This is a genomic window from Kitasatospora sp. NPDC092039, assembly GCF_044756065.1.
GTDB lineage: Bacteria > Actinomycetota > Actinomycetes > Streptomycetales > Streptomycetaceae > Kitasatospora.
The window spans coordinates 299,019-356,689 of the sequence record NZ_JBIVSD010000005.1 but is presented as its reverse complement, the minus strand read 5'-3'; the positions used below and the strand labels follow the sequence as shown (position 1 = coordinate 356,689).

Below are 57,671 nucleotides of genomic sequence, written 5' to 3'. Positions count from 1 at the left end.
TCTCCTCCGACGGCAAGGGCGGCATCACCCGGCCGGAGGCCGGCGGCCACCGGCTGGCACTGACCCGCGCCTACCAGCGGGCGGGCTACGGCGTCGAGACGGTCTCCTACTTCGAGGGCCACGGCACCGGCACCGCCCTCGGCGACGCGACCGAGATCGAGGCGCTGTCCTCCGCCCGCCGCCTCGCCGACCCGACGGCCCGTCCGGCCGCGCTGGGGACGGTCAAGGGCAACTTCGGGCACACCAAGGCCGCCGCGGGCGTCGCCGGTCTGATCAAGGCGGCCCTCGCCGTGCACCACCAGGTGATCCCCCCGGCCACCGGCCACGTCGACCCGCACCCCGGCCTGCTCGGTGACGAGGCGGCGATGTACGTCCCGCGCCAGGCCGAACTCTGGCCTGCCGACCAGCCGGTCCGGGCCGGGGTGTCGGCGATGGGCTTCGGCGGGATCAACACCCACGTCGCGGTCGCCCAGGCGCCCGGCAGCACCCGGCGCGAGGCGCTCGACGAGCGCACCACCCGGCTGGTCGCCGGCCGCCAGGACGCCGAACTGCTGCTGCTGGACGGGCCGGACACGGCCGCGCTGCGCGCGGAAGTGACCCGACTGCTGGAACTCGTGCCGAAGCTGGCCCAGGCCGAACTGGCCGACCTGGCGGGCACGCTGGCCGACCGGCAGGCCGGCGGCCCGGTGCGCGCCGCCGTCGTCGCGACCACGCCGGACGACGCCGTACGCGGCCTCGAACGGCTGCTGGCCCTGCTCGACTCCGGTGCGCGGGAGGCGTTCTCGGCCGGTGAGGGAGTCTTCCTCGGCCGCGCCCGGACCGCCCCGCGGATCGTCTACCTCTTCCCGGGACAGGGCTCCGGCCGCGGCGCCGTCGGCGCGATCCGGCGCCGGTTCGCCACGGCGGAGGAGGTGTTCCGGGCGGCCGCGCTGCCCACCGGCGACGACCAGGTCGCCACCCAGGTGGCCCAGCCGCGGATCGTCACCGGTTCGCTGGCCGCCCTGCGGGTGCTGGACGCGATCGGCATCCGGGCCGACACCGCCGTCGGCCACAGCCTGGGGGAGCTGACCGCCCTGCACTGGGCGGGCACGATGACCGAGGAGCAGGTGGTGCGCCTGGCCACCGTCCGCGGCCGGGTGATGGCGCGGGCGAGCCGCGGCGGCGGCGCGATGGCCGGCCTGGCGGCGACCCCGGAGCAGGCCGCCCGGCTGTCCGCCGGTCAGGACGTGGTCGTCGCGGGCTACAACGGGCCCCGGCAGACCGTGCTCTCCGGCCCCGCCGAGGCGGTCGACGAGGTCTGCCGCCGGGCCGCGGCCGAGGGCGTCACGGCGACCCGGCTGAACGTGTCGCACGCCTTCCACTCGCCGCTGGTCGAGCCGGCCGCGGTCGCGATGGCGGCCGAACTGGCGGAGTTCGACTTCAGCGAGCCGGTCCGCCCGATCGCCTCCACCGTCACCGGCCGGTTCCTGGATCCGTCCGCCGACCTGCGGGAGGTCCTGCGCGAGCAGGTGCTGCTCCCGGTCCGGTTCCAGGAGGCCGCCACCGCGGCCGCCGCCGGGGCCGACCTGGTCGTGGAGGTCGGCCCGGGCCGGGTGCTGTCCGGCCTGCTGGCGGAGATCGCCCCGGACCTCACCACCCTGGCGGTCGACACCGACAGCGCCTCGCTCGGCCCGCTGCTCAGGGTCGCCGGCGCCGCGTACGTGCTCGGCGTGCCGCTGCGGACCGAGGCGCTGTTCGGCGACCGCCTGGTGCGGCCGCTGCCGGCCGACGGTGCGATGACCTTCCTGGCCAACCCCTGCGAGGCGGCTCCGGCCATCGACGCGGACCTGGCGGACCTCGCCGACCCGGTGGCCCGGGACGGCGGACCGGAGCGGGACGAGCGGGGCGGCGCGCGGGCGTCCGCGGACACCGAAGCGGCCCAGGACTCCACCCTGGAGCTGCTGCGCCGGCTCGCCGCCGAGCGGGTCGAACTGCCGCTGGACTCCGTCACCGCGCAGACCCACCCGATGGACGACCTGCACCTGAGCTCGATCACCATCGGCCAGATCGTCAACGACGTCACCCGGGCGCTCGGCCGGCCCGTGCTCGCCGCCACGCCCAACTACGCGACCGTGAACCTGGGCGGGATCGCCGAGCTGATCGACCAGCTGGCCGGGACCGCGCAGGACGGCGCCGCGCCGGCGGGCGAAGTCGACGGCGTGGCCCCGTGGGTGCGGCCCTTCGCGGTCGAGCACGTCCCGGCCGCCCTGCCGGCCGGCTCGCAGCCCGGCCCCGCGGGCCCCGCCGGGGACTGGACGGTCCACAGCACGCCCGGCCACCCGCTGGCCGAGCCGCTGCGCACCGCGCTCGCCGCCGCCGGCCTCGGGAACGGCGTGCTGCTCTGCCTCCCGGACGCGTGCGGACCGGACGAGACGGAGCTCTTCCTGGCCGCCGGGCGGGCCGTGCTGGCCGCCCCCGAGGGCACCCGGCTGGTCGTGGTCCAGCACCGGCTCGGCGCCGCCGGTCTGGCCAAGACCCTGCACCTGGAGCACCCGACCGTCCCGACCACGATCGTCGAACTGCCCGACACCGCGCCCGAGGGCGCCGCCCGCGACGAGGCGGTGGCCCGGGTGGTCGCCGAGACCGCCGCCACGGCGGGCTTCGCGGAGGTCCGCTACCAGGCGGACGGCGGCCGGACCGTCCCGCTGCTGCGGCCGCTGCAGCCGCGCCCGGCACCGGAGGGCGGCTCCCCGCTCGACGCCGGGGACGTCCTGCTGGTCACCGGCGGCGGCAAGGGCATCACCGCCGAGTGCGCCATCGCGATGGCCAAGGACTCCGGCGCGGCCCTGGCCCTGATCGGCCGCGCCGATCCGGCCACCGACCGCGAACTCGCCGGCAACCTCGCCAGGATGGACGACGCCGGCCTGCGCTACCGCTACGCCCGCGCCGACGTCACCTCGGCCGAGGAGGTCGCCGCCGCGGTGGCCCTGCTGGAGAGCGGGCTCGGCCCGGTCACCGCGGTGCTGCACGGCGCCGGCCGCAACCACCCGGCCGCCCTCGACGCGCTGACCGCCGAGGACTTCCGGCAGACCCTGGCGCCCAAGACCGACGGCCTGGAGGCGGTCCTCGCGGCCGTCCGGCCGGAGCGCCTGAAGCTGCTGATCACCTTCGGCTCGATCATCGGCCGGGCCGGACTGCGCGGTGAGGCGCACTACGCCACCGCCAACGACTGGATGACCGAACTGACCCTCCGCTTCCAGCAGCGGTACCCGAAGGCCCGGGCCCTCGCGCTGGAGTGGTCGGTCTGGTCGGGCGCGGGCATGGGCGAACGCCTGGGCGTCGTCGAGGCGCTGATCCGCGAGGGCATCACGCCGATCTCCACCGAGAACGGCATCCAGGTGCTCCGCGAGGTGCTCGCGGACCCGTCGGCCGGCCCCGTCCTGGTGGTGAGCGGACGGGCCGGCGGCCTGCCGACCCTCGCCACCGTCCGCCAGGAGCTGCCGCTGACCAGGTTCGTGGAGCGGGTGGTGGCGCACCACCCCGGCATCGAGCTGATCACCGAGACCGAGCTCACCGAGGGCGGCGACCCGTACCTGACCGACCACCGGCTCCAGGACGACCTGCTCTTCCCGGCCGTGCTCGGCATGGAGGCGATGGCCCAGGTCGCCGCCGCGGTGAGCGGCCACCAGGGCCCGCCGCTGCTGGAGGACGTCGAGTTCCGGCGGCCCGTGGTGGTCCGGCCGGGCGGCTCGACCACCATCCGGATCGCGGCGCTGGTCCGGGATCCCGGGACGGTCGACGTGGTGCTGCGCAGCGAGGGCACCGACTTCGCCGCCGACCACTTCCGGGCAACGCTGCGCTACCCGCGGCCCGAGGTGCCCGGGACGCCGGTGCCGGCCGAGTTCGGCCTGCCGGCGGTGCCGGTGGACCCGGTGACCGAGCTGTACGGCAGCGTGCTCTTCCAGGGCAAGCGGTTCCAGCGGCTGCTGGAGTACCGGCGGGCCAGCGCCCGGCACGCGCTGGCGGAGATCTCCACCACCGCCCAGGCGCCGTGGTTCGCGGCCTTCCTGCCGCAGGACCAGCGGCTCGCCGACCCCGGCACGCGGGACGCGATGATGCACGCCATCCAGTGCTGCGTGCCGGACGCCACGCTGCTGCCGCAGGGCATCGAACGGCTCTGGCTGGCCGACCCGGCCGACCAGGACTCCGAGTACGTCGTGCTGGACGCCAGGGAGCGCTCGCAGGACGGGGACAGCTACGTCTACGACCTCGACGTGCGCACCCCGGCCGGGAAGGTGGTGGAGCGCTGGGAGGGGCTGACCCTGGTCGCCGTCCGCAAGCGCGACGGAGCCGGGCCCTGGGTGCCCGCGATGCTCGGCTCGTACCTGGAACGCGGTCTGGAACGGGTGCTGGGCGGCCGCCGCGCGGTGGTCGTCGAACCCGAGGCGAAGCCCGCCGCGGACGGCACCGCGGAGGCCGCCGCCCGGGACGGGGACCGCAGGGCCCGCACCGCGACCGCCCTCGGCCGGGCACTGGGCCGGCCGGTGGAACTGCGCCACCGGCCGGACGGCAAGCCCGAACTCGCCGGTGCGCCGGAACTCGACGGCACCACGGTGTCGGCCTCGCACGCCGCCGGCCTGACCCTCGCGGTGGCCGGACGCGGGCGGCTCGCCTGCGACGTCGAGACCGTCCTGGAGCGGACCGCCGAGGACTGGGACGCGCTGCTGGGCGCCGGCCAACTCGCCCTGCGGGACCTGCTGGTGAGCGATGCCGGCTGCAGCCCGGCGGTGGCCGGCACCCGGGTCTGGAGCGCGCTGGAATGCCTGCGCAAGTCCGGTGCCACCACCCAGGCGCTGACCCTCGACCGGGTCCACCCGGGCGGCTGGGTGGTGCTGTCCGCCGGTGACGCGTCCGTCGCCACCTGGGTGACCACCGTCAACGACCGGACGGAGCCGGTGCTCTTCGCGGTCCTCGTCGGAAAGGAGAACTGATGTCGGCCTACTACGAGATCCGGCACACCGTCGGGTTCGAGGAGACCAACCTCGTCGGCAACGTCTACTACGTGAACTACCTGCGCTGGCAGGGGCGCTGTCGCGAGATGTTCCTCAAGGACAAGGCGCCGGAGGTGCTCGCCGAGCTGCAGGACGACCTGAAGCTGTTCACCCTCAAGGTGGAGTGCGACTTCTTCGCCGAGATCACCTCGTTCGACGAGCTGTCGGTCCGGATGCGGCTGGAGGAGCTGACCCAGACCCAGATCCAGTTCAGCTTCGACTACCTGCGGATCGACGGCGAGCAGGAGAACCTGGTCGCCCGCGGCCGGCAGCGGATCGCGTGCATGCGCGGACCGAACACCGCCACCGTCCCCGCCCGGGTGCCCGAGGCGCTGCGCCGGGCGCTGGCGCCGTACGCCGAGGGCCCGGCCGTCGCGCGGGCCCTGGCGGCCCAGGCCGCGCCCGGCGGGCCGGTGGAGACGGAGCGGGCGCTGTGATCGGCAACGGCCGGTCCCCGGTCAACACCCGGCCGCCGGCCCCGGCCGCGGCCGCCGAGAACCGGGCCGTCCTGCCGGGCGCCCTGCGCGAGACGATGGCCCGGTTCGCCACCGGGATCACGGTGCTGACCACGGGCGGCGAGTACGCCCACGGGATGACCGCCAACGCGTTCAGCTCGGTCTCCCTGGAGCCGCCGATGGTGCTGTGCTGCGTGGCCCGCTCCGCGACGATGCACGAGGCGATCACGGCGACCAGGTCCTTCGCGGTGTCCGTGCTCGGCGCCGAACAGGAGCGCCTGGCACGGTACTTCGCGAACAAGAGCAGGCCGCGCGGGGCCGCCCAGTTCGACGGCCTCGACTGGCAGCCCGGCCCGTTCACCGGGGCCCCGCTGCTGGCGGACTCGCTGGCCTGGCTGGAGTGCAAGCTCGCCGAGCAGTACGACGGCGGCGACCACTCGATCTTCCTCGGCGAGGTGCTGGCCGCGGACTGGTCCGACCACCGGCAGGCGCTGCTGTTCTACGGCGGCGCCTTCCACCGGGGCGTCGGCGGGAACCCGGAAGGGATCGGCTGAGCGGAGGATGGACCGATGTTGGTGAGCGTGACCGGCGGCACCGGATTCCTCGGCCTCCACTCCGTCGCGGCGATGGTCCGCGGCGGACACCGGGTGCGCATGCTGGTCCGCGACCCGCAGGCCGCGGAACGGGCGCTCGGCCTGCTGGCGGTGGATCCGGCCGCCGTCGACCTGGTCGTCGGGGACGTGACCGACGAGGGCGGCGCGGCCCGGGCCGTGCGCGGCGCCGACGCCGTCCTGCACGCGGCCGCGGTGTACTCCTTCGACAGCCGGCGGAACGCGGAGATGCGCCGGACCAACGAACGGGGCACCGAGCTGGTGCTGGCCGCCGCCCGCCGGTCAGGCGCCGACCCGGTCGTCCACGTCTCCAGCATCGTCGCCCTGCTGCCGTCCGCCGGACGGCCGCTCGGGGAGCACTCCCCGGTCGGCCGTCCCCGGGACACGTACATGGCGACCAAGGCCGCGGCCGAGCGGATCGCCCGGGGCCACCAGCGGGACGGCGCGCCGGTGGTCATCAGCTACCCGCCGGCGCTGCTCGGCCCGCAGGACCCGGGGCCGGGCGACCAGAACGCCCGGCTGCGCAACGCCCTGCGCGGGCTGATGCCGATCTGGCCGCTCGGCGGCTTCCCGGTCGGCGACGTCCGGGACACCGCGCAGCTGCACGCCCGGTTGCTGACCGCGCCGAGGGCGGGCGCCGACCGGCACTTCGGGCCCGGCCGCCACCTGTCCACCCGGCAGTACGTGCGGACCCTGCGGGAGGTCACCGGGCGGCGGCTGCCCGCGGCCTTCCTCCCCGCCCGGGCCATGCTGCCGGTCGGCACCCTGGCGAGCCTGCTCCAGCGCGGATGGCCCTGGCACATCCCCGCCGAGTACGGGGCCGTGTACACCTGCGCCTGCGCGGCCCCGGTCGACCCCGCCGCGAGCACCGGCGGGCTGACCCCGAGGCCGACGGCCGACACCATGGCCGACACGGTGCGCTGGCTGTACGGCCAGGGGAAGCTGACGGCCCGCCAGGCGGGTGTGCTCGCGCGGGACGAGGACGGCCCCCGGGCCCGCTGAGCCGCGCCGACGGCCGGTCGCGGGCGGGCTCCGGTCCGCCCCCGACCGGCCGTCGGCCGTTCCCGGCTCCGCGGGCCGGACCCGGGCAGGTCGAACCCCGGAGGGGGCGCCGTCCGTGCTACCGGCTGGGGGCGGTCGGCAGCCGGCCCGAAGGACGGACGAGGGAGCACAGCGATGGCCTGGTACCAGGGGGCGAGCCGGATCACGGTGACGGCGGTGGAGGGGCGGTTCCCCCAGCGGGCGGTGGTGACCGTCCGGGGTGCCGCCCCGGTGGAGATCCCCGGCGAGGTCGGCGCCGTCCACGTCGTCGAGGCGGAGCGCTGGGAACTCGACCTGGAACACCGGGACGAGGGCGGCTGGTGCCCCAACAGCCGTGCCGTCCAGGGCCGGTGGCAGGACGTCGGCGGCGTGTCGACGCAGGTCGTGCACAGCCGCAACCGCGACCTGGCGGGCGGCCGCCAGGACCGCAACCTGGTGCTGAGGATCGAGCGGATCGCACCGGGCGGCGACGCCCCCTCGGCCGCGCCCACCGCCCCCGCCGCCCGCCGGACCACCGCCGCGCCCGGCACGCCGGCTGCCCCGGCCGTGCCCCGCACCTCGGCCGGCCCGACGGTCGGCACCACCGCCCCGGGGGTGCGGACCACCACCTCGGGCTCCGGAGCCGGTGCCCCGGCCGCCCGGGGCACCGCCACCGGAGGCACGCCCCGGGCGACCGGCACGACCGGCACGACCAGCACCTGGAGCGGCTGAACCCGCGGGGGACCCGCAGGGGCCGCCGGCCACCGGTGCGGGCCGGGCGGGTCAGGCCTCCTGCGGGGCGGGCGCCGTCAGCGGGGCGAAGGTCTGGCGGAGGTCGACGACCGTGGTCGGACCCTTCACCCAGGCGAGCGGGGCGTGGTGCACCCGGACGCCGGCCGGCGGTTGGAGGAGGGCCTCGCCGGCCGCGTTCCGCGGCCACTCGACCGAGCCGGTGGCGGTGCGGGCCGGGACGAGCCAGTAGTCGCCGCGGGCGTAGTCGCCGCCCGGGCGGAAGTACACCTGGACGCCGTCCTCCAGGTCGAGCCAGGCGCCCTCGCGCAGCCGCAGGGCGCCGCCGGCCAGCGGCAGGGCGTCCCGGCCGCGGGGCGCGCGGTGGTCCCAGCGGCGCAGGAAGGGGTGGCGTTCGGCCAGCCGGCCGACCTCCGGCGCCGGTTCGGCGGACAGCCGCACCCGGCGGCCCGGCAGGTCGGTCTCCTCCACCTGGAGCAGGTCCGCCGGCTCGTCCCGGCTGACGTACGCGCTGTCCGCGACCTCGACCCAGTCGCCGACCGAGAGGCCCAGCTTGTCGTCGTCGCCCAGCGTGGTGAGGTCGACCCAGACGCCCTCGACCGAGGCGATCGGAAGGACGACCGAGCCGTTCTCCCGGGACCACTTGAAGGCGGCGCCGCACTCGGCCGAGCCGCTCCGGTGGACCTCCACCCGGTACATCTGGTTCTCCGGGCCCCGGTAGGCGGCCTCCGGGTGGGACAGGCACGGGTCCTCGTTCGCCCGTTCCGGACGCCGGGCGCGCGCGGCCAGCCAGGCGGCGGCCCGCTCCTGCGGTTCGGCCCACGCGTCGAAGGCGTCCCGGACCCGGGACACCCCGCCGTCCGGGACGCTCAACTCCGAGGCGGGCAGGGCGAGTACCTGCCAGACCACCTTGGCGCGGGCCGCGGTGTCGGGCATCGCCGCTCCGAGGGCGACCTCGCGGATCTCCGGGTCCTCGACGGCGGTGACGCTGCGCTCCCAGACCTTCAGGTAGACCAGGAACGGGAACTCGGCGGGCAGCCGGTCGCCGGGGCGCTCCTGGTCCCGGTAGGCGTCCGGCTGGTCCCAGTACGTCCAGACGGCGGGCTCCTGCCCGGGGACACCGACGGTACCGGCGGCCCCGTCCGTCCCGTCGCCGCCCCAGTGGCCGTCGTCGGGCACGGCGGGGCCGGGCTCCGGCCGGTAGGCCTCGCACAGGATGCCGTCCACGTAGTACCGGCCGCCGCCGATGGTCAGGTCCGCCGCGTCCTGGTTGCCCGGCACGTAGCCGATCGCGAACCCGGGTGCGGCGGCCGGCCCGCCGCGGCGGCCGATCAGGTCGGCGGCGAGCGTGCGCAGCTGGTAGCGCTCGATCGCGGCCTGCTCGTTGGCGTCGGCGTCCAGCTGGACGCGGCCCTGCTGGGTCAGCACCGCGGAGTAGTGCTTGTCGGGCCGGAAGGTCAGGCGCGAGAAGTCTGCGTGCACGGGTTCCCTCTCACAGTCGATGGTCGGGGGCGGTGTCGGGGGCGGGTCAGGTCACGAAGAAGACGCCGGCGTCGGTGCCGGCCGGCGCGTACTCGGCCAGCCGCGCCCGCAGGTTGTCCTCGCGCTGGGGCTGGAACAGGTCGTGGAAGGCGCCCAGCTCGGAGCGGTCCTCGGCGCCGCGGGTGATCTCCGGCGCGCACCCGGCGGCCAGCCGCCCGTAGTCGGGCGTGCCGTACCGCAGGCTGCTGAACACCGGGCGGACCCGGGCCGCCTCCACGTCGCGCAGCCGGGCGGCCTGCGCCGGGGGCAGCTCGCCGCGCTCGACCAGCCCGGTCACCGCCGAGCGCACCAGGTCGGGCTGGCACTCGTACCGGCGCGGGGTGCGCGAGCCCGGGGGGACGTAGCAGAACCGCAGGCAGCCGACCGCGCGGCGGGCCACCCGCAGCCGCCCGGTGAACACGCTGTCCTCGGCGATCGGCACCGCGTGGGCGTGCACCTCGCCGACCACCGTGGAGCGGTGGGCGTGCAGCAGCGCGAAGGCGTGTTCGCAGTCGGGCCCGGCGAGCGCCGGCCGCTCGGACCCGGTGGCGTCCAGGATGCTGTCGGCGAGGTGGACCTCCAGCGGGTCGGCGTCCACCTCGTCGCCGACGACCTGGATCGCGCCCAGGACGCTGCGCTCGATCCGGACGCAGGCCGTGGTGCGGTCCAGGACGAGGCTGGGCTCGTGCGGCGAGTGCGGTTCGCAGTGCGGCTCCAGCGACCAGCCCGGCACCAGGGTGCAGTGCCGCAGGGTGACGGAGGCCAGCGGCCCGGTGACGTTGACCCCGCGGCCGGTGATCAGCAGGCCGTCCAGGACCAGCCGCCCGCCCGGGCAGACGCCCCGGACGTTGAGCGCGTCCGGCCGGTTGCTGTACCAGTCGAGCAGCCGGATCACCGGCCGGGCGCCCTCGGCGGCGCGCAGTTCGAGGCGGTCGTCGCCCTCCAGGTCGAAGTCCAGCTGCTCCTGGTAGGCGCCGCTGTGGGTGATCTCGATGACGGCGGCGCCGCCCGCGCCGCCGTCCGCCTGGTCGGCGCGCCACTGCTGGTAGGCGTCGTTGATCCGCTCGTACGGCCGGCCGGGCCCGACCTGGTAGACCGTGCGGTGCCGGGTCTCCGGGCGGTCCCGCGGGTACTCGCCGCCGCCGGTGTCGTCGCCGAACGCGTAGTGGTAGTCGACCCAGACGCCGCGGCGCGGGGCGGAGCGGGCGCCGAAGGCGATCCGGCCGAGCAGCGGGTCGACGGCGACCTGGCCGCGCTTGGGCCGGTACGCCCAGTCGGTCAGGTCGGCCACCGTGATCTCCGCGGGCGGGATCGGCTCCTGGGCGCCGTCGCGCCAGATGGCGAAGCTCTTCCCGGGCCCGTAGTAGTCGGCCGGCCGCTCGGCCAGCTGCCGGCGCCGGATCGGTGCCGGCACGTTGTCGATCGCCGCGAGGTGGGTGGCCGAGGGCTCCGGCTCGGGCCGGGTGACCAGCGGGGCGTCGTTGCCGAGGACGGAGAAGGTGAAGAGGTTCCTGGCCCGGTCGATGCAGTAGGCCGGCGCCCGGGTGACCCGGTACGGCTTCAGCCGCCAGACGTACAGGGCGACCCCGGCCGGCGTGTGGCCGCCCTGGCGGCGGGTGGAGGCGGCCCGGCGGACGTCGACGGTGTGCGCCTGCCCGTCGAAGGGGCCGCCGAGCAGGTCCAGCGCGGCGCCGCGCCGCACGTCGACCAGCCGGCCCCGGCCCAGCCGCTGACGGTCGGCCGGCTCCTCGTCGGGGCGCAGCAGCCGTACCGGCTGGGTCCCGCCGAGCAGCCGGGACAGCTCCACGGCCCGGGCCGGCCAGTCCGCCACCGAGGCGGACAGCTCCTCCAGCAGGGGCAGCGTGCCCTTGCGCCGGCGGTTGGCGACGGTGTTCGCGACGTCGTGCCGCGGCGCCAGCCGGGCGGCGAGCCGGTCGCGGGCCGCGGCCCGCTCCGGGGAGGCGCCGCCGTGCAGACCGGTGGCGAGCACCTCCTCGTAGCCGGGCAGGATCCGGTAGCCGACCAGGTCGCCGAGGTAGGCGACGGCCCAGTCCGCGGCGGTCTCCACGAACCAGTCCCGGTAGCCCTGTTCGACGCCGCCGCGGACCACGTCGACCTGCTCGGCGATGACGGCCAGCAGGGCGCGCAGCGGCTCGCCCGCGTCGGCGTCCCGCAGCCGGTGCCACTGCGGCAGCAGCTCCAGCAGTCCGTCCGGGTCCCGGCTGTCCCACGACGAGGTCATGCGCGGATCTCCTTGAGGATCAACGTGTCGGGCAGGTTCGGTGACAGCACGGCGAGTTGGGCCGGGCGGATGCCGCGGAACACCGTCAGCACCCGGCCGGGAAGCAGCGGGCGGGTGTCGGTGACGTCCCGGTTGAGGCGCAGCAGCTCGGCGACCGGGATGCCGTTGCGGGCCGCGATGCCGGTGAGGGTCTCCCCGTCGCCGTCCCGCACCCGGTACCGCTGCTCCTCGAAGCGGGCGAGCCGGGCCGGGACGGTCGGCTGCGGCTGCGCGAGCTGTTCGGACAGCCGCTCCAGGCCCTCCGGGGTGAGGCTGCCGGGCACGCCGGTGAAGGAGTCGACGTCGATCCAGTCCACGCCGGGGACGGCCTGGGCGGTGGCGAGCACCTCGGACAGGTGGGCGCTCTGGCCGAGTCGGCGTCCGGGGTAGCCGAGGCGGTCGAGCAGGGCCCGGCGCAGCGCCGGTTCGACCACGTCCCAGGAGTGGTCCGGGTGGACCTTCACGCGCGCGGCGACGACCAGCAGGACGAGTTCGCGTACCGCGACCTCGACCGGCAGCCGCGGGTCGCCGTAGGCGGTGAGCGCGGAGCGCAGCGTGCGGACCAGGTCGGAGTCGCCGCTGAGCGGGATGTCGTCCACCCCGGCCACGGTGACGTGGACGAGTTCCCGCCCGCCGTCCGAGAGCCGGGTGGCGCTGGCCCGGCCGATGCCGGCCCGGGAGCGGGTGAAGTCCTCGTAGTCGGGCACCGAGACCAGCCGGTCGAGGGAGGTGACGGCGAGCGGGATGTTGCGCCTGGCGAGGCCGGGGCCGTCCGGGCCGGCGCCGCCGGTGGCGGGCAGCGGGTTGACGACGGCGGAGACGCCGAGCGGGCGGGTGGTGAGCTGGGTGATCCGGCCGGCGCCGACGTTGCCCGCCTCGCCGATGCCGATCCGGTAGCGGGCGCGGACGTTCTCCCGGCCGGTGGGCAGGCGCGAGCCGTGCACGCCGTCGCCGAAGGTGACGGTGGTGCGGCCGTCGCCGGTGGTCCCGGTGACGTAGACGCGCTCGTCCGGGCCGCGTCCGGCGAGGCTGTCGACCTCGTGCCAGCGCACCCCGTCGACCCGGACCTCCAGGGTGCTGCGGGCGCCCCCGGGGGTGTCGGCGGCGAGCCAGGTGAGCGGCGACTGCCAGAGGGTGAAGCGCTGGCCCGGGACGCCGGCGTCGCCGCTGCCGACGGCCTCGTCGCGGGTGGCGCCCTGGGTGGCCCGGACCACGTTGCCGAGGACCTGGACGGTGTCGCGCCGGTAGCGGTGGGCGAGGCGGGCGCTGAGCGTGATGGTGGTGCGGACGGTGTCGCCGGGCAGGTGCGGGTCGACGCCCTGCTCGACGCCGGCGATCATGGCCAGTTCGGTGGCCCGGACGCCGGTGGTGCCCGGGATGTCGGTCCGCTCGCCGCTGACCGCGATCCACCGGCCGGGGGTCAGCCCGTCGTAGAGCCGGGCGAGTTCGATCCGGCCGCCGTGGACGTCCTCGGTGACGGGCTCGTCGGCGAGCCGCAGCGACTCGCCGCGGGCGTAGACGGTGGCGTCCCGGATGTCCGAGAGCTGGGTGTCCTTGTCGTCCAGCCACGCCTGCTGCAGGGACAGTTCGGTCACCTTGCCGGTGATGCCGAAGTCGGCGCGGGAGACCACCCGCACGTCCGTCACCCGGGTGATGACCTCGGCGAGGTCGCGGCTGCCCGGGATGCCGCCGTCGAGGCCCTTGCGCGGGCGCTGGACGACCACCCAGCTGCCGGGCGCGATCTGGTCGTACACCGCGTCGAGGGCGAGGACGGTGCCGGAGACCGGCTGCAGCTTGGTGGTGAACACCACCTCGACCGCGGGCGCCGACTGGTCGGTGGCGGTGTGGCGCAGCACCCGGACGTTCAGCTCGCCGGACTCGCCGGTCTTCTCCTGGCCGGGTTCGAGCAGGTAGTCGAGCGCGGGGCCGGGCCCGCCGTCGACCGTCACGTGGATGCGTCCGTCGGCCCGCGGGCGGGACACGAAGACGGTGCGTTCGGGCAGCTTGGCGAGGAACCGGGCGCTGACCCCGGGCTCCGGGGCGGGCGCGGGCACGGCGGCCCGCGGGTTCGGCGGCGGCTCCGGCGGCTCGGTGGTGACCACCTTGACCTGGCCGGGCCCGAACGGGAAGGTGTGGTCCCACGGCAGCGAGAAGCCGCTGTGCACCAGGCTGCCGGCCTCGACGTACGTGAAGTCGGCGGTCGTCGGGACCGTCCCGGCGGCGTCGAAGGTGAACCGGACGCCGACCAGGGTGCTGCCGGCGAGCGGCCAGTCCACGTAGCGGTCGATCCGGCCGTCGTCGCCGTAGACGGGCTTGAGCGGCGCGGTGGCGCCGAACGGGGTGGCGACCACCCGCATCGCCTGGATCTCGTGCACGGCGAGCGGCTCGGTCAGGTCGACCCGTCGCCAGGCGGGGTAGAGGCCGTCGCGCAGCCGGGGGTCGAGCGCGGTCAGCAGCTGCGCGCCGAGGTCCGAGCCGGGCGCGAAGAGGCGCCGGGGGTCGCGGGCGAGGTCCCGGGCGCTGAGCGGGGGCCGGGTGGGGGTGGTGCGCAGCGCCGCCAGCAGCGGGCCGAGTCCGCGGACGGCCGGGTCTGCGGCGCCGGGGCCGGGCTCGGGCTGCTCGGGGGCCTGCGGCGGCTCCAGCTGGTGGGCCCGGTCGCGCAGGCCGGCCAGCTCCTCGCCGAGGCGGCCGAACCAGTCGGCCACCGGCTGCCGGGAGCGGGCCAGTTCGGCGGCCTCGGCGGCCCGGGCGACGACCGGGGCGAGCCGGTCGGCGAACTCGGCCGGGGTGCTCAGCGGACCGGCGGGCCGGTCGAGGTCGGCGCGCAGCGGGGCCAGCACCTGGTCGTCGAACGCCCGGATGATCCGGCTGGGCCCGGGCCTGGGGTTCGGGGCGGTCTCGGTGACGGTGATCCAGTCGGCCAGTTCGGCGCGCAGGTCCTTGAGGGTGCGCAGGTCCCGGGGCAGCCCGATCACCGTGACGTCGTTCTCGCGGTCGATCCGGACCTCGGGCACCAGCCGCAGCACCCGGTGGACCGGGTCGGCGGCCTTGTCGGCGCTGAACACGAAGAGCAGCCGGTCGCCGGGCCTGAGGTTGTTGGCGGTGCCGGCGGCGAACAGCTCGGCGCGGCCGCCGGGGTTCAGCTGGCCGGGCGTCAGCTGGTACGGGCGGCGGCGCAGCACGGCCAGTTCGTTCCAGGCCGAGCGGGCGGCGAGGTCCTCGGCGGTCTCGAAGGACTGCGGGTCCTCGCCGGGGCCGGGGACGCTCTGGCTGCGGGCGCCGCGCGGCACGACCACGGTCGGGTCCTCGGCGGCCCGCGGGTCGTGGTCGAGGGTGTAGGCGAGGTAGGTGTCGGCGGCCACGCCGGGCCGGGGCCGGTGCCCGACCAGCCGGCCGAGCAGGGTGAGCGAGCCCTCCTCGGTGGCGGTGCGCAGGTAGCCCTCGTTGGCGATCCGCTCCGAGTAGAAGGTGAGCACGTCGGCGAGCACGGCCCAGGAGTCCAGCAGCGCGATCGCCGGGTCGTCCGGGGTGCGGACGGTCAGGTCGCGCAGTGCCGGGTAGCCGGGGCCGGACAGCCGGGCGAGCAGGCTGTCCAGGAACTCCCCGTAGCGGCCGACGCGGTAGCCGATGGCGTCCAGCCCGGGCGGGTTGAACAGCGGGGCCGGGGTCGCGGTGGCGGTGCCCGAGCAGCCGCAGGTGCACTGGCCGGTCATCGGCCGCCTCCGATCACGATCGAGAGCCGGCCGTTCTCCGGCCGGTCGGGGTCGTCGTCGCAGACGGCGACCTCCAGCGCGCCGAGCCGCAGCAGCCCGTCCGCCAGTTCGCCGTCGTCCCGTCCGAACTGCCGCCGCAGCCGGGTGACCCGGGCACTGACCACGCCCGGCACGGCGGCGGCCGCGGCCACCAGCCGGGAGACCCGCACCGGGTCGCCGAAGCCCAGCGCGTCCGGGTGGAAGAAGCCGACCCGGCCGTCCGGCAGGGTGCGGCCGCCCAGCACCCGCCGCAACTCGGCCAGCAGGTGGCCGCGTTGGTACCCGGCGGTGGCGCAGATCCGCAGTTCGAGGTCGACCGGCACCAGCAGCGCGGGGCGGACCACCAGGTCGTGGCCGATCCGGCGGTACGCCTCCAGGCCGTGGCCGACCGCCTCCAGCAGGGCGGTGTCCGCCTCGGCCCGCCCGTACGGTTCGACGGCCACGTGGACCTCCTGGACGCTGCCGGTCCAGCGCAGCCCGGCGGCGGCGCGCCGGACGCCCGGCAGGGTGGCGGCCAGCTCCGCGTAGTCGGCGGCGGTGACGGCGCGCAGCCTGGTGCGGCTCAGCGCCAGCGGGGCCGACTGGCGGACCTGGTCGAGCGGTTCGGGCTCGGTGCCGCCGGTCGCGGGCAGCGGGTTGCGGACCCGGAGCACCGCGTCCTGCGGCCGGGCGGCGGTGCCGCGACCGGTCGGGTCGGGCTGCTGTCCGCAGACCACCAGGTGGTTGACGGCCTCCGCGCCCACGTTCCCGGCGATGCCGTTGCCGATCCGGTACGCGACCCGCAGCTCGGCGCCCGGCCGGGGCGGCAGGCCGTGGCGGCCGTCGCCGAAGCGCAGCGCGAGGCGGCCGTCGTCCTCCAGCTCGCCCACGAAGTGCCGGTCCCGCCGGCCGTCGGCGAGCAGGTCCCGGCGGGGCGTCCACTCCCGGCCCTCGGCGGTGGCCAGCACCGCCGGCAGGGCGGTACGCGGGTCCTGGACGGCGATGCCGCTCGCCGGGCCGGCCAGCGCGGGGGAGTCGGGGTCGAGCCCGGCGGCGTACCGGGCGCCCCAGCTCTGGGCCACCTCCCAGACGCCGCCGCGCCGGAGCACCCCGCCGCAGCGGGCCCGCGCGGTGAGCACCTCGAGGCGGCGCAGCTTGGCGGCGAGCAGGCGGGTGCGGCGGGCCAGCAGCTCGCGCAGCCCGGCGGCCGGACGGTCGGCGAGGCGCAGCTCGTGCACCACTCGGGCGCCGAACAGCAGGGTGAGCTCGGCGACTTCGGCGCGGGACAGGTCGTGGCCGCGGTCCGCCCGGTGCCACAGCTCCTCCAGCCGCCGGCGGACCCGTTCGGGGATGCCGGCGAGCAGCACGGCCTGCCGGGCGCCGACCTGTCCGCGGTCCGGGTAGGCGGCCGCCTGGGTGACCGGCGCGTAGCGCAGCAGCGGGCGGAACGGCTGCGGCAGGACGGGGTAGCGGGTCTGGTCGAGCAGCGTCTCCAGGGCCGCCGCCTGGGCGTCGGCGGTGGGCGGCTCGACCACGGCGCCCTGGCCCTCCCCGCCCTCCGCGCCGGAGCCGGGGGCGAGCCGGACGCCCAGCCCGGCCCGGCGGACCGCCGCCTCGCCGACCAGCGCGTCCAGCTCGCGGACCTGCTCGGGGCCGAGCTGGCGGCCGGTCCGGGTCTGGTCCAGCAGTTCGTGGATTGCCTCCGCCGCGGGGCTGCCGCCGTCGCGGTCCGCGCAGCCGGAGCCGCCCGGCCCGCAGGGCGCCACCCGGACGGGTTCCGGCGGCACCGCGAAGGTCTCCGGGGCGCCGCCGCAGAAGGTGAGGGAGCGGCCGTGGTCGACCAGGACGACGTTGCCGCGGGCGACGCTCACGTCGTCGATCGGGCCGCAGTCGCTCCCGCCGTGCGCGGACAGGCAGACCGGGAAGGCCAGCGCGTCCTCCGGCGCCCAGGCGACCTCGACCACGGGCTGCTCGTACAGCTCGTCGACCAGGTGGGTGACGGAGGTGAGCCGGACGGCCTGGCGGTGCGCGGGATCGGCGTCGGCGGCGGCGCCGGTGCGCGGGCCGAGCACCTCCTCGATGACCAGCAGGTCGCCGGGGCGCAGCGCCAGGTGCCGGGTGCGGGCCTCCGGCCGGTCGGCCGGGTGCCAGTCGTCGCGCAGGGTGGCGGAGGTGGCGCCCGCGGGCAGGACGCAGTCCTGGTCCCCCCAGGTCCAGAACCGGATGGTGTTGTGCGCGGGATGCAGCACCAGGTCGGCCGCGCCGAGCGGCTCGAACACCTCGACGGCGGCGGTCCGGGTGAGCGCGTCCAGCTCCTCGTCCGGGATCACCGTGGACAGCCGCGGGCGTTCCTGCGGGCCGAGCCCGCCGACGTCGACGGCGGCGAAGCGGAAGGTGCCGCGCCGGAGGGTCAGGGTGCGGTCCGCCGTCAGCGCGACGAACGTCCGGGCGTTGCAGCCGTCGTGCACGGGGTAGTCGATCAGCCGGACGTGCCGGCGCACCGACACCCGGCGGCGGGCGGTGTCGAGGTACGCCTCGGTGGCCACCGCGTCCTGCTGGTAGGAGAGCCGGTCGGCGGTGTGGGCGAGCAACTCGACCAGGGTGACGCCGAGGTCGGGCAGGTGCCGCTCGGTCCAGCCGGGGGTGGTGAGGCTCATCCGGTCCAGCACCAGCCGGCGCAGGCTCTCGTAGTCGCGGGCGGTGTAGTCGATGACCGGGGCCGGCCGGACGGCGGGCGGGCAGCTCTCCTCGGTGCGGCAGTCGTACGGGGAGGGGCAGTCGGCGCCGAAGGAGAACCCGGTGCTCGCGTACCTCGGGTCGAAGCCCGGGTACGGGCGGGTGCCCGGGCGGCCGTAGGCGTCCGCCTCGACCACGGTCAGCCGGTAGCGGGAGGTGTCGCCGGCCCGGTCGAGGGTGACGTGCATCCGGTCGTCCAGCTCCGGGTCGTCCGCGCGCTCGATGTCGACCGCGACGGCGCGCAGGCCGGTGATCCGCCGGCCGCCGTCGACCCGGATGTTCTCCGGGCCCAGCTCGGCCGGGGCCCGGCCGAGGAAGGTCACGCTCAGCGTGCGCCCGTCGTCGTCCGGCTCGGCGCCGTCCAGGCCCAGCAGGTGCGCCGCGCGCACGTCGGCGCGGCGCCGTTCCGTCCCGCACCGGACCGGCGCACGTCCGTCCCGCCCGGTCGCCTCGGCTCGGCCGGTCATGCCGTCACCCCGCCCTCGAACACGTCGTGCCGCCGCGCACCCGTCCGGCGGACGACGTACGCCAGCTCGACCCGGACCACGTTGTCCTCGCTCTCCACGTCGAGCGAGACGACCTCGATCACGTCGCCGAGCCACCGCTGCAGCGCCGCCTGGACGGACAGCTGCAGGGTGGCCGCCAGCTCCGGGCTGTTCGGCGCGAAGACCAGGTCGAGCAGCCCGCAGCCGAAGTCCGGGTGCATGACCCGCTCGCCGGGGCCGGTGAACAGCAACTGCTCGATCATGTCCCGCACGTGGTCGTCGTACGCCGCCTCGGCGGTGCGCCCGCGGCTGTCGGTCCGGAACGGGAAGGCGAGGTCCGTGCGGGCCGGTCCGGCGCCGTTCGCGGGGTACCTTGTCGTCGTCACGCGCCCACCGCCCGCTGCTGGACGACGGTCACGACCGGCGGCCCCTGCGGGACCTGCTCGGCGCTCTGGCACAGCCCGACGGCGGACTGCGGCAGCGCGGGGGAGCCGTTCACCCGGATCCGGGCGGACGGCACCACCCAGCGGATCGTGACGCAGGGCTGCGGCTTGCCGGCCACGTTGAACGGGCAGCCGGTCACGGTGTACAGGTCGGCGGTGCCGGTGACGGCCTGGCCGGCGGCCAGCACCCGCGCCTGGGCGGGCCGGGCCGTGGCCTGGGCGCCGTGCGGGCAGGTCACCGTCGCATTGACGTGCAGCAGATTTCCGGGCACGAGACTCTCCCCCCGTCAGGTCACGCTCAGGGCGTCCTGGTTGATGGAAACGGTGGCGCCGACGAGCGAGATCGAGGCGCCCTGGCCGTTGCTGATCTGGATGCCCGAGTCGTTGATCACGATCGAGGCCCCGCTCGGGGTGCGCAGGGTGATCCCGGTGGTCGGGTCGTCGGACAGGACGATCACCCGCCGTCCGGTGGTCTCCAGCACCTGGTTCGGCACGCCCGGCGGGCCGGTGGTCGCCTCCACCGGCACCTCGGAGGCGGCGCCGTACCAGCAGCCCGTCCAGATCGGGTAGCTCTGGTCGCCCTGCTCGAACTCCACCCACACGCCGGCCCCGACCGGCGGGACGGCGTAGTGCCCCATGCCCGGACCGGCCACCGGGAAGCACGGCATCGCCCAGGTCGAGGTGACCTCGCCCAGCACGTCGGGCACCTGGGCCTGGATGCGGCCGATCCCGAGCGGGTCGACGTTGTTCACCACCGTTCCCCGGAACTTGCCGAGATAGCGGGTCGGTTCGGCCATGCTGGCGGCTCCTGCTGGTCGGTCGCTGGTCGGTCGCTGGTCGGTCGGTCGGTCGGTCGGTCGCTGGTCGGTGGTCGGGGCGGTTGCGGCGCGACGGTCACGGCACGGCGGTCACGGCACGACGGTCGGTTGGAGGGCGATCAGGCCCTCGCGGGCCAGCGTGAAGTTCTGGCTGTACGCGCCGCGCTTGAGGTTGTGGGTGACGCTCTTGACGAAGTACAGGCCGTCGTAGGTGAGCCCGGCGCCGCGGACCCCGACCAGCTCGCGCGGCCGCAGCACGTGGCCGTACCGGACGACGTCGAGCTGGCCGGAGCCCGTGACGGCGTCCGCCGACACCATCGCCTTGGCGATGGTCTCCGCGACGGCCTGGGAGGTGTCCTTCTTGGCGGTGTCGGCGATGACCTTCTTCTTCAGCGCCGGTGCGGGCCGCAGCGCCAGCGGCGGGCGCAGGATGCTGACCTCCGGCACCGGCAGGACGGCGGACACCTTGGTCGCCGGGAACTGGATGCGGGCCTCCGGCTCCTCGCGGGCCGTCCCGTCGAAGGCGAAGGTCAGCTGGTCGACGTTGGACAGCGCGTCCATGTTGACGTTCAGCGCGTGCTGCGGGACGCCGAGCCGGACCTCCGGCCCCCAGTAGGCGCGGCTCATCCCGGGGACCGGGCCCGGGTCCAGGTAGAACACGTAACCGTTGGCCTTCGCCAGCTCGTTGACGTAGCCGAGGTCGGTGCCCTTCTGGAAGTCGATCCGCCGGGTCGGCATCGGCGTCTGCGGCACCAGCTCGGGGACGACCAGCGGCGCGATCCCGTACTGCCCGTACTTGCCGATGATCGCCGCGACCCGGGCCGCCGGTGACATCGCCGGGAACGGCACCCCGGCCTGCTCCTCCAGGTCCATCAGCACCGTCAGGTCCTCGCCGGTGACGGTCAGCGTGGACTGGCCCGGCTGGTTGCTGATGCCGACCTCCTGGCGGATGATCACCCCGTCCATCAGCACGGTCGGGGTGCCGGTGACGGTCACCATCAGGACGACCCTGATCTTCGGGTCGAAGAAGCCGCCCGGCAGCAGCGCGGTGTTGAGCAGACCGTGCTTCGACAGGTCGAAGGCCAGCTGGAACCCGCTGCGCTGCCCGGACGCCACCGTGACCTGCGCCGACAACAGGGCGTCGGTCACCGGCTGCGGCACCGGCACCGGGATCTGCGGGCCCATCAGCAGGCTCAGGTGGATCGACCCGACGGCCGAGGCGTCAGCCACCGCCCACCCCCGGTACGGCGCCCGGCAGCGCGACGGTGATCCGCCGGCCCGGCGTCGCGGTCAGCTCCCGCGGATCGACCACCGGGTTGGCGTCGGCGATCCGCCACCACTGGTCGGCGCTGCCGAGGTAGCGGTAGGCGAGCAGATCGAGGCGGTCGCCGGTGCTCACGGTGTGCTCGGCGAGCGGCGTCAGGCCGTCCGTGCTCGGCAGCAGCCGCCGCCGCAGGTACGGCACCTGCCGCCCGTCCGGTGCGGTGTGCAGCGCGACCGGAACGCCGTGGTACCGGCTGGTCAACGGGTAGGGCGACGGCGCGGGCAGCGCGTCGAGCGGGTGGTCGGCGGTCATCGCAGGCCCCCTCCCAGCCCGAGCGAACTCAGCCGGCCGTCGGCCGCGGAGCCGACCAGCCGCTCCTTCTGCGCCAGGTGCGCCAGGTAGAGCTCGGCCCCGCGGTGGCCGGTCGGCAGATCGCTGACGGTCAGGACCCGCAGGCCGATGCCGACGGCGGCCCTGATCGGATTCAGGTCGATGTCGAACGTCTCCTCCGTGATGGTGAGTTCGGTCAACCGCACCGGCAGGATCCGCTTGCCGCCCCAGGTGAACAGCGTCAGCGGCGCCTCGATCGGCGTGACCTCCAGGGTGCCCAGCGCGGCCAGCGCCTGGTTGGCCCGCAGCTGCGCACTGGCCGGCTGCACCAGCAACTCCAGCGTGGCCAACTGCGGATGGATCCCGTTGGGAGCGGGAACCTCCAACTGGTCGGTGGCGTCCAGCTCGGCGGTGAACTTCCAGGTCTCGACCGCGGGCCCCTTCAACCGCAACGCCTCCGTCCGGTCCCCGCTCCCGTCCGCCCCGGCGACCTGCGGCGCGAGCGAGCGCTCCAGACTGTCCGGATTGAACTGCAGCACGACGATCCGCTGCGGCGTCCCCCGCTGCGGATCGACGATCACCAGCCCGGCCCGGATGGGCTTGGGGGCGTCCGTGTACCCGGTCATCTGTCTCCCCCTACTCTCGTTCCGGAACCTCGGTACCTAGAAGGTCCAGCACGGTCGGGGCCGGGAACGGGGCGTCTTTCGGCCAGGACGCGACGACGCGCTCGACAAGGGTGCGGTACGCGGGCAGATGTCGCCTGGCCAGGATGAGTGCCGCGTGCGCCTGGAGTCGGAAGTCGCTGAGCTCGATGGCTCGGGCAGCGACGCGAGCGGCCTCCGCAGAGCGCACGTTGGCGAAGGCCATGAGCGCGTGAAGACGTTCCGCCGGCGAATTGGAATCCTCGAAGAGGATGTCACTGAGCGCGTCGACCAGCTCCTGATCAAGAGTGGCGGACTCCTCCAGTACCGTGCCGGCTACCAGGGCCGCAGCTTCCGTGGAGTTGGCCGTGGTGGCCTGCCGTAGGGCGGACGCGATGAGGCCCGAGTCCTCGGGGCGGGCCAGGTTCAGCATGGCCAGCAGAGCACTGGCGTGATCTGCGCCGTCGTGCTCCGCGCCGGTCGTACTGGCCGGAGAAGGGGGAGATTCAAGGATTTTCCGGGCGCGATCCAGTACTTCCGCTGCGTCGTCGGCGAATGGGTTCTCCGCGCCGTATCGACCGGTCGAATCCGCATGATGGTAATGGTCGAGGGCGATGCCGACGGCGACAGTGTCTCCGCTTCTCAGGAGGGTCCGGAAGGCGTCATGATCGCCCGCTTTGCCGCCCGTTCCGGATGCCAGTCCGGCGCGCGCGTCGTCTAGCTCGGAATTGTCGAGCCTGCATCCCCACCAGTGATAGCTGTCAAACGACATCGCTGCATTCTCCATTACTTTGGGCCGAAATATCCAATGATTGCTTTCGGCGGAATCCTGTCCTTGATCAGTACCTCCTGGGTGCGCACGACATCCTGGAGGGCCTGCTTGGTCGAGTCCGACCCGGGATGGCTGAGATTCCACTGATCCTGACCCCTCTTCGTGGTCAGGTCGTAGATGTCCTTGCTGGGAACGTACAGGAGGTCAATCCTCACCCAACCGAACTCGCCGCCGAGGGGCTTGCCCTGTGGGTTGGTGACGGCTGCCTTCTCCAGCTTCGTCGTGGAGATGAACGGGCTGCTCTTCTTGCCGACTACATGCGCGGGGATGTTGATCTCCGCGCTCGTGTCCCTGGCCGTCAGGCCTTCACCTTTCTCGCTCCTCTCTTTGCCCTGCTCCTGGGCTTTCTTGTTGGCCTTATCGATCCTCTTGGCCTCCGGCAGATCCCGCTGCGCAATGTTTCGTGTCAGGAATCGAGGGACGTACTGGCCGGCGGAGTCCAGTACGAACTCCGCCCCGCGGTCGTTCCGGAACAGGGTCTGGTTACCCTCCTTCCTGATCTCTCGGTAGACATTCCTCCGCCGAAACTGTCCGATGGAGATCGTCGGAATCTTGTGGTCGGGCCCCCGATCATAGAGGAGCACGGCGGACTCCGGGTCCTGACCGTCGGGAGCACTGCCCTCCAACCATCGCATTTTACTCTGGAGTCCCTCGTCGCGGGCTTTGGCCGGCTTCTTCTTTTCCTTCCCGCTCCTCGCACCTTTGGCACTCTTGCCCGGTTTGCTTCCCTTCGCGGAGGTTCCGAGCTCGGCGACGACCTCGGCGCAGATGGCCTTCACGTCAGCAAGGCGCTGCACCTTGCGACCGGTGAACGCCTTGTCGATCGCCTGCCGCAAGGCATTCGTGATGTTGTCCTCTGGCCCGAGGGCGAACAGCTCGAAGTGGGCTTCCGTAACGGTCTGCTCGGGGTTCAGCGCCGCTATGAGCTGGAATTCCTCGGTCCCGACCGGCGCGAGGCTGGTCAGGCGATTCCAGGCGCGCATGGCCCGGAGAACGGCGTTGAACACCGCCTCCAGGAGGCCCCGCTGCAGCAGATCGACGAGCTTCGGCCGGATGCGGGCGACGATCAGGTCAAGGCGGTTCTTCTTCGCCTCCGGCGAGTTCTCGTGGGCGCGGCGCTGTGCGCGCTGCTGCTGGCGCTTCTGGTGCCAGGCGCGGAGGCGGTCGCGTTGCCTGCGGTAGGCGTCGCGGATGCGGTGGGCGCCGTTGGTGAGGGCGCGGCCCAGTCTGCTGTTGCGGAGTTTGCGGCCGAGGGTGCGGGCGGCGGTCCGCACCCGGTTGAGGGCGGCCCTGACGGTCTGGCGGGAGGCGTTGAGGGCGCGGCCGACGGGGGAGGTGGGGCGGCGGCGGGGGGTGGTGGGCTTCGGGCGGGGGGTCCCGCGGTGCGGGCGCCCGGGGGTGGCGGCGGTCGGGCGGCGGTCGACGGTGTGCCGGGCGGGGCCCGTCCGCGCGGGCCGGGTGGGGCGGCCGACCGGGGGCCGCCGCTTCAGCGACCGGGTGGCCCGGCGCAGGCTCGCCCGGGCCTTGTTGACCGCCCGTCCGGCGGCCTTGCGGGCGCCCCGGCCGGCCCTGGCCAGGCCCTTGAGGATCCGCTGCGCGATCCCCTTGAGCTTGGTGCCGACCGCCTTCCCCGCTCCCTTGAGCTTGCTGAGCAGGAAGTTGGAGATGAAGTCCAGCAGCGCGACCACGCCCGCCGCGACCGCGTCGGCGAACAGGCAGGCCGCCGAGCCGGACTTGACCGCCTTGAGGAAGGCGACGAACTTCCCGATCGCGGCGACGATCTTGCTGATGGTGTTCCACGCCGCGACCAGGCCCTGGACGATCGCCATGATCGCGCCCGCGGCCGGCACGATCAGCGACACCAGCTTCTCGACCACGATCGAGACGATCATCCCGGGCAGCGCGGCGACGATCGCCTGCCAGGCCATCCGCCCGATCTGGGCCATCGAGATGCAGCCCTTGACCAGGACGTTGACGATGGTGGAGGTCAGCCCGACGACCGACTCCACCTTCTCGTTGAACCAGGTCCGCACCGCACTCTTGATCGCGCCCCACAGGTAGTGCTGGATGCCGTCGACCGCCGCGGTGCCGAGCTTCTTCAGCCACCCGCCCGGGTCGGGGGCGATGTCGCCGATCAGGGCCGCGAACTCCCCGAACACCGCGATCGCCTTCCGCACGAAGTCGATCGCGTCCATGACCGCCTTGCGGACCGCCTCGATCGCGGCCTTCAGCCCCGCCTCCAGGGCGTCCAACAGCGCGTTCAGCCCGGCCGCCAGCGCGTCGAGCAGCTTGTTGACGGCGTTCTTGAGCTTGTCCGCCCACTCGTTGACCTTGGCGATCGCCTTGTCGCGCCACTCCTCGATCTTCCGGCGGAACCTGTCCCGCAGCTCGGGGAAGGCCGCCAGCAGCACGTCGCAGATCTTGATCAGCGCGTCCGCGAGCTTGTCGATCAGCTCGACGGCGAACTTCCGGGCCTGGTCGATCGCCCAGTTCGCGAACGTCCGGAAGCCGTCGATGATGTCGTTGATCAGGCCGCGGAAGAAGTCGAAGACCTTGGTGACCGCCTCGACCAGCGCGTCGAAGGCCGCCCTCACCTTGGACTTGACCCAGCCCCACCAGCCCTCGGACTCCTCCTTCTTGCGGTCCTTCTCCTTCTGCGCCTTCTCCTCAGCCTCCTTGCGCTTGTCCTGGATCTTCTGGTTGTCCTGCTGCCGGCGGTCCTCGACGTCCTTGTCGGCCTCGGCGCGCTTCCTGCCGATCCGGCCGGTCTTGTCCTCGTGCTCCGCGCCGGCATCCTGGTCCGCGGTGGAGATCTTCTCGTCCTGCTCGGTGCGCCACTGCTCGCGTTCGGCCCTGACCTTCTCCGCCGCGTCGCCCCGCTCGCCGGCCTGGGCCTCGGCGTTGTCGGCCACCGCCTGGTCGACCTCGGCCTGGTTCTGCCGCCGCGCCTCGGCCTCGCCCTGCTTCTGCTCGGCCTGCTCGGAGCCCAGCCGATTCTGCCCCTGGCCGACCGCCGCCTGGATCTGCGGCCCGCGCTCCTGCCGGGTGACGATGCCGATGCCCGGTTCGGCGGAGACCGCGCCGCGGGCGCCCCCGCCCTTGCGGCGGCCGCCGCCCGGGACGGAGGCGGTGAGCGTCTCCTTCGGCACGTCCGGGTAGATCCGGTCCTCGCCCATCGGCTTGGCGGTGTCCTCCCGGCCGACGCCGAGGATCCTGCCGGAGCTCTCCTTGAGCTTCGCCGCCTGCCGATCGGTGCGTGCCGGGTCGCTCTCCCCGGTCAGCTCGACCTTGGGCGCCGGGCCGACGGTGGTGTTCAGCGCCGGGTCGGTCGAGGGCACGCCGTCGACCGCGACCTGGGCCTGCTGCACCTCCTGCGCCGACACCTGGTTGCCCGGGTCGTCGGCGACGTGCGGCGGGGCGACCCGGTCACCGGGGTTGCCGCCCTCGACCTTCTTCTCCTCGGCCTTCCGCTGCTCACCGTCCGCACCCTCCGGACCGACCCGCTCCAGCCGCTCCGTCACCGCCTCGGCGGGCGGCGCGGCCTCGGGCGGGCCGGACCGGGTCTGCGGTGCGCCGGACGGGCGCCGGGTGGTCGGCGGGGCGGCCTGCAACCGGGCGTGCTGCTCACCGACCGTACGGTCCACCGAACCGTCCACGCCGTCCAGGGTCGCGGCCATCTGATCGGGCGGCAGGCTCGCGGCGGTGGCGAGGGCGCTCTGCGGGTCCTGGCCGGACACGTCGGGCGGAGCCGGCTGCTCCTGCCGTTCGGCGGGGGCGCCGGCCGCGCCACCGCCGCCCCCCGCGGCGCAGCCTCCACCGCCCGCTCCGTCCGGCTCCGCCTCGGTGGTGGGCTGCTGCGGGCCCGCGCAGGCGCCGCCGCCGGCCTCCAGGGAGGCGTCCGGGGCGGGCTGGGCGGTGAGCCCGGCGGGCGCGTCGGCCTGCTCGGCCGCCGGACCGGGGGCGGCGGCGCCGGACGGCGCTGCGTCGGGCTCGGCCCCGAGCGGGCTGTCCGGGACGTCGGCCGGGCCGCCCGGGCTTTCGCCGCCGACCGGGCCGGCCCCGGTGCGGGCGGCGGTGCGCCCCGGGACGTCAGGCTCGGGTTCGGCCGTGGGTTCGGCCGCGGGCTCGGTCGCCCGGGCCCGCACGGCGGGTGCTTCCTGGTCCCGCTGGTCCGGCTGCCCGGGCTGCGGGGACGGCGCGACGGGTTCGGCGGCTGCCGCGGGCTCTGCGGGCTCCGCGCCCCGGGCCTGGCCCTGGGCCGGGTCGGGGCCGACCTCCTGTTCGACCGGGCGCTCCGGCTGGAGGTCGCGGCTGCCGCGGTCCTCGGCCTCAGTGGCCTCAGCGGCCTCCGCGGCAGGAGCCGGGGGAGCCTCGGGCTGGGCCGGTTGCGGCGGCGCGGCCGGCTCCTCGTCGGCGTCCGGCCGGCTCTCCCGCTCCTCCTGGACCTGCTCGGCCTTGGTCGCGGGCGGCTCGGGGAACGCCGGTGCCTCGGTGTGCGCTGCGGGTGCGCCGTCCGCCGAGAGCGGCATCCGGTCGACGGTCGGGACGGCGGACACGTCGAGGTCCGCGGAGGGCAGGAAGTCCCCGGGCGCCAGCTCCTGATCGGCGGCGGACGGCTGCGGCGGCTGCTCCTGGTCCGCGCCGGGGGTGTCCTGGACCTCGGCCTCGGCGCCGGGCTCCAGGCCCAACGGCTGTTCCTGGTCCGGGGTTTCGCCCGGCCGGTGGTCGTCCTCCAGCAGGCCGTGCCGGGTGAGCGGGCTGTCCGGAGCCTGCGCGACCGCGTCCAGGCGTTCGGGTTCGACCGGCGCGGGCCGTGGCGGTGGTCCGGCGGCCGGCTGCTGCGGCTTCGTACCGGCCGAGGGCTGGGCGGCGTCCGGCTGCCCGGCCTCGGGCGCGCCGGTGACGGGGACGGCCTCCTCCGCCGCGGCAGGTGCCTCCGCTGCGGCCTCCTCCGCCGCGGCAGGTGCCTCCGCTGCGGCCTCCTCCGCCGCGGCTGCCTCCGGCACGGCCGCCTCCGGCGCGGCCGTGGGCTCGGCCGGGCCGGCGGCGGGCTGCCCCGCCGACTGCGCGGCGCCCTGCGGAGCCTGGCCGGCCTCGCCCTCCGCGGCCGGCGCCCGCTCCTCCGGCCGCTCGTCGGTGCCCGCCCGCTCGTCCTCGCCCTTGCGGTGCCCGCGTCGCCGCTTCCGGCCGTCCGGCCGCTCCGCCTCCTGTTCCGCGCCCTGCTCCGGCTGCCGGTCCTGCCGCTGCTCCGGGTCGTCGCTCTCCTCGCGCTCCTGGTCCGTCCGCTCGGCGGCTCCGGTGACCGGCTCGGGCGTCAGCGCGCCGTCCACCTCGGAGAGGCGGTGCTCGGCGGCCTCGACCAGCTCCAGCACCCGGGTGTAGTCCGAGGACGGCATCCGGACCGCCAGCCGTTCGAGTACGGAGGCCTGCAACTCGGGGGCGAAGCGGGCTAGTTGCAGGCGGACCCGGCCGGAGGAGTCGGTTGGGTCGCCGCGCAGCGAGCGCAGGATGCCGGCCGCCAGCCGGTCGACCAGCGTGGCCGGGTCGAGCCGCTCGGTGCGGAACCGGTCGGCGTCCACGGTCGCGTAGCGGAGCCAGCCCGGTGTGGCGCCCGGCGTCGCCGCGGCCGGCCCGCCGTCGCGCGCGCCGAGCTCCGCCTCCCGTTCGACGGCGTCCTGCGGCAGGCTGACCGCGCCCAGGTCGCGGCCGGCCCGCAGCGCGCCGAGCGGGTTCGGGGCCTGGACGGTGTGCAGCAGTTCGTGGGTGAGCAGCCGGCGGCCGTCCTCGGCGGCCGGGCGGTACTTGCCCTCGCCGAAGAAGAGGTCCGGGCCGACGGCGACGGCGTCCGCGCCGATCAGCTCGGTGAGTGCGGCGGAGTCCCGGTCGGTGTGCACCCGGACCCGGCTGAGGTCGTGGCCGAGCCGGGCCTCCAACTCCCGGCGTACGCCCGGGTCGAGCGGCTGGCCGGCGCCGGAGACGATCTCCTTGGGTTCGGGCGTACGGGCCTTCGGCGTCCGCGTCCTGCGCCGGGCCGCGCCCTGCTTGCCGTCCGGCGCGGAATCCTTCGCAGCGGTGGTGGCCCGCGTCATGTCCGCCCCCGCTCCGGCCGTCGGCCGCCGCCGGACAGCCCGGCGTGCACGGCGCGGGCGAGGGCCTCGCCGAGCCGCTGCGGCGAGGTACCCGCCGGCAGCGGCGGCAGCCCGGAGAGCAGGTCCAGGACGCGGTCGCCGCCGACCGCGAGCGGCACGCCGCGCGCCTCGACCAGACGGGTCAGTTCGCTCCGGAACGCCGCCGTCAGCCGGTCATGGTCGATGCGCGCGAAGCCGTCGAGGACCAGCTCGCCGATCTCCACCTCGATCCGCCCGGCCCTCCCGTGCGCGAGGTCCTGCCGTCCGGCGCTCCCAGGCCCGGCACCCGTCTGTCCGGCACCCGCCTGTCCGGCACCCCCGGGCCCGGCACCCCCAGGCCCCGTCCCGGGCCCCACGGTCAGATCCATCCGCCGACCTCCGAGGGCGTCAGCGAGCGCTCCAGCTTCAGGTACTCGGTGCGCGCGGCCGCCAGCAGGTGCCGCATCTGCATCGGGCAGCCCTCGTCGGCGGCCTGGAAGGCGGCGGACAGCGCGATGTTGCGGATCGAGCCGCCGGCCACGGTGAGCTGGGCGAGCCGCTCCGGGTCGAGGCCCTCGCTGGGGGTCTGCGCGGGGATGACCCGCCGCCAGATCTCGGCGCGCTCCGGCACCCCGGGGAACGGGAAGTCGACCACGAACCTGATCCGCCGCATGAACGCCGGGTCCAGGGCCTTCTTCATGTTGGTGGTGAGCACGGCCAGGCCCCGGTAGGCCTCCATCCGCATCAACAGGTAGCTGACCTCCAGGTTGGCGTAGCGGTCGTGGCTGTCCTTGATCTCGCTGCGCTTGCCGAACAGCGCGTCGGCCTCGTCGAACAGCAGCAGCGCACCGCCGCGTTCGGCCGCGTCGAAGACCCGGCGGAGGTTCTTCTCGGTCTCGCCGATGTACTTGCTGACGACCTGGGAGAGGTCGATGACGAACAGGTCCACGCCGAGCTGCCCGGCGACGACCTCGGCCGCCAGCGACTTCCCGGTGCCCGACCCGCCGGCGAACAGCGCGGTGACGCCGAGCCCGCGGCGCAGCACCGACTCGAATCCCCACTCCTGGTAGACCGTGCCGCGCCGGCGGACGTGGGCGACGATCTCGCGCAGCGTCGCCCGCTGGCGCTCCTCCAGCACCAGGTCCTCCCAGTCGGCGCGCGGCTCGACCCGCCGGCCCAGCTCGTCCAGGGACATCCGGGCCTCCACCAGCCCGGCCTGCCACGCCAGCGGGCTGATGTCCCGGCCGTCCTCGGCCGCCCGCCGGGCGGTCGCCGCGGCGGCCCGGATCACATGGCCGGGCAGCGAGAACTGCGCGGCCAGCGCGCGGAGTCCGCCGTCGGTGACGCCCGGCGCGCCGCCCAGCTCGGTGGCCCAGATCGCCAGTTGCTCCTCGGGGCCGAGCGGGGGCACGGTCAGCCGGGCGCGGTCCGAGGCCCCGGCCGGCGGGAGCTCGTCGCCGGACACGACCAGCGGCACCGCCAGGCTCGCGAGGAAGGCCTCGGTGCCGTTCGGGGCCTGCGGGCGCTCCCGGCCCGGCTCCCCGCCCTCCACCAGCAGCGCGGCGGGGATCAGGATCGCCTCCCGCTGCCAGAGCCGGGCGAGTTGCTCGCGTTCGGCGGGTTCGGTGGGCAGGTCCTCGCGGTGCGCGGCGTAGAGGCCCAGCCCGGAGCGGTGGGCCGCCGCGGCGGCGATCTCCCAGCGGGTGCGGCGGTCGGCGCCGGTCAGCTCGGCGTGCGGCGGGCCGGTCAGCCCGGCGGCGGTCCAGCCCCGGGCCAGCTCGGCCGCGCACCGCTCGTGCGGGTCGGGCAGCTCGCCGGGCGGCCCGAGCCGGGTGAGCAGGCCGTGCAGCCGTACGTCCAGGTACGGCACGCCGACCAGGTAGTGCAGCACCCGTTCGTCGATCCGCAGCCGGGAGGCGGTGAGCGCGGTCTCGTCGTCCAGCTCGACCAGCCGGAAACGGCGCAGCGGGCCCACCGGGGTGAGCGCGCTCCAGTGCGGCTGGTCCAGGGCGGCGAGGGCGAGCGAGAAGGTCGGGTACGCGCGCCCGGGGTCGCCGCCCGCGGCGGCGCACCGGGCGGCGGCGGTGGGGTCGATGGCGGGGGCGGCGGCCAGGACGAGGACGTCGCGCTCGAACGGGGTGAGCCCGAAGGAGGCGGTGAGCGCGTCCAGGGCGGTGGCGGGCTGCCGGCGCCCGCCCCGGCGGCCGGCGGAAGCGGACGGCGCGGGCCCACCCGAGGGCGCGGCCCCACCGGACGACCCCGGCTCACCGGACGACCCCGGCTCACCGGACGACCCCGGCTCACCGGACGGCGCGGCCCCACCCGACGGCGGCCGGTCGGTGCGCCCGGCCGCGTGCGCGTCGACCCGTTCGAGCACGGCGGCGACCGCGGCCGACAGCGACCGCCGGTGCGGCTCGTCCGCCGGGCCCTCGCGGCCCTGCCTCCGGCGCGTGCTCATCCCTCTCCCCCCGTCCTGCGGTCAGTGCGTCAGGTCCACGACGGGACCGGTGAAGGACCCGTCGTCGGACACCGTCAACTCGCTGGGCACGCCGTCCACCTGGACCCGGGCCAGGTACGCCGTCGGGCGTACGCCGAGGACCGGCACCCGAACCTCGAACGGGTCCGTGCGAGGCCGCGGCGGCGCGGGTGCGCGGAACTGGTGGCTCGCCCCGGGCCGCCCGGCGGGCGGGTGCAGCTCGTCCAGCAGCAGCAGGACCTGTTGGTCGTCCCGGAGCGGCAGGTCCAGCCGGACGTCCAGCCGGGCCGAGACGCCGGCCGGTCCGTCGTGACGGTCCGCGGTGCCGATCGGCGCGACGATCCGCGGCTGCCGGGCGAAGGTCTGGGCGTTGGACTCCACGGCGAGGTGCTCGGCGGCGGGCCGGCCGTCCAGCGCCAGCCCGTGCAGCACCTGCACCCGGTGCACGCCGGGCGGCAGGTCCTCCGGTACGGCGACCACCAGGCGGTCGTCCCGGACGCCGGCCGGGTCGACCCTCACCCGCCGTTCGCCCAGCCGGGCCACCACCAGGTCCGCCCGCAGCCCGGAGCCGTCCAGCACCAGCTCCCGGTCCTTGGTCACCGGCCCTTCCTCGGGGGCGCCCCGGGACCCGGCGGGCCGGGAGCGCACCCGGTCGACGACCGGCCCGCGGGACGGCAGGGCGCGCACGCTGCGGCGCAGCACCGGCTTGCCGGCCACCGGATCGACCCGGCCCTCCACCAGGACGGCGGTGGCCTGGTACAGCACGGACAGCGCGTACGGCGTCTGGAGCAGCGTGCTCCACAGCTTGGACATCTCGTCGACGTCCATCACCGTGGGCGTGAAGCGCACCCGCTGCGGCGAGGCGGCCAGGTCCGCCCCGACCAGGTACGGCTGGGCGGCCGCCTCCTCGATCAACTGCCGGGAGAGCATGGGCTGTTCGGTCAGCGCCCGGATCACGCAGCCGAGCAGCCGCTGGCCGACCAGCTGGGACTCCTCGCCGTAGCAGCTGATCAGGTAGTGCAGGTCGAGGGCGGTGGTCGGCCGGGCCAGCACCGTGCCGTCCGCGGCGCGGGTGGGCGCGTCGCGGTTGCGCAGCGCCGCGTTGGGCGTGACCTGGTAGAGGAAGACGGTGATGGTCGGGTCGGTCGGCGGCTCGGTCGGCGGCTTTCGGGCGCCGACCTCGACGGCGAACGGGATGTCGGGCGAGAGCGAGCGGCTGATGAGCAGCCGCAGCGCCTCGCTCACGGTCGCGATCGCGAGGTGGTTGCTCATGCGACCGCCTCGCCGGGCCCGGTGGGGGCGTCCGCCCGTGCGCACCTCTCGACGGTTCGCTCGCTCCGCTCGCTCATGCGCCCGCCTCGCTGCGCTCGGCAGGGGCGTCCGCCCGTGCGCACCTCTCGACGGTTCGCTCGCTCCGCTCGCTCATGCGCCCGCCTCGCTGCGCTCGGCAGAGGCATTCGCCCACGCGCACCTCTCGACGGTTCGCTCGCTCCGCTCGCTCATGCGCCCGCCTCGCTGCGCTCGGCAGGGGCATTCGCCCACGCGCACCTCTCGACGGTTCGCTCGCTCCGCTCGCTCACGTGCCCACCCGCCCGGTCATGACGGCTCCCGGTTGAGGTACCTGTCCAGGTCGAGGGCCGGGGCCGGTCGGGCCGCGGCCGTGCGGCGCGGTCCGACCGGGGTGCGCTCGGCGGCCCTGACCTCGACCCGTCCGATCTGGACCCGGACCACCCGTTCGACCGGCCGCTGCCGGCCGCGGGCCCCGGCCCCGGGAGCGTGCCCGGGGACGGCCGCCGCGGCGGCCCGCCGTCCGGCCGCCGGCGTGGTGGCGGGCCGTGCCGGTAGGGGCACCGCCCCGGCCGCGGCCGTCCGGGGCGGTGCGGTGACGGGTGCCGCGACGACGGCCGGTACGGCTGCCGGGCGGGCGGCCGCCGCCCGCCCCAGCGGGTCGACGGCCGGTACGGCTGCCGGGCGGGCGGTCGGCGGCGCGACCAGCAGGGGCGTGCGCGACAGCGGAGGGATGACGGGTACGGCGGCGGGCCGGTCGTCGCGGACCGCCGGCGGGGGCGCCGCCCCGGCCGCCGCCGGTCGCGGCGCCGCCGCGGGCCGGGGGAGCGGGGCGGGATCCGGCGGCCCGCCCGCCCGCTCCGGTACGGCCGGTTCGTCGCCGGGGGCCGGCCGGGCCGGTCCGAGCGCGTCGATCCGTTCGAACGGCCCCGGCAGGCGCGGACGCAGACGCACGCCGGACCCGGCTCGGTCCGGGTCGCCCTTCGCCACCAGGCGGTCGAAGTGGTCAGCCATCTGCACACAGCTCCAGGTAGTAGCGGCGCCGCAGCGGGCTGAGCGCCAGGATCTCCGTCTCGCTCCAGCCGTAGGCGGTGGCCAGCAGGTGGACGTCGAGCAGGGTGGCCCGGGCCCAGTCGTCCAGCTCCTCCCAGAGGTAGGAGGCGATGTCCAGCTCGGCGTGGGCCGCCCGGCCGCACTCGGGGCAGCTGAGGTTCAGCCGGACGTCGGCGCAGGGGTCGGCGGCGGCCGCGGCCTCGGCCATGCGCCGTTGGACCGGTTCGGGGAGCCGCCGGGCGGCCACCGGCTCCCCGTCGTGCTCGGCGGCCAGCACGCACCGCTCCAGCAGTACGTCCCTGGCCAGGCCCGCGGGGGCCTGTTCGGCGGCGGCCAGGTCCCCGGGGGTGGGCAATCGGAAGCCGACCCGCCAGCCGTCCAGCTCCACCCGCAGCGGCCCGGGCTCCGGGCGGGCGGTGCCGATCAACTGCCCGGCTGCGAAGGTGAATTCCATCTCCTCCGCGCAGTCCGGGCAGCCGACCCGCACGTCGAGCTGTTCACCGAACAACTCGGCGCGCAGGCCGAACAGTTCGGCGTCCCGCTCGCCGATCGGTACGGCCAGCAGCTCCGCCGTCCCGGCGCCCGGGCGGGCGACGGTGTGCAGCAGCAGGGCCCGCCCGGTGCGGCCGGCCGCCAGCCCGGCCTCCCAGGTGGCCAACAGGGCGGCCTGCCCGGCGCTTTCCATCAGCCGGCCGCTCAGGCCGGCTGCTGGAACGACGGCTCTTCCGGTTCGGGCGTCTCCTCGTCCCGCTCCCAGCCCTCCACTTCCAGCTTGAGGCTCTGGATCGCCACCGCGTTGGCGTTGGCGTCCAGTTCGCCGAGCACCTGGTACTCGCTCGGCCAGGCGCGGTACAGCTTGTGGGCGACGGCCACCTGGCCGGCCTCGTTGAGCACCTGGATCACCAGGTCCTTGCGGAAGTCCCGGAGCGAGACCTCCGCCCCGCGGCCCGCGCCGACCATCCAGACCTTGTTGGCCCAGCGGTCGAACTCCGGGTCGTGGGTGACCCCGCGCTCCAGGGTGACCGCCTCGAAGTCGGTGCGGCCCGGCGACTTGCGCGGCGCGCTCGGATCACCCCCGCTGCGGTGCTTCACCACCTCGGTGGTGCGCTTGAGCGGGCTGATCTTGCTGACCCCGGCGACGACCCGGCCGTCCCAGACCACCAGGAACTTGAAGTTCTTGTACGGATCGAACCGGTGCGGATTGACGGTGAACTCGACCATGGAGATCCTAAACCTCGAACTGTCCGGCGAGCTGCTCGATCTTGACGATCACGAATTCCGCGGGTTTCAGCGGCGCGAATCCGACCACGACGTTCACCACTCCGCGATTGACGTCGTCCTGGGTGGTGGTGTCCCGGTCGCACTTGACGAAATAGGCCGAGCGCGCGGACGTGCCCTGGAACGCGCCCTGCAGGAACAGCGAGTGCAGGAACGCGCCCACGTTCAGCCGGATCTGGGCCCACAGCCGCTCGTCGTTGGGCTCGAACACGACCCACTTGGTACCGCGGTAGAGGCTCTCCTCCAGCATCAGCGCCAGGCGCCGCACCGGGACGTACTTCCACTGCGAGCCGAGCACGTCGGCGCCGGCCATCGTCCGGGCGCCCCACACCACCGGGCCCACCACCGGGAAGGTCCGCAGGCAGTTCACCGCGAGCGGGTTCAGCAGGCCGTTCTCCCGGTCCGTCAGCGGGACGGTCAGCGCGCGCACCCCGGGCAGGCCGGCCTCGGTGCCGGCCGGCGCCTTCCACACGCCCCGCTGGGCGTCGGTGCGCGCCATCACGCCGGCGACGGTGCCCGACGGCGGGAAGCTGCGCAGCCGCCCGGTGAGCGGGTCGACCAGCTCCAGGTGCGGGAAGTACAGCGCCGAGTGGTCGCCGCGCACGGAGTCGAAGGCGGACAGGCCCGCCCGGGCGGCGTCCAGCGTCGTCCACGCCTGCGGCGAGTCGACGATCAGGAACATCCGCTTCTCCGCGCAGAGCGCCTGGGCGGCCGAGACGACCGTGACGGCGTCGTCGACGCTGGCGTAGCCGGCCAGTTCCGGCAGCACCAGCAGGTTGACGTCCTGGACGTCCCGCAGGGCCTGGATGCCGGTCTTGGCCGCCTCGCTGCCGATCAGGTCGGTCAGGCCGGGGGCCCCGCCGTCCTGGCCGCCGGCGAGCGCGACGACCGGCGGGTTGACCGAGCCCTCCAGCCCGAGGTTGTTGGCGGCCTCGCCGAGGAAGCGGACCACGTCGGCCGGGTCGGTGGAGCCGGCGACGACCTGGAGCTGCCGGCCGAACACGCTGACCCGGGTGCCCGCGAAGGCCCGTCGGCCCGGGGCGTCGGGCAGGGCGCGCAGCTTGCGCTCCAGCAGCAGGGCGAGTTCGGCGACGGTGGTCGGGGCGGGGCCGTCCGCGGCCGGGTCGTGGATCCTGACGGTCCGCGCGACGTCGCCGATCTTGACCTGGACCTCGTGGGTGAGGTCCGGCAGCGCGGCCGCGAACGGCTTGGAGACGGTGCCCACCGGGTCCGGCCGGCTCTCCGCCAGGACCTTCACCCGGACGACCGCCGAGCCGCCGTTCACCACCGTCTCGGCGAACCGGGGGCTGGCCTCCCGGACCGACAGGTCCGTGAAGGACTCCCGGACGGCGCCCGAGGTGTCGAAGACCTGGAGGTTGAAGGTCTCGGCCGGGGTGGGCGTCCGGTAGTCCACGGCGACCCGCAGCGAGGCGCCCCAGAGGCCCGGCTCGACGGCCGTGACCTCCAGGGCCGGGGTGGCGGTGGAGGTCTGCGTGGAGCCGAGGGTGACGCCCGCGGCGGCGCCGGTGCCGGCCGCCGCGACCCGGACCACCACGGCGATCGAGCCGCCGTTGAGGAAGAACTGCTGGACGGCGTAGCTGACCGGGCTCTGGCTCGCGAGCCCGCCGAACCGGCGCTCGAAGTCCGCGAAGCTGGTGATGGTGACGGGCTGGTCGAGCGGACCGCGCCGGGTGGCCCCGACGAAGGCGGTCACCGAGGTGCTCACCGCGGTGATGGTGCGGACGCCGCTGGGAAGCTCTTCGATGTAGACGCCCGGATAGGTCGGTGTCGTCGGCAAATTCCCCCTCCGTTCACTTCGTGCATCAAGAGACCTGGAGAAAGGGATTCGCACCGCGGGCGGGCCGCGTGGTCCCGATGCATTGGTGGCAGGCTCAGTCTCAGATTCGGGGGACTATTCGTCAAGACCCGAACTTGAAAAGCCAATTGTATTACTGTGCTTATTATGTGGGGGCTGCGGAAGCGGGAACTCCGTAACCCCCGGTCGGTGTCGGTCAGCCGCCTTCGGGCAGGTTCCGGTAGTCGGGGCGGGCCGTGGTGGGCTCCGCCGGATCCCTCGTGGGCTTCGGCGTCGGTGCGGCGGGCGCCGGGTCGGCGGCGGGCGCGGCGGGAGCGGGAGCAGGAACGGGCGTAGGAGTGGGCGCGGGCCCGGGGACGGACGCCGGCGCGGTCGGCGGGGTGGCCGCCGCCGGGGCCGGGGTGGACGTCGGCGTCGGCGTCGGAGCCGGCGGCTGGTAGGACGGCGGCCGGGCGGCCCCCAGGAACCAGCCCCAGTTCGCGCCGAACCGGTGCTCCAGGAACCGGAACGCCGCGTAGTAGGCCGTGCCGAAGCCGGTGACCAGGGCGGAGGTGACGGAGGCGTCGTCCAGGCGGACGCCGAGCCGCGCGGCCTGCACCACGAGGAAGGCGACGACGTAGGGCACGCAGGTGCGCCACAGGGACAGGGCGAGCTGGTACATGGTCCTCCTCGGCGGACGTCAGTCGACGACCGTGAAGCCGTGCTCCTGGCCGAGCCGGGTCAGCGAGCTGCTGCCGGGTATGCCGTCCGCCTGCTGCCCGCTGTAGCCGTACCTGCGCTGCAGGGCGGAGTAGGCGTCGACGGTCTGGGTGCCGAACGAGCCGTCGAGCCACCGCCGGTCGAGCAGCCCCTCGGCGACGAGGGCCAGCTCCACCGTGTACGCGTCGTCCGCGTGGGTGGTGGCGCCCTGGGGCGCGTCCGGGTCCCGGCGGGCCGCTGCGACCACGTTCGACCTGGACACCTCGGCCAGCGGGACGGCCCCGCCGAGCAGCCGGCGCAGCGAGGCCTCGCCGGGCACGCCGTCGGCGTCCCCGCCGGAGTAGCCCAGACTGCGCTGGTAGTCGGCGTAGTTGAGGGTGTCGGCGTCGGTCCAGTCCGGGCCGGGGCCCTCGCTGTAGTGCGAGCCGAAGCCCGCCGCCACCAGGGCCTCGCCGACGGCGGTGACGTGCGGGCCGTGCGCGCCGTAGCCGTACGGCAGGCCGCCGACGCTGTTCCGGTACCGGGCCGGGGTCGGGTCCGGCTGCGGCGCGGGCTCCTGGGACGGCGGATCGGGCACCGGTCCGGACGGGCGCGGCGCACCCGACGTCACCCAGGCGTACAGCGCCGGGCCGGGGCAGTCGGTCGAGTAGCCGTCCTGGTGCCCCTTGATCTCGGGGCCGGCCGGGCCCTGGCGCACGCAGTACTCGATCGCGTCCCGCAGCCCGTTGAGCATCTCCGGGGTCGGCTCGGTCGACCCGGAGGAGCCGACCAGTCCGCACACCGCGTAGTGCGCCTCGTTGAGCGGGACGTCGCCGTTGGCGCTGTTGCGCCGGTTCAGGCCGCGGCCCTCGAAGACGTGGCCGTGCTCGCAGACCACGAAGCTGTAGCCGATGTCGGACCAGCGGTCGTCGTCCATGTGCGAGGCCTGGAGGCGCCGTACGTAGGCCGGGCAGGTGTCGTGGGTGTCGAAGGTGTACGCGGTGCCGAGGTAGTGCACCTTCACCCCGGCGCGCGGCCCGGCGTACGGGATCGAACCGTTGGGCTCGCGCCAGCGGCGCGCGCCCCACTGGGCGCGGTCCACCAGCTGCAGCCCCGGCCAGTCGGGCACCGGCGGCACGGGGTCCGGCGCCGGCGCGGGCGACTCGGGGGCCTGGGCGGCGCCGGCCCACGCCCGCAGCTCGTCCAGCGAGCCGTTGTACACGTCCACGTCGAGCGGGTCGTCGCTGTACTGGTGGAAGTGCCAGGGCGCCTGGACGCGCGGCGCACCCGCGGCCACGTAGTCCGCGATCCACAGGAAGTCGCCGGCGTTGTCGTCGGTGCGGAACCAGTAGTCGCGGTTGGTGTAGAGCCCGACCAGGTGGTCCGGGTAGCGCTGCTTGACCGCCGCCAGCCACCGGTTCTTCGCCTCGGTCGCGGCCCCGTCGCCGACCGACTGCCCGTACGGCTCGAAGTCCAGCACCAGCAGTTCGCCCGGCGGGATCCGTCCGACGACCCGGCAGAAGTGCTCCACCTCGCCGTCGACCGGGTTCTCCGCGTGCAGGAAGTGGTAGTGCCCGACCACCAGGCCCCGGCGCCGGGCGTCGGCGAGCTTGTCGGCGTAACCGGCCTGGCCGGTGCGGCCCCCTTCGGTGGCCTTGATGAAGACGAACTCCGCGTCCCCCGGGATGCCCGACTGGAAGTCGGAGACGTCGTAACCCTTCGCGTATGCCATCAGGATGCTCCCCCTTTGCGCCGATGGCAGCCACAGCCGACCGGCCCCCGGTCCGGGGCGCGACGCCGGCCAGAGCGTCATGCTCCCTCCACAGTACCGCCGGTGGAAGGTCAACTCCCTTGGTTTGCACGTGATTTGTGCGCCGGGACGGCCCTGCGGCCGCGGCCCGTGCCGCCGCACTATGCCGGCGGCACCATGCCGCCGGCGCACGCGCCGGCGGGCGCCCCCGGCCGGGGGCGCCCGCCGCGTGATCGGTGATCGGGGATTTCCGGAAGTGTTGATTCCTGTACGACCTCAGGCGATCTCGGATCGATGTGGTGCGGTGATTTATTCCCTGACGAGATCCTTATGGCCTGATCGTTTCAAGTTGGCCTGATACCACATGATCATTCGTCAAATGTTCATATCGAATGGCAGTGTGGATGGAGTTAGTCGTAACCCCTCTGCACCACGTGTACTGATCGTGTACATGATGACGAATGGCTGAACTGTGCGCATGACCCGTTCGGATCGCAACGACGCGACCACGCGGCCCCGCCTCCCAGGCGAAAAGCTCACCCTTGAGGAGTTCTCCGAGCTCGCCGGCCAGGTCGGGGGCTACCCCTATGTGAAGATCGTGCTCGACCGGGACGAGTCGGTGCTCCACTTCATCGACAGTGCCGATGGCACCCTCCACGTCCGCTACATCGCCTGCGAGATCCTCGGCATGTCGATCGAGGAACTGGCGGGCCGGCTCGATTCGTTCAACGACGAGGTATACCGGAATCCCGACCGCCGTTTCTATCTCGGCACCCTCGCCCGCCACACCCGCACCGCGGAGAACGGCCACGGGGCCGACACGTTCCTGTCCCTGGAAACCGTCGACGTCGACACCATGGACCAGGAGATGCTGCGCTTCTTCTACCACCGGGTGCGCGAGCACGTCGACCCGTCGCTGCGGTTGGTGCTCAAGCCGGCCGGCCACCGCCAGGAGGGCTACCTCGCCGGCATCCCGGAGGCGGAGATACCGCGCGTCCTGTCCCACGAGCTCTACTCCGCGGCCTCGTTCGTGCCGCTGGCCGCCGGGACGGCCCACGGCCGGCTGCGGGTGTTCCGCTCGGAGGAGGAGTACCGGGCCGACCCCGAGCCGCTGGAGTGGCACGACATCGTGGTGATGCCCCGGGTGCCCGAGGACATCCCCCGGGTGTCCGGCATCATCCACACCGAGCACACCACACCGCTCTCCCACATCAACGTGATGGCCGCCGGCTGGCGGATCCCCAACGCCGTCGGCATCGGCGCCGTCGACCGGATCGAGCGCGCCGGGCTGGCCGGCCGGTGGGTGCGCTACCGGGTCGACGTCGGCGGCGAGGACCTCCTGCTCGAAGCCGCCGAGCCGCCCGCCGACCGGGGAGCGCGCCCGGCCCCGCCCACCGTCCGGATCACCGTGGACCGGCCCGACCTCGCGCCCACGCCGGTCACCCCGCTGTTCGAACTGCGCGAGGGCGACCACGTCCGGTTCGGCACCAAGGCCGCCAACCTCGGTGAACTCACCCACCTGCTGCAGCACGGCTCGCCCCGCTGGCTCGGCTTCTACCAGGTGCCCCGGCCGCCCCGGGCCGACCTGCTGCGCTACCTGGCCCGGCAGCTCGGCCTCCCGGAGGACGCGGACGGCACCGAACTGGACGCCGCCGCGCGGCTGCTGGTGAAGGAGCACGCCGAGGTGCCGCGCGGGATCGTGCTGCCCTTCTCGCTCCAGCAGCGCTTCCTCGACTCCTCGCCGGAGCTGCGGGACGCCGTCGAGCGGCTGGACTCCGCCCTCGGCGAGGGCGCCCCGCGCGGTGGCGCGGCCGGGCAGGAGGAGGGGACGTCGCGGATCGAGGAGCTCTGCCTCGACGTGCAGCGGCTGGTCCGCGGCACCCCGCTGCCCGAGCCGGTCCGCGCCGAGATCGACCGGGCCCTCGACCGGCACCTGTACGGCGCCGCCGTCCAGGTCGTCCGCAGCTCCTCCAACGCCGAGGACCTGCCCGGCTTCTCCGCCGCCGGACTCTACGAATCGGTGGCCCAGGTCAGCGGCACGGAGGCGGTCCTGGACGCGGTCCGGGAGGTGTGGGCCTCGCTCTTCTCGCCGCGCGCGGTGCTGCTGCGGCGCCAGGCGGGCATCCCCCTGGACCACTGCCGGATGGGCGTGATCGTCCAGGAGCAGGTCGGCGCCACCGTCGGCGGCGTCCTGGTCACCTGCAACCCGCTGAGCCCGCAGGACTTCCGCAACGTCTACCTCAACATCTCGCCGCGCTCGGTGACCGACGTGGTCTCCGGCCGGGGCGCCCCGCTCCAGTACCTGTGCAACACCATGGAGGGCGGCAGCCGGACGCTGTCACTCGGCACCGCCACCGGCGACCTTGACACCCGGACCAAGGAGCTGGTCCGCCGGCTGGCCCTGATCAGCAGGCTGCTGCAGTCGCACTTCGCACCCGACGAGACCTACGCGGCCCCGGTCGACATCGAGTGGGCGATCGAGGGCGACCGGGTCAGCCTGCTGCAGCTGCGCCCCTTCCACACCGCCGGCTGACGCTGCCGGAGCACCGTACGGGCCCCGCCTGTCCAGGGGCCCGTACGAGGCGGCCTCGGCATGCCCCGGGCCGAATGAACTTCCCTCAGGAGAGAGTACGTTGAACCGGATTCTGTACGTCTACGTCAAGGGCGGCGCCCCGCTGGAGTACGCCTTCCCGCGCATCGCCGCCTGCGGCGAGCTGCACGTCCTCGCGCTGGCGCCGCTGCCCACCACCGGGGAGGACGTCTGGCGGCCCAGCTGTACCGGCATCGAGCTGGTGCCCGACGCGCCGCGCGGTGACGAGCTGGTCGACCTGATCGTGGAGCACGCGAAGGCCATCGGGGCCGACGCGGTGCTGACCCTCTCGGAGTTCGCGGTGCTGGCCGTCGCGCACGCCGCGAGCCGGCTCAACCTGGCCGGGGCCGGCGCCGGCATCCTGCGCGCCCGGGACAAGCGGCTGATGCGGGAGGCGTGGGCCGAGGCCGGAGTGCCGGTACCCGGGTTCCGCCGGGTCGACAGCCTCGCCGACCTGGACGCCGCGCTCGCCGACTTCACGCCCCCGCTACTGCTGAAGCCCGCCTGGGGCGCCGGCTCGGTCGCCCAGATCGTGCTGGACGGGCCCGCGGACGCCGCCCCCGCGTGGGCCGGGATCGAGCGCGGACTCCGGGCCGGCAGCCGGGTCGGCATGAACGAGCTCTACGCCGCCGACACCGACCGGGACCGCCTGGTCGAGGAGATCGCCCAGGGCTCCACCGAGGGCTGGTACCAGGAGCCCGGCTACGGCGACTACGTGAGCGTGGAGGGCATCGTCGCGGACGGCGTCTACCGTCCGCTGGCCATCACCGCCAAGCTGCCCACCGTGCCGTCCTTCGTCGAGGTGGCCAGCACCTCGCCGTCCGTCATGGCGGTGCCGCTGCAGCGCCGGATCGAGGAGGTCTCGCGGCAGGCCGTCGACGCGCTCGGGCTGGAGAACTGCGGCACCCACACCGAGCTGAAGCTGATGAAGGACGGCGAGCTGGTGGTCATCGAGACCGCGGCCCGGTTCGGCGGCCTGCTGACGACCCGGCAGGTCGAGGAGGTCTTCGGGCTCGACCCGATCGGCATGCTGGTCCGGCAACTGCTCGGCGAGCGGGTCGACTACCCGCAGGCCATGCTCACCGACGGGGTCAGGGCCGCCGCGTCGCTCGCCGTCGTGCCGGCCGACGCGGCGGGCGTGCCCTGGCGGAGCACGCCGGTCTGGAACCCGCAGGCCGTGGACTGGCAGAGCCTGCTGTCCCCGGGCAGCACCATCGAGGCCGTCCCCGCCTTCGCCATGCCGGCCGGACAGCCGGTGCCCGCCTTCGACCCGTCCGCGGGATCGCGCAACTGGCTCGGGGTCTACCTGCTGAGCGCCGTCGACGCCGCCACCCTGCAGCGCGACTGCAACGCCGTGCTGAACGGCATGGAAGCCGCCCTGCACCGGGCCGCCTCCTGACCCCCCGTCCCGACCACCGAGGTTCCTTCATGCGCGTACTGTTCGCCGGCGCCCCCGGCATCGGCCACCTCTTCCCGCTGGTCCCGCTGGCCAGGGCGATGCGGGCGCTCGGCCACGAGGTCGCGGTGGCCTCGATGGACGGCGGCGAGCCGGTCGCCGGATCCGGACTGCCGTACCTGCCCGTCGCGCCGGGGGTCGACTGGCGCAAGGAGATCCGGGAGGCCGGCCGCACCCGGCGGCCCGACCTGATGCGGCGGGTGGTCGAGAGCAACTCGGCCGACCGCGAGGCGTTCGTCCCGCTGGCGGCCCACGTCAACAGCGCGGTGGCCGACGCCATGGTCGAGCTCGCCGCGCGGTGGCGGCCGGACCTGGTGGTGTACGACTACCAGTTCCCGGTGGCACTGCTCGCGGCGACCCGGCTGGGCGTGCCCGCGGTCCAGCACGACCTGGGGTTCGTCCGCACCCCGAAGCTGCGCGCGCTGATGCTCGCGGAGATGGCGGACACCTTCGCCCGGCACGGGATCGACCAGCTGCCCGAACCGGCGGACACCGTCGACCTCGCGCCGCCGAGCATGGCCGGATCGGAGCGCTACGGCTGCTCGATGCGGCCCGTCGCCTACAACGGCGAGGGCGCCCTGCCCGACCGGCTGGCCGGGCCCGCCGACGGTCCGCGGGTGGCGGTGACCCTGGGCACCGTCGCGCCCAAGACCGACGGCCTGACCAGGCTGGAGCGGGTGATCGCGGCGGCCGCCGAGGTCGACGCGGAGTTCGTGCTGGCGACCGGCGAACTCGACCTCGGCGAGCTCGGCACCCTGCCGGACAACGTCCGCCCGTACGGCTGGGTCCCGTGGCGGGCGCTGCTGGGGACCTGCGCGGCCGCGATCCACCACGGAGGCAGCAGCACCGCGCTCAGCGCGCTGGACGCGGGCATCCCGCAGCTGGTGCTGCCGGACGGATCCGACCGCTTCATCACCGCGGACGCGGTGCGCGAACGCGGAGCCGGGCTCGGCGCGGGCGCCGGGGAGATCGGGCCGGAGCTGCTCGACCGGCTGCTCACCGACGGCGCGCTGAGCCGGGCCGCGCGGGAGGTCGCCGCCGAGATCGCGGCGATGCCGTCGCCGACGGCGGTGGCGGAGCGGCTCACCGGCGCCGCCGCGCGGTAGCGGCGGGCCCGTCCCCGGCGTGGGGAGCCGGCCCGGCCGGCTCCCCACGCCGGGGACCCCGGTGCCTGGTCCGCCGCGGACCCGCACCGGGAGGTCAGCCCCGGCGGTCCGCGTGGTGGGCGACGTAGCGGTGCAGGCCGTCGGGGTTGGACGGGAGGGCCCGGGCGTCGGCGAGGACGGCGAGCCGGGCGGCCCGGGTGGTGCCGAAGCGGGCGGCGGCGTCCTCGAAGGCCATCGGCGAGCGCTCCGGGCGGCTCGTCGGCACCGGCAGCAGCGCCAGTGCCCCCGCGAGCCGGCGATCGTCGGGCGCGGCGGCGGCGGCCCGGTGGACGGCCTGCCAGAAGTCCTGGTACTCGACCTTGCGCAGGCCGAAGGCCGATCCGAAGCCGCCGAGCAGGTCGTCGAGCGGCAGCGGACCGGGGCGCAGCAGGTGGAAGTAGCCGGACCGACGGTGGGTGACGGCGGCGACCAGCAGCCGCCCGACGTGGTCGACGGGGGTGTAGTCGGTGCTCAGGTCGCTGGTGAAGTAGGCGCCGACCCGCAGGCAGGCCCGGATGAGCAGCTCGACCCGCGAGCCGGGGTTGGGGATGCCGGTGCGGGTGGACGGCATGACCTCGCCGAGCCGGTGCACGGCGACCGCCAGACCGCGGTCCGCGGCGGCCTGGACCAGCTGTTCGGCGGCCCACTTGGACTGCCCGTAGCCGGTGTCCGGGGTGCGTCCGGCCGGGACGGGGCGCTCCGGGACCGGGGTGTCCCCGGCCGGCCCCGCCGGGCAGGCGGCGAGGGTGGAGACGAAGTGCACCATCGCCGGCCGGCCGGTGGCGGCGAGCCGGAGCAGTTCTACGGTGCCGGTCACATTGGTGCGGCGGTGGGCGCGGTAGCCGCGCACCAGGTTGACCATGGCCCCGGCGTGCACCACGGTGTCCACCTGTTCGGCCAGCCGGCGGTGGTCGGCCGGATCGAGGCCGAGCGCGGGACCGCTCAGGTCGCCGGGGACGGCGTGGATCCGGTGGGCGGTCCGGTCGGACCACAGCCGGTACCGGTGCAGGGCGTCCACCACCCGTCGGCGGGCCGCCCCCGGGCCGTCGGCGCGGACCAGGCAGTGCACGGTGGCGTCGGTCCGTTCCAGCAGGTCGTGCAGCAGTTGGGCGCCGATGAACCCGGTCGCGCCGGTGAGCAGCACGTGCCGCGGCGGCCCGGACGGGGTGCCGGTCGGCCGGATGTCGACGGGCAGCGCCAGGTCGGTGGCGGGCGCCGCGGTGGCGGTCGGGGCGGCGGGCAGGGCGCGGCCGCCGTCGAGCGCGGCGGCCTGGAGCGCGATGGTCGGCGCGTCGACGATGTCCCGGATCGAGAGCGGGGTGTCGAAGCGGGCCGACACCGCGAGGGCGAGCCGCTGGGCGTGGAGCGAGTCGCCCCCGCTGTCGAAGAAGTCGGCGTCGGGGCTGGTGACGGGTTCCGGCAGCAGGGCGTTCCACAGTTCGGCGAGGACGCGTTCGGTGCTGCTCCCGGTGGCCGTCCAGCCGTCGGGCCCGGTCGGCGAGGCGGACTTCAGGAGTTCCGCGAGGGCCCTGCGGTCCGTCTTCCCGTTGCCGTTCACCGGGACGGCGTCGAGCCTGACGAACCGCTTCGGGACGAGCTCCGCCGGCAGCAGCGCGCGGACGTGCGACCGGAGCCGCTCCTTCGTCAGTTCGCCCCGTACGGTGAAGAAAGCGGCCAGGTGCTGGCCGCCGCCGTGGTCGCTGACCAGCACCTTGGCCTCGCGCACCGCGGGGTGGGAGGCGATGGCGTGCTCGATCTCGGAGAGTTCGACCCGCACGCCGCCGATCTTCACCTGCTGGTCGCGCCGGCCGTCGAAGTAGAGCAGCCCGTCGGCGCCGTAGTGGCCGAGGTCGCCGGTGCGGTACATCCGCTCCCCGGGCAGTTCGGGGAACGGGTTGCCGACGAAGGCCAGGGCGGTGCGGTCGGGGTCGCCGAGGTAGCCGGTGCCCAGGCAGGCGCCGCCGATGCAGATCTCGCCGATCTCCCCGGTGCGGGCCGGTTCCCCGTGTTCGTCGAGCACGACCGCCCAGGTGTTGTCGATCGGCCGGCCGATCGGCACGGGGGCGGGGTCCTCGGGGGACACCTCGTGGAAGACGGAGCCGATCGAGGCCTCGGTCGGGCCGTAGGTGTTGGTCACCCGCAGCCGCGGGAGGAGCCGCTGCAGGGCGCGCACGCTCTCCGGGGCGATCTCCTCGCCGCCGACCAGCAGCATCCGCAGGCTCGCCAGGCCGTCCACCAACTCCGGCCGGGAGTCGAGCAGTTCGACGAGGGCGGTGAGGATGGTGGGCACGAAGTCGGTCATCGTGACGCGATGGCGCCCGATCACCTCGACGGTGGCGGTGAGGTCGAGGATGTCGTGGGGGCGGGGGATGACGACCCGGCTGCCGCAGGTGAGCGGCCAGAGCAGCTGCCACAGCGAGGAGTCGAAGGTGTGCCGGCTGTTCTGCAGCACCACGTTCCGCGGGCTCGATCCGAACCGGCGGCCCATGGCGAGCAGCCGGTTCGCCAGGCCGCTGTGCAGGTTGAGGGCGCACTTGGGGGTGCCGGTGGAGCCCGAGGTGTAGAAGCCGTAGGCCAGTTCGTCCGGGCGGGGCGGCGCCGGCACCGGCCGCGCGGGGAGGGCCGGCGCGGGCCCGGAGACCGGATCGACGGCGATGGCCGGCGCGGACCAGCCGTCCGGGGCGGCGCCGGGGGAGAGCAGGACCGCGGCGGGGCGGCACGCCCCGACCATGGCGTGCAGGCGCGGGCCGGGCCACTGCTCGTCCAGCGGGACGAACACGGCGGCGGAGCGCATCACGGCGAGCATGGCGACCAGCAGTTCGGGCCCGCCGGCCATCACCAGCGGAACGAAGCCGCCCCGGCGCACCCCGGCGTCGGCCAGCCGGCCGGCCAGGGCGTCGACCCGGGCCATCAGTCCGCGGTACGTCAGGGTTCCGCCGGGATGCTCGACCGCGACGGCGTCGGGGGTGCGGGCGGCCGCCGCCTCGACGAGGCTCCAGGCGGTGACGTCCGGGTGGTGGGGGACGGTGTCGCCGCGGAACTGGCCCAGCTGCCGCTCGGTCGGGGCTCGCATGGCTCTCCCTTGGTCGCTGAACGAGGACGGGGGGACAGGGGGCGGGAACGGAGGGCGGGAGGAGGGGGAACGGGATCAGGGGGCGGGGACGGGAACGGGCCCGGCGCGACCGGGCCGGCCCGCGGCCGCGGCAGATGCGGCACGGGCCGGCCCGGGAGCGGTTCAGGGCCTCAACGGGACCGGGGCGGGGCTCAGACCTCGGTGGCCACCCAGCTGATGTACCAGCCGTGGCTCACCGCGTAGTCGACCGTCAGCGGACGGCCGTCCTGCCAGCGGACGTAGATCCGGAAGCCCTTCGAGGTGGGGGTGTAGATGGTGTTCCCCCCGGTGGTCGTCCACATCGAGTCGCGGCCGCAGAGGTTCGCGGTGTAGACCGGCGTCTCGCTGAAGTTGCCGGCGGAGGTGTCGACGTCGATGTAGATGCCGGTCCCGTTGTCCTCCTCGACATGCTGCTGCCAGTCGCCCACGGGCGTGTTGCCGGCGATGAACCTGGGGTTGGACATACCTGTCTCCTCGCTGTGATCACACAAACGGGCAGGGGGGTGGATCAGAGTGGATCGCTGGCGCACCAGGGATCATCCACCGCAGCGAGTCTGAGTGAATCTTCCATTGATCACAAGAGTGCTTAATGCGAGGAATGGAATTCCGGTTGAGAATGCCGATCACGGTGCCGGAGCCGTGAACCGTGGTGCGGTTCCGTCTTCTTGACGCCGCGTGGTTCGATCGTGCTATACCTGTGACTTCTGACGTGATCCGGTCACCGGTCACCCGGGTGTGCTGGTCCACCTGTCTCGGGAAACGCGCCGTCTCATATGCCGGACCGTCATGATCTGAATTCCCGGGGATCTTCCTGATGTGAGGAGCGCGTGATAGGCATGCCCGAATTCTCTGCCGTCCCGGAGATGTCCGCCGCCGATTCCTGGGACGATCTCGTTCCGGTCGTGGAACTGGCGTACGGGGGCTACGGGCACTCCGCGGACTACCACGCCTCGGCGGCGTCGATCTTCGAACCCAAACGATCGCTGGTCGCCCGCATCGGCGGCCGCACCTGCGGCACCTGTGCCGTCTACTCGCTGGAAATGACCCTGCCGGGCGGCCCCCGGGCGGTGGCCGGCCTCGGCTACGTGACCGTCGCGCCCGAGCACCGGCGGCGCGGGGTGATGAGCGGCATGGTGCTGCGCGTCCTGCACACCCTGCACGAGGGCGGCGCCGAGCCGGTGGCGGTCCTCAACACCACCGAGGCCGGGATCTACGGCCGCTTCGGGTTCGGCCTCGCCAGCCAGGCCGCCAAGATCCGGATCCCCCGGCACGCCCGGGAGCTGCGTGACACCGCCGGCGGCGAGCGGACCGTCCGGATCGGCGAGCCGGAGGAGCACTCCTCCGCGATCGCCGCGGTCTACGCCCAGTGCGTCGGGGAACGCCCCGGGATGCTGCGCCGGGACGAGGCCTGGGCCGCCCGGGCCGTGCTGGACCTGCCCGACCACCGCGGTGGGAGCGGACGCCTGCTCTGCCTGGTGGTCGAGGAGCGGGGGGAGCCGTCCGGCTACGCCCTCTACCGGCTGACCGCGGCCTGGGAGCACTCGGTGCCGCGCTACGAGGTGTCGGTGCGCGAGCTGTTCGCGCGCGACCCCGCCTCCGGCGCGGCGCTCTGGCGCGCCCTGCTCGACGTCGACCTGGCCGGCAGCGTGGTCGCCGACCGGCCGGTGGACGACCCGGTGCTCGCCCTGCTCACCGACCCCCGCAGCGCGGCGCCCGTCCTGCGCGACCAGCTGCACGTGCGGCTGGTGGACGTGGACCGGGCGCTGGAGCAGCGCGGCTACGCCGCCGAGGTCGACGTCGTCCTGGACGTCACCGACCCGCTCTGCCCGTGGAACGAGCGGCGGTTCCGGCTGCGCACCGGCCCCGAGGGCGGCGAGTGCCGGCCCACCACCGCGGCGGCCGACCTGGAACTGACCGCCCGGGAGCTGGGAGCGCTGCACCTCGGCGGCACCTCCCTGGTGCAGCTCGCCCGGGCGGGCCTGGTGCGCGAACTGCGCCCGGGCGCGGTCCGGGCCGCCGCCACGGCGTTCCGCCACGATCCGGCGCCGTTCTGCCCCGTCGTCTTCTGACGCCGGGCCGCCCGCGCCGGCCGGGCCGCCCGCGCACCAGCCGGAGCGCGGGCGGCCGACGTTCCCCGACATCCGACCGAGCACCGAACGAACACCGAGCGAGAACCGACCGAGCACCGAACCGAGCACCGACCGACGCCCGACCAAGGAGCCTCATGCCTGGTCCCGGATACGCGCACTTCGGCGCCGAGGAGCGCCGCAACCTCCTCGAAGTCGTCGACTCCTGGCTCGCCACCTCCGACGCCCACTCCCGCCCACCCGGCGTGGACGCCCAGGTCCGGGGCCTGGAGCGGGAGCTGTCCGCACGCTTCGCCAGCCCGCACTGCCTGGCCGTCAACAGCGGCACCTCCGCCCTGCTGGCCGCGCTCGCCGCGCTCGGCATCGGCCCGGGCGACGAGGTCATCGTCCCCGGCTACCTCTACGCCGCCTCCGTCTCGGCCGTCGTCTTCGCGGGCGCCACCCCGGTGTTCGCCGAGATCGACGAGTCGCTGACCCTCGACCCGGCCGACGTCCTGGCCCGGATCACGCCGCGCACCAAGGCCGTCATGCCCATCCACATGCTCGGCGCGCCCTGCGACCTGGCCGCCCTCGGGCAGATCGCCGACGACCACGGGCTGTTCCTGCTGGAGGACGCCGCCCAGGCCTGCGGGGCGACCTACCGGGGCCGTCCGGTCGGCACCTTCGGCCAGGCCGGCGCCTTCTCCACCAACATCTTCAAGGTGATCACCGGCGGCGACGGCGGCTTCCTGCTCACCCCCGACGAGCGGCTCTTCCAGCGCGCCTACTCCTTCCACCACCACGGCTGGTTCCCCTACGGGGAGGAGACCGGCGACGGGGACCGGCTCTTCGGCCTCAACCTGCGGATGAACGCCTTCACCGCGGCCGTCGTCCGCGCCCAACTCGCCCGGTTGGACGCCGTCCTGGACCACAACCGCACGCTGGCCCGGGCGCTGGCCGCGGCGATCCCGGCCCGCGACGGCCTGCGCCCGCGCCTGCTGCACGACGCCGACGGCGACTGCGCGACCCTGCTGGTCTACCTCTTCGACGACGCGGCGAGCGCCGACGCGGTGGCCAAGGAACTCGGCACCCGTACGCTGCTCCACTCGCCCAAGCACTACTACGGCGGCCTGCCCGAACTCACCGCCCTGATGGCCGGCGACGCCCGGCCGAGCCCGTTCCGCCGGCCGCCCGACACGGCCCGGCACGACTACCGGGCCGGCGCGCTGCCGAGGACGGACGACGTCCTGGCCCGCTCGCTGGCGCTGACCGTCGGGCTCACCGACACCTACCTGGGCGCCGACTTCGGGCTGACCGCGCGCAGCACCCCGGCCGACGTCGACGCGGTCGCCGAGCGGTTCCGCACCGCCGTGGCGGGAGTGCTGGGCCGGTGACCGCCGCCGACCCGGCCGGCCGCGGCGGCCGGCCGCACGCCGCCGACCCGGTGCCCGGTGCCGGCCCGGGTGCCGACGACGCCGACGTGATCGTGGTCGGCGCCGGCTTCACCGGCCTGGCCGCCGCGCACGAACTCGCCCTGGCGGGCCTGCGCTGCCGGGTCGTCGAGTCGGCCGACCGGATCGGCGGCCTCGCCGCGACCTTCCCGGTCGGCGACCGGCAGCTGGAGCGGTTCTACCACCACTGGTTCGACTCCGACCACGAGATCTTCCGGCTCTGCGCCGAACTCGGCTGCGCGGACCTGATCGAACGCCACCCCACCCGCACCGGCGTCTACCACGCCAACTCGGTGTACCGCCTCTCCAGCCCGCTCGACGTGCTGCGCTTCGCCCCGCTGCCCCCGGTCGACCGGCTGCGGCTCGGCCTGTCGGCCGTACGGGCCGGCCGGGTGCGGCACTGGCGCGAACTGGAGGCGCTCACCGCCGAGCAGTGGCTGGTCCAGCTGGGCGGGCGTCGGTCCTTCGAGGTGGTCTGGCGCCCCCTGCTGGAGGGCAAGTTCGGCTCCTACGCCTCCGAGGTCGGCGCCACCTGGATGTGGACCAAGCTGCACCTGCGCGGCGGCAGCCGGTCCCGCTCGGGCAAGGAGGTGCTGCACTACCTGCGGGGCGGTTCCGGCGCGCTGCTGGAGGCCTGGCGCGACCGGCTCCAGCACCTGGGCGTGGACCTGCGCACCGGCAGCCCGGTCGACTCGGTGCTGGTCGGGGAGCGGGGCGTGACCGGCGTCCGGACGGGCGGGAGCGTCCTGCGCGCACCCCGCGTCCTGGTGACCACCGCCCCCGGCCCGCTGGCCGGCATGCTCGACGGGGCCGCCGGCGCCCACCCGGCCGTCCCGGCGCTGGTGCGCAGGCTGCGCTCCGTCCCGTACCTGGCCAACCTCTGCCTGGTCCTGGAGAACCGCCGGGCCCTGTCCGACACCTACTGGCTCAACGTCACCGACCCGGCGTTCCCGTACGTCGGCGTCATCGAGCACACCAACCTCGACGCACCGGACCGCTACGGCGGCCGCCACCTCGTCTACCTCTCCAAGTACCTCCCGGTCGACGCCGAGCTGTACCGGATGAGCGACGAGGAGGTCTACCGCCACAGCCTGCCCCACCTGCGCCGGATGTTCCCGCGGTTCCGCGAGGACTGGGTGCACCGCTACCACGTCTGGCGGGCCGAGCACGCCCAGCCGGTGATCACCCCCGGCTACTCCCGGCGCGTCCCCGAGGTCGAGTGCGCCGTGCCCGGCCTCTACATGTCGAGCATGGCGCAGGTCTTCCCGGAGGACCGCGGCACCAACTACGCCGTACGGCACGGCCGGTCGGCCGGACGGCTGATCGCGGACCGGATCCGCACCCGCGGGCACGCGGGGCTCCGCACGGCACCGACCGAGGAGGCGGTATGAACGACCTGCTGGACATCGCGGCCGCCGAGAACCTGACCGAGGACCAGGTGCACGCGCTCTACCGGAGTTTCGTCAGCCGCAGCCAGGTCTCCCTGGTCGGCGCGTTCGGCTTCGGGCACGACCTGGTCGAGAGCGCCGAGGGCTGCTGGATCACCCTGCGCGACGGCCGGCGCGTCCTGGACTTCACCGGCGGGATCGGCGTCCTCAACCACGGCCACAACCACCCGAGGATCCTCGCCGCCCGCCGGCGCTTCGCCGAGCGGCGCCGGATGGAGGTCCACAAGAACTACCTCTCGCCCTACGTCGCGGCCCTCAGCCACAACCTGGCCCGGCTGCTCCCCGGCGACCTCGACGTCAGCTACTTCCCCAACTCCGGTGCGGAGGCGGTCGAAGGCGCCGTCAAGCTCGCCTACAAGTACCACGCGGGCCGCCGCGGCACGGTGCTGCACACCGACATCTCCTTCCACGGCAAACTGCTCGGCGCGGGCAGCCTGACCGCCTCGCCCGAACTCCACTTCGACTACCCGAGGATCCCCGGCACCGACTACTTCGGCTACGGCGACCTCGACTCCTTCGCCCTCGCCCTGGACCGGCACCGGGCGCTCGACGGCGGCAGCGACGTCTACGCGGTGGTGCTGGAGCCGTTCAGCGCCTCCAGCCTGCGCGAGTGCCCGGGGGAGTTCCTGCGCGAGGTCCGCCGGCTGTGCACCGAACGGGACATCGTGCTGGTCTTCGACGAGGTCTACACCGGCTGGGGCCGCACCGGCGCGCTGTTCCACTTCATGCACCACCCCGGGCTGGTCCCGGACGTGGTGACGATGTCCAAGTCCTTCGGCGGCGGCAAGGCTTCCATCGCCGGGTACGTGGCCCGCGGCCCGGTCTTCCGCCGCGCCTACGACAACCTCCAGGACGCCACCCTGCACAGCACCACCTACTACGGCTTCGGCGAGGAGACCGCCACCGCGCTGGAGGCCGTCGCCGTCGCCGTCGAGGACGACTACCCGGGACGCGCCCGCAAGCTCGGCGCCGTCCTGGAGACCGGCCTGCGGGACATCGCCGACCGGCACCCCGCCCTGGTCGCCTCGACCTCCGGGTGCGGCGCCCTGCACGGCGTCTTCCTCAAGGCCGGGCCGGCCTCGCTCGACCGCCTGCTGCCGCTGCTCCCGGCGGCACTCGGACGCGACGCCCGGCTGCGGACCAAACTGATCACCGGCGCGGTGATCGCCGCCCTCTACCGCGACCACGGCGTGCTCACCTTCTTCGGGTCCAACCACGGCCTGCCGCTGATCGTCGCGCCGCCGCTGGTCGCCGAGGAGGCCGAGGCGCAGACCTTCCTCCGGGCGCTCGACGACGTGCTCGGACAGGGCGCGGTGCGCCTGCTCGGCCGACTGGCCAGGGAACTGGCCGCCGGGAGGCTCCGCCCGTGACGATCGACCTCCTGCTGCGGATCTGGACGCTGCGCCACCCCGCCCTGGGCGGCGTGGCGGCCCGCGCGGCGGCCCGCGCCCACGTCCTCGGCAGCCTCGCCGAACTGGCCCCGCACTACCGGGCGGGCCTGGCCGTGGCGCTGTGGCTGGTGCCGCTCGCGCTCCTGCTGCTGACCGGCCGCCGCCCGGCCGCCGCCCCGCCGGACGCCCTGCTGGCCGGGCTCCGGCGGGTGGAGCGGCTGCCGCTGCTCGGGCGGGCGGTGCGCACCGCGGAGACCCTCGCCCTGTACAGCGGGCTGGACGCCGCCGCGGCCACCACCGCCGGGGACGGTCCCGACCTGCGGCCCGCGCGCGTCCCGGCGTCGTGGACCGCCGAGCGGATGGCCGCCCGATGAGCCGGCCACCGCGCCCGATCGACTGCGACGCCCTGGTGATCGGCTCCGGCGCCGGCGGCAGCGTCGCCGCCCTCGGCCTGGCCCGGGCCGGACGCGAGACCGTCGTCCTGGAGGAGGGCCCGCGGGTCACGACGGCCGAACTCGCCGCCGCCTCGCCCGCGCAGAACCTCCGCCGCCTCTACCGGCACGCCGGCCTGGCCCCCATCCACGGCCGGCCCGTCATCGCCTTCGGCGAGGGCTGCTGCGTCGGCGGCACCACCGTCGTCAACGGCGGACTGCTCTGGGAACCGCCCGCCGACCTGCTCGACCGCTGGGCCCACCGGGCCGGCACCGACGGCTACCGCCGCACCGACCTCGACGGCCACCTGCGCGAGATCACGCGTCGCCTCGGCGTCGCCGCCCAGCAGCCCGGCGACGGCAACCGCGACTCCCGGCTGCTCGCCGACGGCGCCGACCGGCTCGGCTGGCACTGGGCCGCGGCCCGCCGCGCCGCCCCCGGCTGCTCGCACGCCAACCGCTGCCCGACCGGCTGCCCGTCCGGCGCCAAGCAGAGCATGCTGCTCAGCTACCTGCCCGCCGCCGAACGCCACGGCGCGCTGATCCGCCCCCGCACCCGGGTGCTGAGGCTGGGCCACCGCCGCGGGCGCGTCACCGAGGTCCACGCCGTGGGCCCCGACGGCGAACCGGTCGGCTACCGGCCGCGCACCGTGGTGCTCGCCGCCGGCCCGATCGGCACCCCCGCCCTGCTCCAGCGCAGCGGCATCCACCGCCGCCGGGCCGGCCGGCGCACCGCCGTCCACGTCAACCTGAAGGTCGTCGCCCGCTTCCGGGAGCCGGTACGGGCCACCAACGGCACCATCTTCACCGCCCAGCTCCAGCACTTCCAGGACGAGGGACTGCTGGTGATGCCCGCCAACCTCACCCCCGGCGCCCTCGGGGCCGCCCTGGCCGGCCACGACCCGCGGACCGTCAACACCGTGCTGGCGGACCTCGACCGGGTCGCCCTGTTCACCGCCCAGGTCCGGGTGGACGGACCGGTCACCGTCACCGCCCTGCCCGGCGGCCACACCCTGCTGCGCCACCGGCTCACCGCCGCCGACGGCGCCCGGCTGCGCTCCGCGCTCCACCGCACCGCCCGCCTGCTGCTCGCCGCCGGCGCCACCGAGATCCACCCGCCGTTCCCCGGCCCCCCGCTGCGCTCGGAGGCGGAGGCCCGGCAGTGCGCCGACCGCAGCGCCCTCGCCGACTGGCCGCTGGTCTCCGTCCACGCCATGGCCTCCTGCCCGATGGGCGACCCGGCCCACGGCGGGCTCTGCGACGCCGCCGGACGGCCGTACGGCTTCGACAACCTCCACCTCTGCGACGCCTCGGTGCTCCCGGGCGCGACCGGCATCAGCCCCCAGGGCACCGTGATGGCCTTCGCCCACGAGATCACCGAACGGCTGCTCCAGACCACCCGACGGGAGACCACCGGATGACGGACGACCAGGCACCGCACCGGCTCCCCGGCGTCATCGAGCCGGACGGACCGGAGGTCGACTGCGACCTCGCGATCATCGGCTCCGGCATGGGCGGATCCACCCTCGCCCACGCGCTGCGCGCCTCCGGCGCGCGGATCCTCGTCGTCGAACGCGGCGACTTCCTGCCGCGCGAGCAGCAGAACTGGTCCCCGGAGGCGGTCTTCGTCCAGGGCCGCTACCGCAACGGCGACCAGTGGCAGGACGCGCAGGGGCGGCCCTTCCAGCCCGGCGTCCACTACTACGTCGGCGGCAACACCAAGGTCTACGGCGCCACCCTCCCGCGCTTCCGCGAGACCGACTTCGGCCCGGTCGCCCACGCCGAGGGCGACTCGCCCGGCTGGCCGATCGACTACGCCGACCTGGAACCCCACTACGGCCGGGCCGAGGACCTCTACCGGGTGCACGGCGCCGGCGGCGAGGACCCCACCGACCCGTGGCGCTCCACCGACTACCCCCACCCGGCCGTGGAACACGAGGGCGCGGTCGTCGACCTCGCCCACCGCCTGCGCGACCAGGGCCTGAACCCCTTCCACCTGCCGACCGGCATCGACCTGCGCGAGGGCGGCGCCTGCGTGCGCTGCGCCACCTGCGACAGCTTCCCCTGCCTGGTCGGCGCCAAGAGCGACGCCGACGTCCGCGCGCTGCGCCCCGCCCTGGCCGGCGGCGACGTCCGGCTGCTGACCCGCACCCTGGTCGGCCGGCTGCACGCCGACGCCACCGGGCGGGTGACCCACGCCGTGGCGACCCGGGACGGCAGGGAGCTGACGATCCGGGCCGAGCGCTTCGTGCTCGCCTGCGGCGCCGTCAACACCGCGGTGCTGCTGCTGCGTTCGGGCCTCGCCAACGGCTCCGGCCAGGTCGGGCGCAACTACCTCGTGCACAACAGCACCTTCCTGGTCGCCGCCGACCCCGCCCGCCGCAACCGGGCGGTCTTCCAGAAGACCCTGGGCATCAACGACTGGTACCTCGCCAAGGGCGGCCGCCCCCCGCTGGGCAACGTCCAGATGCTCGGCAAGCTCCAGGAGCCCATGGTGCGCGCGGCCAGCCCGCACGTGCCGGCCGCGGTCCGGCGCTTCGTCACCGACCGCAGCCTCGACCTCTACCTGACCAGCGAGGACCTGCCGACCCAGGACAACCGCGTCCTGCTGGACGCGGCCGGACGGATCACCGTGCACTGGCGGCCCAACAACCTCGGCGCCCACCGGGAACTGGTCCGGCGCACCACCCGCGCGCTGCGCGCGGCCGGCTACCCGCTGGTGTTCACCCGGCGGATGGGCATCGAGACCAACTCCCACCAGTGCGGCACCGCCGTGATGGGGACCGACCCGGCCACCAGCGTGGTCGACCCGGCCGGGCGCACCCACGAGCACGACAACCTCTGGGTGGCGGACGCCTCGGTGTTCTGCTCGTCGGCGGCGGTCAACCCGGCCCTGACCGTCGCCGCCAACGCCTTCCGGATCGCCAAGGGAGTGCTGGCCTGACGCCGCCCCACCCCGGAACCCCGACGGCGGTGCCGCCCTCGTCCAGGACGAGGGCGGCACCGCCGTCCGCCGCTCGGGCGCTCAGTCGGCGAGCTGCTTGGTGCTGAACGGGATGACGACGCGGTAGTTGACCTCGTCGCCGTGGACCGGGTGGCCGGCCGGGGAGAGCATCGAGTAGGCGGTGACCTGGGCGCGGTAGATCCGGATCGGGGAGTCCCCGGCGAAGTCCTGCGGCGGGCGGGCC

General features: G+C 74.9%; 39 protein-coding genes (2 of these 39 cut by a window edge). 15 read left to right on the top strand and 24 right to left on the bottom strand.

All coding sequences use genetic code 11. From position 1 onward, the window contains the following. From ACIQI7_RS13715 to ACIQI7_RS13695, 5 genes are all read left to right on the top strand, one after another. On the top strand, positions 1 to 4,970 hold the 3' portion of the coding sequence (locus ACIQI7_RS13715) for an SDR family NAD(P)-dependent oxidoreductase (protein WP_401108689.1). 931 nt of this gene lie to the left of the window's left edge; 4,970 of the gene's 5,901 nt are visible here — the last part of the coding sequence; its start codon lies off the left edge, out of view; it ends in the stop codon at positions 4,968 to 4,970. Then, positions 4,970 to 5,467, top strand: coding sequence for an acyl-CoA thioesterase (locus ACIQI7_RS13710; protein WP_387747470.1), 498 nt, complete (start codon positions 4,970 to 4,972; stop codon positions 5,465 to 5,467). Before ACIQI7_RS13715 ends, ACIQI7_RS13710 begins: the two co-directional genes overlap by 1 nt. Positions 5,468 to 5,562: 95 nt before the next feature. After that, positions 5,563 to 6,039, top strand: coding sequence for a flavin reductase family protein (locus ACIQI7_RS13705; RefSeq protein WP_401108871.1), 477 nt, complete (start codon positions 5,563 to 5,565; stop codon positions 6,037 to 6,039). A gap of 15 nt (positions 6,040 to 6,054) precedes the next feature. Then, on the top strand, positions 6,055 to 7,098 hold the full coding sequence (locus ACIQI7_RS13700; RefSeq protein ID WP_401108686.1) for an NAD-dependent epimerase/dehydratase family protein: 1,044 nt from the start codon (positions 6,055 to 6,057) through the stop codon (positions 7,096 to 7,098). A gap of 174 nt (positions 7,099 to 7,272) precedes the next feature. Beyond that, positions 7,273 to 7,848, top strand: a complete 576-nt coding sequence (locus ACIQI7_RS13695) for a hypothetical protein (RefSeq protein WP_401108683.1) — start codon at positions 7,273 to 7,275, stop codon at positions 7,846 to 7,848. Positions 7,849 to 7,899: 51 nt separating this feature from the next. Here ACIQI7_RS13695 and ACIQI7_RS13690 read toward each other — a convergent pair whose 3' ends face one another. The 21 genes from ACIQI7_RS13690 to ACIQI7_RS13590 form a co-directional block, all read right to left on the bottom strand. After that, entirely contained in the window at positions 7,900 to 9,348 is a 1,449-nt protein-coding gene (locus ACIQI7_RS13690; RefSeq protein ID WP_401108681.1) for a DUF6519 domain-containing protein, read from the bottom strand. Between the two features lie 46 nt (positions 9,349 to 9,394). Next, entirely contained in the window at positions 9,395 to 11,629 is a 2,235-nt protein-coding gene (locus tag ACIQI7_RS13685; protein WP_401108679.1) for a hypothetical protein, read from the bottom strand. Then, positions 11,626 to 15,381 carry a putative baseplate assembly protein gene (locus ACIQI7_RS13680; protein ID WP_401108676.1) on the bottom strand — a complete coding sequence of 1,252 codons (3,756 nt, stop codon included), beginning with the start codon at positions 15,379 to 15,381 and terminating at the stop codon, positions 11,626 to 11,628. Before ACIQI7_RS13680 ends, ACIQI7_RS13685 begins: the two co-directional genes overlap by 4 nt. Next, positions 15,378 to 18,602, bottom strand: a complete 3,225-nt coding sequence (locus ACIQI7_RS13675; RefSeq protein ID WP_401108674.1) for a putative baseplate assembly protein — start codon at positions 18,600 to 18,602, stop codon at positions 15,378 to 15,380. The genes ACIQI7_RS13680 and ACIQI7_RS13675 overlap by 4 nt, the downstream gene beginning before the upstream one ends. Further along, positions 18,599 to 19,006 (bottom strand): GPW/gp25 family protein, encoded by a 408-nt coding sequence (locus ACIQI7_RS13670; RefSeq protein ID WP_401108672.1) that lies wholly within the window; start codon positions 19,004 to 19,006, stop codon positions 18,599 to 18,601. Before ACIQI7_RS13670 ends, ACIQI7_RS13675 begins: the two co-directional genes overlap by 4 nt. Next, positions 19,003 to 19,335, bottom strand: a complete 333-nt coding sequence (locus ACIQI7_RS13665) for a hypothetical protein (protein ID WP_387747488.1) — start codon at positions 19,333 to 19,335, stop codon at positions 19,003 to 19,005. The genes ACIQI7_RS13670 and ACIQI7_RS13665 overlap by 4 nt, the downstream gene beginning before the upstream one ends. A 15-nt stretch (positions 19,336 to 19,350) precedes the next feature. Then, entirely contained in the window at positions 19,351 to 19,860 is a 510-nt protein-coding gene (locus tag ACIQI7_RS13660; protein ID WP_401108668.1) for a phage baseplate assembly protein V, read from the bottom strand. A 111-nt stretch (positions 19,861 to 19,971) separates the two neighbouring features. Continuing rightward, entirely contained in the window at positions 19,972 to 21,066 is a 1,095-nt protein-coding gene (locus ACIQI7_RS13655; RefSeq protein WP_401108869.1) for a hypothetical protein, read from the bottom strand. A gap of 37 nt (positions 21,067 to 21,103) precedes the next feature. Continuing rightward, positions 21,104 to 21,457 (bottom strand): hypothetical protein, encoded by a 354-nt coding sequence (locus tag ACIQI7_RS13650; RefSeq protein ID WP_401108665.1) that lies wholly within the window; start codon positions 21,455 to 21,457, stop codon positions 21,104 to 21,106. Then, on the bottom strand, positions 21,454 to 22,101 hold the full coding sequence (locus ACIQI7_RS13645; RefSeq protein WP_401108662.1) for a hypothetical protein: 648 nt from the start codon (positions 22,099 to 22,101) through the stop codon (positions 21,454 to 21,456). Before ACIQI7_RS13645 ends, ACIQI7_RS13650 begins: the two co-directional genes overlap by 4 nt. A gap of 10 nt (positions 22,102 to 22,111) precedes the next feature. Continuing rightward, positions 22,112 to 22,888, bottom strand: coding sequence for a hypothetical protein (locus ACIQI7_RS13640; RefSeq protein WP_401108659.1), 777 nt, complete (start codon positions 22,886 to 22,888; stop codon positions 22,112 to 22,114). Positions 22,889 to 22,902: 14 nt separating this feature from the next. Continuing rightward, the gene (locus ACIQI7_RS13635; protein ID WP_401108656.1) at positions 22,903 to 29,037 is read right to left on the bottom strand and encodes a DUF4157 domain-containing protein; all 6,135 of its coding nucleotides are present in this window, start codon (positions 29,035 to 29,037) and stop codon (positions 22,903 to 22,905) included. Next, on the bottom strand, positions 29,034 to 29,300 hold the full coding sequence (locus ACIQI7_RS13630) for a hypothetical protein (protein ID WP_401108653.1): 267 nt from the start codon (positions 29,298 to 29,300) through the stop codon (positions 29,034 to 29,036). Before ACIQI7_RS13630 ends, ACIQI7_RS13635 begins: the two co-directional genes overlap by 4 nt. Positions 29,301 to 29,434: 134 nt before the next feature. Further along, complete coding sequence (locus tag ACIQI7_RS13625; protein ID WP_401108650.1) at positions 29,435 to 31,513, bottom strand: ATP-binding protein; 2,079 nt, start codon at positions 31,511 to 31,513, stop codon at positions 29,435 to 29,437. A gap of 21 nt (positions 31,514 to 31,534) precedes the next feature. Next, on the bottom strand, positions 31,535 to 32,803 hold the full coding sequence (locus ACIQI7_RS13620; RefSeq protein WP_401108647.1) for a DUF4255 domain-containing protein: 1,269 nt from the start codon (positions 32,801 to 32,803) through the stop codon (positions 31,535 to 31,537). A 324-nt stretch (positions 32,804 to 33,127) separates the two neighbouring features. Continuing rightward, on the bottom strand, positions 33,128 to 33,832 hold the full coding sequence (locus ACIQI7_RS13615; RefSeq protein ID WP_401108644.1) for a hypothetical protein: 705 nt from the start codon (positions 33,830 to 33,832) through the stop codon (positions 33,128 to 33,130). Then, the gene (locus tag ACIQI7_RS13610; protein ID WP_401108642.1) at positions 33,825 to 34,556 is read right to left on the bottom strand and encodes a hypothetical protein; all 732 of its coding nucleotides are present in this window, start codon (positions 34,554 to 34,556) and stop codon (positions 33,825 to 33,827) included. Before ACIQI7_RS13610 ends, ACIQI7_RS13615 begins: the two co-directional genes overlap by 8 nt. An 11-nt stretch (positions 34,557 to 34,567) precedes the next feature. Continuing rightward, the gene (locus ACIQI7_RS13605; protein WP_387732895.1) at positions 34,568 to 35,092 is read right to left on the bottom strand and encodes a phage tail protein; all 525 of its coding nucleotides are present in this window, start codon (positions 35,090 to 35,092) and stop codon (positions 34,568 to 34,570) included. Positions 35,093 to 35,099: 7 nt separating this feature from the next. Next, entirely contained in the window at positions 35,100 to 36,947 is a 1,848-nt protein-coding gene (locus ACIQI7_RS13600; RefSeq protein WP_401108637.1) for a phage tail sheath family protein, read from the bottom strand. Positions 36,948 to 37,161: 214 nt separating this feature from the next. After that, the gene (locus tag ACIQI7_RS13595; RefSeq protein ID WP_401108634.1) at positions 37,162 to 37,626 is read right to left on the bottom strand and encodes a hypothetical protein; all 465 of its coding nucleotides are present in this window, start codon (positions 37,624 to 37,626) and stop codon (positions 37,162 to 37,164) included. 18 nt (positions 37,627 to 37,644) lie between these two features. Continuing rightward, entirely contained in the window at positions 37,645 to 39,375 is a 1,731-nt protein-coding gene (locus ACIQI7_RS13590) for a peptidoglycan-binding protein (protein ID WP_401108631.1), read from the bottom strand. Between the two features lie 496 nt (positions 39,376 to 39,871). On the opposite strand from ACIQI7_RS13590, the gene ACIQI7_RS13585 reads away from it, so the two are divergent. The 3 genes from ACIQI7_RS13585 (at position 39,872) to ACIQI7_RS13575 (ending at position 44,545) form a co-directional block, all read left to right on the top strand. Next, the gene (locus ACIQI7_RS13585; RefSeq protein WP_401108628.1) at positions 39,872 to 41,926 is read left to right on the top strand and encodes a PEP/pyruvate-binding domain-containing protein; all 2,055 of its coding nucleotides are present in this window, start codon (positions 39,872 to 39,874) and stop codon (positions 41,924 to 41,926) included. Between the two features lie 100 nt (positions 41,927 to 42,026). Beyond that, positions 42,027 to 43,382 carry an acetyl-CoA carboxylase biotin carboxylase subunit family protein gene (locus ACIQI7_RS13580; RefSeq protein WP_401108625.1) on the top strand — a complete coding sequence of 452 codons (1,356 nt, stop codon included), beginning with the start codon at positions 42,027 to 42,029 and terminating at the stop codon, positions 43,380 to 43,382. Between the two features lie 29 nt (positions 43,383 to 43,411). Further along, positions 43,412 to 44,545: a nucleotide disphospho-sugar-binding domain-containing protein gene (locus tag ACIQI7_RS13575; RefSeq protein WP_401108623.1), complete on the top strand. Its 1,134-nt coding sequence runs from the start codon at positions 43,412 to 43,414 to the stop codon at positions 44,543 to 44,545. A 94-nt stretch (positions 44,546 to 44,639) separates the two neighbouring features. Here the strand turns inward: ACIQI7_RS13575 and ACIQI7_RS13570 are convergent, their stop codons facing one another. Together ACIQI7_RS13570 and ACIQI7_RS13565 are read right to left on the bottom strand one after the other, a co-directional pair. Then, the gene (locus ACIQI7_RS13570) at positions 44,640 to 47,657 is read right to left on the bottom strand and encodes an amino acid adenylation domain-containing protein (protein ID WP_401108620.1); all 3,018 of its coding nucleotides are present in this window, start codon (positions 47,655 to 47,657) and stop codon (positions 44,640 to 44,642) included. 191 nt (positions 47,658 to 47,848) lie between these two features. Next, complete coding sequence (locus ACIQI7_RS13565; RefSeq protein WP_355269781.1) at positions 47,849 to 48,160, bottom strand: hypothetical protein; 312 nt, start codon at positions 48,158 to 48,160, stop codon at positions 47,849 to 47,851. A gap of 372 nt (positions 48,161 to 48,532) precedes the next feature. Between ACIQI7_RS13565 and ACIQI7_RS13560 the strand changes: the two genes are divergently transcribed. The 7 genes from ACIQI7_RS13560 to ACIQI7_RS13530 all read left to right on the top strand — a co-directional run bounded on the left by ACIQI7_RS13560 (position 48,533) and on the right by ACIQI7_RS13530 (position 57,427). Next, positions 48,533 to 49,765, top strand: coding sequence for a GNAT family N-acetyltransferase (locus ACIQI7_RS13560; RefSeq protein ID WP_401108617.1), 1,233 nt, complete (start codon positions 48,533 to 48,535; stop codon positions 49,763 to 49,765). Between the two features lie 155 nt (positions 49,766 to 49,920). After that, positions 49,921 to 51,156 carry a DegT/DnrJ/EryC1/StrS family aminotransferase gene (locus ACIQI7_RS13555; protein WP_401108614.1) on the top strand — a complete coding sequence of 412 codons (1,236 nt, stop codon included), beginning with the start codon at positions 49,921 to 49,923 and terminating at the stop codon, positions 51,154 to 51,156. Beyond that, entirely contained in the window at positions 51,153 to 52,604 is a 1,452-nt protein-coding gene (locus ACIQI7_RS13550; RefSeq protein ID WP_401108611.1) for an NAD(P)/FAD-dependent oxidoreductase, read from the top strand. Before ACIQI7_RS13555 ends, ACIQI7_RS13550 begins: the two co-directional genes overlap by 4 nt. Next, positions 52,601 to 54,031 (top strand): aspartate aminotransferase family protein, encoded by a 1,431-nt coding sequence (locus ACIQI7_RS13545; RefSeq protein ID WP_401108609.1) that lies wholly within the window; start codon positions 52,601 to 52,603, stop codon positions 54,029 to 54,031. The genes ACIQI7_RS13550 and ACIQI7_RS13545 overlap by 4 nt, the downstream gene beginning before the upstream one ends. After that, a complete protein-coding gene (locus ACIQI7_RS13540; RefSeq protein WP_401108606.1) occupies positions 54,028 to 54,426 on the top strand; it encodes a hypothetical protein in 399 nt (132 codons plus the stop codon). The genes ACIQI7_RS13545 and ACIQI7_RS13540 overlap by 4 nt, the downstream gene beginning before the upstream one ends. Beyond that, positions 54,423 to 55,904, top strand: coding sequence for a GMC family oxidoreductase N-terminal domain-containing protein (locus ACIQI7_RS13535; RefSeq protein WP_401108604.1), 1,482 nt, complete (start codon positions 54,423 to 54,425; stop codon positions 55,902 to 55,904). The genes ACIQI7_RS13540 and ACIQI7_RS13535 overlap by 4 nt, the downstream gene beginning before the upstream one ends. Further along, positions 55,901 to 57,427, top strand: coding sequence for a GMC oxidoreductase (locus ACIQI7_RS13530; RefSeq protein WP_401108601.1), 1,527 nt, complete (start codon positions 55,901 to 55,903; stop codon positions 57,425 to 57,427). Before ACIQI7_RS13535 ends, ACIQI7_RS13530 begins: the two co-directional genes overlap by 4 nt. 81 nt (positions 57,428 to 57,508) lie before the next feature. On the opposite strand, the gene ACIQI7_RS13525 is transcribed toward ACIQI7_RS13530, so the two are convergent. Further along, positions 57,509 to 57,671: the 3' portion of a pyridoxamine 5'-phosphate oxidase family protein gene (locus ACIQI7_RS13525; RefSeq protein WP_401108599.1), read on the bottom strand. 359 nt of this gene lie beyond the right edge of the window; only the last 163 of its 522 coding nucleotides appear in the window; its start codon lies off the right edge, out of view — the gene reads right to left on this strand; the stop codon is at positions 57,509 to 57,511.

Excerpts from the sequence above, each read along its gene's own strand:
- ACIQI7_RS13710 (WP_387747470.1), top strand. The coding sequence starts at position 4,970 with ATGTCGGCCTACTACGAGATCCGGCACACCGTCGGGTTCGAGGAGACC.
- ACIQI7_RS13705 (WP_401108871.1), top strand. The coding sequence starts at position 5,563 with ATGGCCCGGTTCGCCACCGGGATCACGGTGCTGACCACGGGCGGCGAG.
- ACIQI7_RS13700 (WP_401108686.1), top strand. The coding sequence starts at position 6,055 with ATGTTGGTGAGCGTGACCGGCGGCACCGGATTCCTCGGCCTCCACTCC.
- ACIQI7_RS13695 (WP_401108683.1), top strand. The coding sequence starts at position 7,273 with ATGGCCTGGTACCAGGGGGCGAGCCGGATCACGGTGACGGCGGTGGAG.
- ACIQI7_RS13685 (WP_401108679.1), bottom strand. The coding sequence starts at position 11,629 with ATGACCTCGTCGTGGGACAGCCGGGACCCGGACGGACTGCTGGAGCTG.
- ACIQI7_RS13680 (WP_401108676.1), bottom strand. The coding sequence starts at position 15,381 with ATGACCGGCCAGTGCACCTGCGGCTGCTCGGGCACCGCCACCGCGACC.
- ACIQI7_RS13675 (WP_401108674.1), bottom strand. The coding sequence starts at position 18,602 with ATGACCGGCCGAGCCGAGGCGACCGGGCGGGACGGACGTGCGCCGGTC.
- ACIQI7_RS13660 (WP_401108668.1), bottom strand. The coding sequence starts at position 19,860 with ATGGCCGAACCGACCCGCTATCTCGGCAAGTTCCGGGGAACGGTGGTG.
- ACIQI7_RS13655 (WP_401108869.1), bottom strand. The coding sequence starts at position 21,066 with ATGGGCCCGCAGATCCCGGTGCCGGTGCCGCAGCCGGTGACCGACGCC.
- ACIQI7_RS13650 (WP_401108665.1), bottom strand. The coding sequence starts at position 21,457 with ATGACCGCCGACCACCCGCTCGACGCGCTGCCCGCGCCGTCGCCCTAC.
- ACIQI7_RS13645 (WP_401108662.1), bottom strand. The coding sequence starts at position 22,101 with ATGACCGGGTACACGGACGCCCCCAAGCCCATCCGGGCCGGGCTGGTG.
- ACIQI7_RS13640 (WP_401108659.1), bottom strand. The coding sequence starts at position 22,888 with ATGTCGTTTGACAGCTATCACTGGTGGGGATGCAGGCTCGACAATTCC.
- ACIQI7_RS13635 (WP_401108656.1), bottom strand. The coding sequence starts at position 29,037 with ATGACGCGGGCCACCACCGCTGCGAAGGATTCCGCGCCGGACGGCAAG.
- ACIQI7_RS13625 (WP_401108650.1), bottom strand. The coding sequence starts at position 31,513 with ATGAGCACGCGCCGGAGGCAGGGCCGCGAGGGCCCGGCGGACGAGCCG.
- ACIQI7_RS13620 (WP_401108647.1), bottom strand. The coding sequence starts at position 32,803 with ATGAGCAACCACCTCGCGATCGCGACCGTGAGCGAGGCGCTGCGGCTG.
- ACIQI7_RS13615 (WP_401108644.1), bottom strand. The coding sequence starts at position 33,832 with ATGGCTGACCACTTCGACCGCCTGGTGGCGAAGGGCGACCCGGACCGA.
- ACIQI7_RS13610 (WP_401108642.1), bottom strand. The coding sequence starts at position 34,556 with ATGGAAAGCGCCGGGCAGGCCGCCCTGTTGGCCACCTGGGAGGCCGGG.
- ACIQI7_RS13605 (WP_387732895.1), bottom strand. The coding sequence starts at position 35,092 with ATGGTCGAGTTCACCGTCAATCCGCACCGGTTCGATCCGTACAAGAAC.
- ACIQI7_RS13595 (WP_401108634.1), bottom strand. The coding sequence starts at position 37,626 with ATGTACCAGCTCGCCCTGTCCCTGTGGCGCACCTGCGTGCCCTACGTC.
- ACIQI7_RS13590 (WP_401108631.1), bottom strand. The coding sequence starts at position 39,375 with ATGGCATACGCGAAGGGTTACGACGTCTCCGACTTCCAGTCGGGCATC.
- ACIQI7_RS13585 (WP_401108628.1), top strand. The coding sequence starts at position 39,872 with ATGACCCGTTCGGATCGCAACGACGCGACCACGCGGCCCCGCCTCCCA.
- ACIQI7_RS13575 (WP_401108623.1), top strand. The coding sequence starts at position 43,412 with ATGCGCGTACTGTTCGCCGGCGCCCCCGGCATCGGCCACCTCTTCCCG.
- ACIQI7_RS13570 (WP_401108620.1), bottom strand. The coding sequence starts at position 47,657 with ATGCGAGCCCCGACCGAGCGGCAGCTGGGCCAGTTCCGCGGCGACACC.
- ACIQI7_RS13565 (WP_355269781.1), bottom strand. The coding sequence starts at position 48,160 with ATGTCCAACCCCAGGTTCATCGCCGGCAACACGCCCGTGGGCGACTGG.
- ACIQI7_RS13560 (WP_401108617.1), top strand. The coding sequence starts at position 48,533 with ATGCCCGAATTCTCTGCCGTCCCGGAGATGTCCGCCGCCGATTCCTGG.
- ACIQI7_RS13555 (WP_401108614.1), top strand. The coding sequence starts at position 49,921 with ATGCCTGGTCCCGGATACGCGCACTTCGGCGCCGAGGAGCGCCGCAAC.
- ACIQI7_RS13545 (WP_401108609.1), top strand. The coding sequence starts at position 52,601 with ATGAACGACCTGCTGGACATCGCGGCCGCCGAGAACCTGACCGAGGAC.
- ACIQI7_RS13535 (WP_401108604.1), top strand. The coding sequence starts at position 54,423 with ATGAGCCGGCCACCGCGCCCGATCGACTGCGACGCCCTGGTGATCGGC.
- ACIQI7_RS13530 (WP_401108601.1), top strand. The coding sequence starts at position 55,901 with ATGACGGACGACCAGGCACCGCACCGGCTCCCCGGCGTCATCGAGCCG.